The following is a 57,671-nucleotide window of genomic DNA, read 5'->3' on the forward strand; positions in this document are numbered from 1 at the left end:
TATTATGAAATATCATTTAACTTACTGATTTAGAAGGTTTTTTAAATTGTATAAAAAATGAACGATTTTACCTCATCCTTTGAGCTATCTAGGGAAATTGTTGTCAAGTGCGTACTTATGCACAGGGTTATCCACAGCTTATGGGGAGAACTCATGAATCCCTTATACTATCAATGTTTGAGTAGATAGGTAACCTGTGAGTGTGGTGCTGGAATATATTTTTTACCCCTATATGTAGCATTATTAATTTAAAAATTCTATGAAAATAGACGATGTTTCACGTATTAAAAAAATTTTATTATTTTTAATAAAAATACTTATAGCTTGTCTATTAAGGGTTGTAGCTGAAAAAAATCAAATAATATTGTCATTAGATAATTTGCAAGCACAAAAAAGCGGCTAAATAATTTAGCCGCTATGCAGAAGTCATCGAAGATAAGTGACCCAAATCTAGTCTTTAATATAGATTAAATCCCAAACGCCATGTCCACTATTTATACCGCGGCGCTCAAATTTGGTCATTGGACGAAAGTCAGGGCGGTCGGTGAAGTTACCTGTGCCTGCTTGATTGGTTAAACCAGTAAAACCGTCTAATACTTCAACCATCCAGAAGGCATAATGCTCCCAGTCGGTTGCGGTATGGAACCAGCCGCCTTGCTTTAGACTACGAGTCACAATCGCCATGCGTTCAGCACTGACGAAGCGGCGTTTGTGATGGCGCTTTTTTTGCCATGGGTCAGGGAAGTAAAGCTGGATGCGATCAATATGGTTTTCTGGTAGTTGCTTGAGCAATTGGATGGCGTCACCGTTGATGATTTTGACATTAGTCAAATTTTGAGTACCTGCCATATAGGCGCATTTACCGATACCTGGCTCGTGCACTTCGATACCAACGAAATTGCGGCTAGGTTCTGCTGCTGCCATCTCAATGAACGAATCACCCAGTCCAAAACCGATCTCTAAGGTAAGCGGTGCTTCACTACCGTTAGGGCTATCAGCGAATAGCGTTCGTAGATTGTCAATACCATCAAGATTGCCATCACCGAAACTGTTATTGACCAAATACTCAGCAAATTCTGGCGCGGTCAGTGCCAGTTCGGCATTTTTATTCATGTGCGTACGTCGTTTCATAAAAGTATTGACGATACGTAGATGTTTGCTTTCTTCAGGCTCACTCTCATTACTAATACGGGATTCAATGTCAATATCAGTATTGCTTTCGGTATTAGTGCTGAGGACTTTTTGCTCATCAGTAGTATTCGTACTATCGATGTTATCATTAATATCAGGATGTTGACTCATAGGATTGACAAGGCTTCATAAAATGGGTGATGTATGCTTATTATAAGTTAAATCTATACAGCTGTGAACGCACAATCCTTTTTTAATATTGTTATCGCTGATCCAGCATAAAAGAGTGAAAGCGTTGACCTTGTTTGACGTATCACATATAGATTGCCATTCGGCTGCCTTGACGCTCTTTTACATTGAATTAGCGGTATTTATCTGTCGTTTTACTGTTCTGCACATCGGTTTTGGCGTTATCATATAAAGTGAGTAATGGATTTAAATTTTTCTTCATCGTTAATAGGGGTCATCTATGCTATTTATCGAGACGGATTCGCCGCCCCCTTTTTATCAAGAACAGCTGACTCCTGCTAAGCGTACACAACTTGATAAATGGTTTATCGGTCACCGTAGCCAGCATTATTATCTGAAACGTTTTGAGCAGTTCGATACGCAAGGTTATCTGTCGCCAAAATGGCATTGGGCAGCATTTTTTGTGACGTTTCCTTGGCTCCTCTATCGCAAACGCTATATGGATGCGATTGTCTATAGCGTAGCAGGCTGGTCGTTTATTCAGCTTAATGTGGCACTGGTATTGGTTGCGTTTGAATTTTTGGCAATGCCCTTTATCCCTGATGCTTACCAGATGGCGACACGCATAGGTATTGCCGCGATCATTTGGTTATTTTGGTCATTTATGGTGGCGCGTTGGACGGATGCGTATTATTACCGCATGGCGCGACGTGAGATTGCGGATGCTATCGATGATTATCCGCGTGATGAAGCAGCGCAAAAGGCGCATCTGCGCCGAGAAGGCGGGGTCAGTCTATTTGGGCTAGGATTGGGGTTTGGTATTTTTGCCTTTGCTTTAATGGTCATTAAGATACAGTTTCTGCCAATTATTGCCAAGCCAAAAGCCAATGAAGTACTGTTCGATGCGTATGATACAGCCAAAACGGCACAAAATCGTGTGGCACTGATTTATCAACAGACAGGGCAATGTCCAATGAATTTACCTATTGATACAGGCACTCAGCAGATACGAATTGATATCGATAAAGAGGCCGCTGGCGTAGTCGAAACGGATTGTGCAGTCATTGCGACCATACAAAATGTTCAGTTCCCTATCCGCTATCTAAATCAGCAGACACTGGTTTTTTACCATGTGCCAGACAGCGATAGTTGGAACTGTACAAGTTCACTAAATAAGAAACTGGCACCAGCAAGCTGTATGCCCGATTAGGGCATGTTTGATGATTTAACCATGACACTGACTATTTGTGAATCATCAAACACGCTTTAAAATATATAAATATTTAGGTGTTAGAGTCAGTTGCAACGTCGTCCTTTTTATCAACAGGTGTTGCTTTACTTTTTAGCGCGTCATAAAAATCCGTTAAGTCCATTTTTCGGGCTTTATCAATGTCTTCATCAAACAAGCTTTCTAGCTCTGCCATCGCTGATTGTGCGGATTCAATCATGCTGGCTTCATCATCATAGATCGCTTGCTGACGTTCAATTAAGTCATCGTCGTAATCGCGGAAAGTTTGCACCGTCTCGCGCGCTTTTTCTGGTGAGATGCCAAGCAGTTGTAGCGACTCACGCGACATATCCAAGGATGATAAGTAGGTCTCACGCCAAATATGACGCACACCGACCTCACGCAATCGATAATAATGCTGACGGTCACGTGCCCGTGCCAAGACAATCAAGTCTGGATAGTTTTTACGTAAGTATTGAGCCGTGGTGATAGAGCGCTCTAAATCATCGATGGCTAAAATAAACACACGGGCTTTTTTAATACCAGCCGCGCGCAATATCTCAGGGTTTTTTGGGTCGCCGTAATAGACTTGGTTACCAAATTTACGCACGAAATCGACGCGATTCGCTGAGCGTTCAATGGCGGTAAATTCGATGTTATGCATGCGTAGTACACGACCGATAATCTGACCGACGCGCCCAAAGCCAGCAATAATAACCTGATGTTCATGATCGGGGATGGCATCGTATTCGCGGCTGGGTTTGCTTTTGGCAAATAAAGGCTCACCGATTTTCTCAAGTAACAAAAATGCCAGTGGTGTGAGCGCCATGGAGATAGTGACGATAAGGTTCAGGGTGTTGGCAAGCTCAGGTCGCAACACATTTTGAGCAGTAGCGACACTGAATAAAACAAAAGCAAATTCACCACCTTGAGCGAGCGTCACACCCAGTCTGATACTGGTTGGCCAGCGATTGCCTGATATCTTTGCAATGGCGGTAATGACACCAAATTTGATAGCCATCAATGCCATTGCACAGCCAATGATAAACATAGGTTTTGCCAAGATAAGTTTGACATCAGTCAGCATACCGACCGACATAAAAAATAAGCCAAGTAGCAACCCTTTAAACGGCTCAATACTGGCTTCCAGCTCATGGCGATACTCAGAATCTGCGAGCAGTACCCCTGTCAAAAAAGCACCCAATGCCATCGATAAACCAATTTGACCCATCAAAATAGACACACCCATCACGATAAATAGCGCAACGGCGGTCAGCAGTTCTGATGCACCACTAGAGGCTACAAACTTAAAGAAGGGACGAACGACATAACGACTAGCAAAAATCAGTCCAGCAAAAACCGCAAAAACTTTGCCAAAATAAATCAAATCATAACTTTGTTCGCGCACCCCTGATAGGAAAGGAATGACGGCTAGCAAAGGGATAACCGCAATATCTTGGAATAATAAAATCGTGAACGCTTCACGACCGTGGGTGCTAGAAAGCTGCTGTTTTTCAGTCAGTATTTGTAGTACAAAAGCTGTGGACGACAAGGCAAGGCCAAAACCGACGATAAAAGCAGTATCGAGCTGTAAGCCAAAAATTTGATGTAACAGCCCCATTAATAATGTGCCAGTCAGACCAACTTGCAAACCACCGAGGACAAATATCGAACGCCGCAGTGCCCATAATCGTGAGGGTTGCAGCTCAAGTCCGATAATGAATAGCAGCATGACCACGCCAAACTCAGAGAAGTGCAACAAGCTCTCAGCATCGCCTGCGACGTCCAGACCACTGGGCCCCAATATCAATCCTGTAATGAGATAACCTAAGACCGTCGCAATGCCAAAACGTTTACCAAGGGGTACAAAGAGCAGGGCTGCTCCTAAGAAGATTGTAGCTTGTAACATTAAATTTGGTGAGCCGGTGGCGGCAGCGAACATCTGGAATCCTTAGCAATCATGATAAAATAAGCGTTACAATATGGGTATAGCAAAAATAAAAAATCTTAGCATACGTTATTTTTTACGATAAATCTTCCACACACCATTATCGGCAAGTGGATTGTTATAAGCATCGTTACGGCGCTTACGCGGGGTCTGGCGACTGTCTACGATTTTGAAATCGGGCAGCGCATGGACGATAAGCCCCGTTCGATAAAAACGCACGCGTTCAGGCTCCAGCATCTCGCCCTTACTATCTCGGCAAAATACATAAGCGCGCAAATCAATAAATTCACGATGCGCCACCAAACGCGCCTCATCATCATTATCAAATACTGCACTCATACGCGCAATTTCATCAGCACTATAGTCACCACACTTATCAGTAAGCGCACCGACCGAACCGAAGCTTTTGGATTCTTTTGCACGAGTCTTGGTCAAATGTAGCCTTTGAACATGATAGATAAATTGCGGTATCTCAAGGCTGGCTGGTAGCGGCAGATGATCGGGCGGTAAATTGGCAGCAGGATAAAACGCCATGGCGCGCTCAAGCAGATTATGCCAACGCTGCTGATATGCTTGGACTTCGGCAATATTGCCTTCATAAATTGGCATATCACGAACTTGACGCAAAATATCAGGCGGAAACTGCTCATCTCGAAAGCTAGCAATGTCTTCTTGCAATGTTGATAACAATGCTTTGGCATGCTTTTTACCCTCTGCTGAGATAGGGTCATCAATGTAGCTTGGAGCAACAAAAGGAGCTGAGCGTCTCGACATGGCAGAAAATAATCCATTAGTGGTAAATTGGGTGTTTCAGCTTTAAGTATACAGAATTTATATGAAAAATATGGCGGCGAGGCTAAATTTCCCATCATTTTTAACATGCCATTACAATGCTAAAAATCGGCGTGATATAAGCTTATGTAAAATAAAGCCTGTTTATGTCGGCGCATAAGAAGTTATGTTCATGTACGATGATTCGTCCGTTGATAGTAAGTTGCGCGGATTATTGAAGACTTTTAGCAAAATAATTTTAAGGGTTTTCGCGGCAGGACTGGCGCTGTTATTTGGATTTTGGTTGCTAGTTGCGTCATATATGGCAGCTGGTTATTTGACATCTGATTATGTAACGCACATCAGGACTGACGCATGAGATTTTTGGATTCGAATCATATTCTTATCATTGGGGTTAGGTATTTGGTTAATAACAACGCTTTGGCTAATGTGGTGCATATAACGTTATGATTGCCACCACTTGATAAAACGTCGCCAATCAATCATAGGCAACGTTTAAATTGATATTTGAATGAAGAATGGTCCTTCCAATGTTTAATGTCTGACTTTCAAAGTCTGACTTTCAAAGTCTGACTTTCAAAGTCTGATTTTCAATGTCTCATGCTTAATGATTGTGACCAATATGATTATTACCCTCTGTTTGTTGTTCTGAGATATCGCAGACCAGTGCATCGCTATGTGCCTCAGTCTGCGGATGTGATGCGCTTTCTACCTGAATGGTCGCATGATGGATGCCGAGTTCAAGCAAACTTTGTTCTAAATTGGCAATCAATATGCTTGATTCATGAATACTCATTTCACCATCGACAACGGCGTGACAAGACAAGGCATTTAGACCACTGGTAATACTCCAAACATGCAAATCATGGACTTCTTGTACTTGCGGATGGGTAAGCAGTTTTTTTTCTACATCCACTAAGGATATGCCTTCTGGCGTGCCTTCCATCAAAATATGTACGGAATCACGCACGACGCGATAACCACTAAATAATATCAGTATCGCGACAATCACCGAGGCCGCTGCATCCGCCCAAACCCAGCCGAAGCTCATCATCAAAAGCGCGGCAACAATAGCGGCAACCGAACCCATTAAGTCACTCAATACATGCAGGTAAGCACTTTGCATATTAAGGTTGACTGGTTTTTTACCCGCATTTTTTCCTTGAGTGTCTTCAAGACTGTCTTTATGACTACCAGCATGACTGTGACCATGTGCATCTTCGCCGCGACTGCCTCGATGCATCAGCCACGCAACCAAAATATTGACCAACATACCGATAGTAGCAACGATAAGCATGCCTTGGGTAGCAATTTCAGGCGGTGAATTAAAGCGCTTAATCGCCTCATAAAAAATCATTAGCGCAATAATGACCAGCGTCGCACCATTGACTGTTGCGACTAAAATCTCAAAGCGTTTATAACCAAACGTCTTTTGATGAGTGGCTGCTTTTTCTCCAATTTTAAATGCCATTAACGTCGCGCCAAGTGCGATTGCATCACTGAGCATGTGACCTGCATCAGATAATAGCGCCAAACTGCCAGTCAGCCAGCCACCGATGGCTTCAATAAACATATAGCCTGTGATAATGATAAAGCTGAACAGCAAAGTACGCTGATAGCCCTTGGTATCTCGCGGGGCTGTTGTTTGCTCTAAGTGTTCATCGTGATCGTGAATGGCTTGATTGTCATGAGTGTAGTTGCTCTCATCCTCTTTATGCAGATGGTTAGCCACATTAACAGTATCATTTTGATGAGAATGGTTGCCTTGTTCAGCGTTTGATTTATTTTGACTCATAACAACACTCAGAATGACAGAAGAGGAAATTTGATTGCTTATAAGGCTGGACTTGCTGTGCACAAACTAGCCAGATATAAAGAATTTAGCATATTTAATAAATGCTTGCTGTATCTAGGCAGTAAACCATTGGTTACTATTTAGAATAACGTTCTTGAGGGCGTATCCTCAGTTCAATCGATTATCCTCTAAATGGGGATAAGCTCTAGTAGCGGACAGCGATAAAGTAATAATCTGAGTTAAAAAGTGATGGTTAGTAATTGGCGGTTACCAACCAACAGGGTCGATATCCAAAGTGAGTTTAAGGTACTTGGTACTTGGCAAGGTCAGTACGGGCTGCCACCAGTGCTGTAATACATGATGTAGTTGCTGTCGATTTTTGCCTAAAAGTAGCAGTTGTACGTGGTAACGGCTATTCTTTTTGCTCATTGGTGCATCGATAGGTCCTAGTACGGCGAGATTATGACCATTTGGCAAAATGGTAATCGCATCTTTAAGGGCTTGGGTCGTGGCGGCAAGGGTTTTGCCCTCACAGCGTATCAGGGCAGCATGACTGTGTGGCGGTAAACCCATCATTTTACGCTCTTGCAATAGCTCGCGAGCAAAAGACAAATAACCGTCTTTGACCAGTTTTAATAGTAATTCATTATCTGGTTGCAGCGTTTGAATGAGTACACGACCAGATTTATCACCGCGACCGGCACGTCCTGCGACCTGAATCATCAATTGCGCAGTATGTTCCGGCGAGCGAAAGTCGGCGGACAAGAAACCACGATCGGCGTTTGGCAAGCAGACAAGCGTAACATTGGGGAAATGATGACCTTTGGCGACCATCTGCGTGCCAACCAAGATGGCAGGATTACCTTGATTGATACGTTGGTAGATATTCTCCCAGCTGTCTTTACGTCTGGTGGTATCGCGATCGATTTGGATAATGGGATATAGCTCTTTGCTGGTTTGCGGATTGGCAAAAATCGCATGCAGGTTTTCGCTGAGCCTTGTCGTGCCCATCCCTTTGGCATCCAAATTTTGACTGCCACAATCCGGGCAAACTTTTGGAATATAAGCTTGCCAGTCGCAGTGGTGGCATTTTAAATAGGAGCTACTATAAGCGTTGTGTTGGGACTGGCTATTGTAATGAACGGTTAAATGCGCGTCGCAGCGCGGACAATCTGCTTGCCAACCGCAAGCTTCGCATAGCAAAACTGGCGCATAGCCGCGACGGTTTAAAAATATTAATACTTGATCGCCCGCTTCTAGCGTTTGCCGTATTGCCCCAATCAGCGCATCGGTCAGCCCAGTATCATAGCGCGCGCCGTCGTCCGTCGCTTGTTGATGAGTACTTTGCAGGCGCGCATCAATCAGCTGCATGGTCGCAAGCTTCGCATTACCGGGACGAGTTTGCAGTTGGCACTCCAGCAGCTTACCGTCATCGACCAGTTTTAGATGCTCAAGAGATGGCGTCGCCGTACCCAATACGACAGGGATATTGGCTTGTAGTCCACGATACAGCGCGACGTCAGCGGTATGATAGCGCAAGGTATCTTGCTGCTTATAAGAACCATCATGCGCTTCATCAACGACAATTAAGCCCAAATCTGCAAAAGGATATAGCACCGCTGAGCGTGTCCCAATAATGATTTGGGCATGACCAGTACGGCAGTCTTGCCAGCCTTGTAAGCGATGAGTATTGTTCATGCCGGAATGCAATAAGACAATATGAGCGGCAAAGCGACTGGCGAAACGCGCGCGTGTTTGCGGTGTCAATCCAATCTCTGGTACCAAAATCAATACCTGTTTACCAGCTTCCAATACGGCTTGCATTGCTTGCAGATAGACTTCTGTCTTGCCACTACCAGTGATGCCATTTAATAAAAATCCCGTGTAGCGATTGGCTTCATGAGCCGCAATAATGGCGGTAACGGCGAGTTGTTGCTCGTCATTGAGATCAAGGGGCATTTTTGCTAATTTAACAGGCGCAGGTGCTTGTTTGGTCTGAATATAGCGTTCGATTAAACCTTTGTCTTCGAGCGCCTTTAAAAAACTCCTTTCCATGCCCTCTAGCAATAAAATATCTTCACTCGCGCCGCGCTCGCCATGCAACTTAAGCATATCAAATTGTTGTTTTTGTTTTTTGGCGTTGGCACGAAAGTCAGCGTCGCTTACATGTGGCAAAATTCGCCAATGGGTAATCAATAAATCCAACGGCTTACCTTGACGAACGAGAGTTGGCAGCATGACTGCTAAAACGTCACCAAGCGGGTAGTGATAATAACGCGCCAGCCAATGTGCCAGCTTTAGCATACTGGCGTCCAAAATAGGCTCAGCATCTAAGCATTTATTGATAGGTTTTAGCTTATTAAGTGGCACGCTGCTATTTGCTTCTGGAATATGAGCGACGACGATACCGATTAAAGTTTGACGACCAAAGGATACTTCGACACGGCAGCCAATATGAGGTAAAGAAGGGCTTGATAAGGCGTTGATATCTACTGGTACGCTATAGTCAAATACCCGATAAAGGGGCACGGGTAGAGCAACTTGTACCAACATAGAATGCGTTCCTAATTTTCAGGTAAATGGTTTTTGGATAAACAGTTTTTAGGTAAATGGACTTTAGATAACCAGCTTTTAGATAACTAGATCGTAATATTGATGAGAATAATAGCAGTAAGCCCAAATAGTGATATTTGGGCTTACTCTGGCCTTACCTTTTAGCAGTGGCTTTTTTGACGTAACGACTTGAGAATTAAGTACGTCTATGTATTAAGCCTTACCATTTACATGATGATATGGCTTAAGTTACTCAATATATAAAATTGACTCAATCTCGACCACACCGCCTTTAGGTAACGCTGCTACTTGGACGGCTGCACGAGCAGGATATGGCTCGCTTAGATTGGCAACGAACACGTCGTTTAGTGCCGCAAAATCATTCAAATCTGTTAATGACACGTTAAATTTAACCACGTCATTTAAGCTGCCACCAGCCGCTTCACAGATGGCTTTGATGTTTTCGAACACTTGCTCAGCCTGTGCTTTAAAACCTTCTTTTAATTCCATGGTATCAGGGTCAAAACCCAGTTGTCCTGAAATATAGACGGTGTTACCGACTTTGACGGCTTGCGAATAAGTACCAACGGCAGCAGGGGCTTTATCAGTTTGAATGGTTTGACGAGTCATATTATATCCTTTTTATCTTTTTCTGGTTTGGTAGGTAAGGGCGCATTATTCATCATTTACATCTCGTTTTTCACCATACAAATGATGACACGCTCTACGTTTATTTGTTAAAAATCAAAAAACACAGTTTATCATTGTTTCAGGTCTTTCTAAAATTTTCTAAATCCATTATTCAATGTTCTATTGAGTGAGTGTTGGTGGCGATGTATCACGCGCACTACACCTTGTTACCAGCACTACAGCTGATACAGCCTGATGATGTTTGGAAAACCTAGCAAGGAGCGTAGCTCGCGAATGCCTTGTGCTAGATGATTGCGACTGCGAACGATGATATGGATGATGGTGTCACTACTGCGCACGTCTACTTTTTCTACCCCGATATTTAATTGGCGTAAATGATAGATGACTTCAGTAATCTGTTCGTCGCTGAGGGCAATAGATAGCTTTAAATAAGCTGGAAAGCGAATCTTTCCGGTATTTTTTATGTCATGCTCGCCAGCGTCACCTTGTTTTATGGCCTTGTCATTACGCCAGCGCAGTTGTATAACCTGATAAGGATTGTCTTTACGAATATCGTCAAGTGAAAAGCACTTGTGTCGATGAACAACCAGACCGTGACGGGACAAGTGACCGACGATAGGATCACCATAAATAGGGTGACAACAATTGGCAAAATCAAGCTCAACCCCAGACGCATTGACTATCAGCTGCTGTGGTTGGGTCATATCATCGCTGTGTTCTTGTGCTTGTAAATCATTGACTTCATCGCTAAACAAGCGAGTTACCACCAGCTGTGGTAGTAACGTACCAGAGCTTATTTGCTCAAATAGTTCGGATTTTTCGGTCAAGCCACGCCATTCAGTGAGGTTTTTCCAATCACTATCGGTTAAGTCATCGAGACTTTTTTGATAGGTTTTTAGCGCCCGATCTAAGGCTTGTTGACCATGGTGTTGCTTATCAGCAGGAGACAAGTCTTTAAACCAACGCAAAATCTCTTCACGCGCTTTATTGGTCACGACAAATCCTAGCCATTCTGCTTTTGGTTCTGAGTGGCTATTGACTTCTATTTCAACCAGCTGCCCATTCTTAACGACCGTGCCAAGTTTGGCTTTTTTACCATCGATATTGGCACCAACGGCTACATTGCCGACCATCGGTCCGACAGCGTAAGCAAAGTCTAGTGCGGTTGCGCCTTGTGGTAGCTCATAAGCGCGACCCTTTGGACTATAGCAGATGATTTTACTGGAGTGTAGGTAATCCATCAGCTCATTAATGGTAGAGACCGCCGCTGAAAAGTCTGGGCTATTTTCATCTAAGCTGTCTTCATCGACCAAGTCTTTCATATTGCGTAATGAGGCTTGGATAACCGATTGGCTAACGTCTGAGGCATGCTCTGCACCGATGACACCAAGCCGCGCTGCGCTTTGCATTTGCTTGGTCAAAATCGTCACTTTGACGACATCGTTATCGCGCTCATAGATAAGCGTGAGTGATTGATTGCCACCTGGTAGCGGACGACGAATATTATCAGCGATATGAGAGTCATCAATCTGGTATTTTTTAATTAAGTAATAGGCCAATTTGTCACAGGCTTCGACATTATCGAGGACAATCTCAAAGGCATAATGACGGAGCAGAGCGTTGATTTCACCGCGATTGCGGAAAAACTGACGGTAGATGACCACGCGATTGTCTAAAACTTTGACCAGACCATTCAACCCCAAATTATTGAGGACAATACTCAAATAGCGATGGATGGCCTCTCTTTGAAAGTTACGCCCAAGCCCGTGCTGTAGTAGCTTGTCAGACAGTTTGTTGTACATGTCAGAATCAAGGTTACGATAACAGAGCACCTCGATATAATCGGCAATATCATTAAGACCCATCAGCCGCGCAAACGGCACATAAAAGTCCAATGTTTCTTGTGCTGTAGTGCGTTGTTTTTCTGGGCGTACTGCATCTAGTGTCGACATATTATGTAAGCGGTCTGCAAGCTTAATAATCAATACACGTGGGTCGGCAAGGGTGGCTGTCAAAATTTTATGAAAGGTGGCTGCTTTGTTTTGCTGTTTATTGTGGGAGGACGACTTTAGCTTAGTCACACCGTCGACCAGTCTCGCCACTATTTTGCCATAGCGCTGCTCAATCTGCTCATCGCTCACCTCGGTGTCTTCGACCGTATCATGCAAAATCGCTGCAATAATCGTATCTCGATCCAAACGAAAACCTGCCAGTATCTCGGCCACCGCAATCGGGTGGGTGATATAAGGCTCTCCTGATTTACGCTTATCTTTGATGTGCGCAATATCACCGAACTCACAGGCATCAATAATATCACGGCGTTCAGCAGCAGTGAGGTAACCTACTGAGCGCAGTAAATTATATTGAGCCTCATCGACTAAATGATGGCTGAGTTTGGGTAAGGTTTGACTCATAAAGTAACGATCCTATTTTCCATTACCTGTTTGCCTGACTGTCTATCGGGTAAATGGTGACTGAATGAATGCTGGAATACTATAAATATAAAAAATTTCGAGAAAAAAGATAAAAATAGGTAGACCATCCTCTAATTAATCGTAAATCGCATTCAATGTCAACTGCTAAGCGAACAGGTGCTATAAAAATTTAGAAATTCTAACTCAATGGTAGGTTTTCAGGTATAAATGGTGACTAAAACAGTCAAAGCAATATCACAGCAATCAGCCATTACAACCAAAAAACCACAGCCTATGCTGTGGTCTCTCGTCAATATGTCATCACTGTGTGGATTTATCTTATAAGGCAGTGGTTAGCTTTATAGGCTTCATACGACAAATCTTCAATGCTGTATCTTAATAATACAGTGTCTTAAAAACCATGATCGCCTGACAGTGCCAAATCTAATGAACTGGTGGCAAAGTTGTGCTCTGGCTGATTTAGGATATCGCGAGTGATTTTACCAGCAGCGATTTCACGCAATGCCAATACCGTAGGCTTGTCATTATCCACATCAACCAATGGTTCTGCGATACCTTTAGCCAATTGACGTGCACGTTTGCTTGCCACTAAAATCAGTTCAAAGCGATTATCAACATTATCCAAACAATCTTCAATCGTCACTCGTGCCATATGTAGCTACCTCGGTTGTTTTTATTAGTCACGGAGCTTGCCCGCCACTCAATAAAAATAATATCAAAATATAAAGGGGGGATAGCGAGACATTATAGCATTTTTTGCCCAGCCGCGTAGTTGCTTTTTGCGTGTCTATTAACGTATCTATTAATAAGCGCTCATCGACTGAGTTGACAGTAGTATTTCGCTCTTGCTTTACTCTTCTACTTTATTGCTAAGTAAATTGCTGATGGTGCGATGATACCGCTGCTGTTGACGCTTAAGCGTCTGCCTGTCTGCCACGATAATGGCTTTTAGCTCAGTCAAAGCGACCTCAAAATTGTCATTAATAATCACAAAATCAAAATGGACATATTGCGCCATCTCAGTCACTGCGCCAGCCAGACGTTGCTCTATTACCTCCATAGTATCTTGCCCACGCGTCGATAGACGCTGACGTAAAGTGGCAATACTTGGCGGTAAAATAAAAATCATAATGGCGTCAGTAAAGATTTTTTTGACTTGTAGTGCGCCCTGCCAATCAATCTCTAAAATAACATCGACGCCTGCTTCTAACTGCGTCCGCACGCTTTGCTCCGAGGTGCCATAGTAATTACCAAAGACCTCAGCATGTTCTAAAAACTTGTTTTCACCGATGGCAGTCACAAATTTTTCGACGTCGGTAAAATGATAATGGTGACCATCAATCTCGCCGGGACGTGGCGTGCGCGTGGTGTGTGATACGCTGACGGTTAAGTCATTAGTCGTGGCAAGTAGCTGCTTTACCAGTGAGGTTTTACCCGTACCTGAGGCGGCGGTAATAATAAATAATGAACCTGTCATACAATGTGTCCTAATGGAGTGTGTGCTAGTCAAATCTGTGCGAATAAAAAAGCCAAAGCTGTTTTAGTAAACAATTCAAAACTGGTAAAAAGAAAAATCGCCATCATGTATGGCGATAGACATTGTCATCGATGCACTATTATAAACTGCTTTTGTGGCTTTTATTTTAATTAAAGCCGCCTTTGACCAGTCGTTATCATCGAAGCGGCGTAAAGATGGCATAGGGCGATTTAGTATAAATCACATTTTTGGTGCATTGAGTGCAGTTAACGCTATCACTATGGATAAATACTTTGAACGTATGAATGTGTTTGCTTCTAGTTAAAACAGCCTCTAGTACCGTGCTATTTTCAAAGGCAATAAAAGTAAATTATGCTAAAGTAGCGTAATGAATTCATCCCAATTTTTGAATTAAAGCTTTTGACATTAATGTCGTGTATTTAAGCTTTAATAATAAATTATCTAATGATAGGCCCTCTTATGCAAATTTATCTTGCCAATCCACGTGGATTTTGTGCTGGTGTGGATCGCGCGATTGCGATTGTGAACGAAGCATTGACACGTTTTGAACCGCCCATTTATGTCCGTCACGAGGTGGTACATAATAAATTTGTCGTCTCTGATTTGGCCAATCGCGGTGCGGTCTTTGTGGAAGAACTTCATGAAGTGCCAGACGGCTCTATCGTTATTTTTTCTGCTCATGGCGTATCAAAAGCTGTCGAAGATGAGGCTGAGCGCCGCGATTTGACCGTATTTGATGCCACTTGTCCACTGGTCACTAAGGTACATATCGAAGTCGCTAAATTTGCGCAAGAGGGTATGGATGCGGTATTGATTGGGCATGCTGGACATCCTGAAGTGGAAGGCACGATGGGGCGCTTTAACCGTCGCTACGGCGGTCACATTCATTTGGTTGAAAACGAAGCCGATGTGGCAGCATTGAGCGTAAAAAATGCCGAACGTTTGGCATTTGTTACCCAAACCACCTTATCTATGGATGACACGGCGCGCGTCATCGATGCACTGCGTGAAAAATTCCCTAGTATTCAAGGTCCGCGCAAAGACGATATCTGTTATGCCACGCAAAACCGCCAAGATGCGGTAAAAGACTTAGCCAGTCGCTGTGAGGTGGTCTTGGTGGTCGGCTCGCCCAATTCATCAAACTCTAATCGTCTGCGTGAGCTGGCTGAGCGGATGAATTGCCGTGCGTATTTAATCGACAATGCCAGTGAGATGGATAAAAGCTGGTTAGATGGTGTGCAGAGTATCGGCGTCACCGCTGGCGCATCAGCACCCGAAGTACTGATTCAAGAAGTGCTACAGCAGCTGCAAGATTGGGGTGGTGATTTACCGAGTGAGCTATCAGGCATCGAAGAAAATGTCACTTTCAGTCTGCCTAAAGCCTTGCGTATCCCAGTCACCCAAGTGGGTAAGTAGATAAGGCTTTGTACAAGACATCTAATAGGTAACGTATAGTAGGTAACGCAAAATGAAAAAGCAAAAAAAAGGATTTGTATTGGCAGAAGCCACTCTCGCTGAGGTTAACAAACAATTGAAAGTGAATTTGTTTGTCATCGTGGTGGTGGGATTCGTGTTAGGCAGTAATATTCTGCATTTTATGCGAGAAAAGAGTGTTTTTTATGGCGTATTAATTGCCGCGATGGTCGTTGCATTATTTTTTGTCATTAAGAGTCGACAGGTTCTTAAATTAAAACAACAAGAGCTTATCAAATAAATCATAGGACAGTCATGTCAGCTTATTATAACTTTATCAAACGCGAACAGCGAGAAGACGGCGTCAACGTCGCACATTATCAGCCAACCAAACATGCCCAAGGCGCTTGGAATGAGCATGAACAGCATATGGCGCCAGCGACAGGATTGCTCACGGCTGAGCTAAACAGTTATGCGCCGCAAGAAAACATGCGTATCGCTCGTATCAGCCTAGATATCTTAGGATTGATTCCACTGGATGACTTTACCATTACCACGCGTTGTATTCGTCCGGGCAAGACCATTGAGCTGATTGAAGCAGTCATGAGCAGTCGCGGTCGTGATGCGATTATTGCGCGGGCATGGCGTCTAATGACCCAAGATACCAGCGAGATTGCAGGTACTGAAGACCAAAAAGCGGTACATAAGCCCGAAGAATTGCCCATCTGGGAAGACATGAAAGGCTGGCCGGGCGGGTTTATTGAAAGTGTGCGCTTGGTCGCTGATGATACGCAGCGTCGCCCAGGACGCGGTATGGTCTGGATTACTAATGATATGGAGATGATCGAGGGCAAGCCGACTGATGATTTGGTGCATCTATTGGGCATGGTTGATACGGCCAATGGCGTTGTGCCGCGACTTGGGCTTGGCTTGTCAGAATTAGAATGGATGTTTCCCAATACGGATTTGCAAATTCATATGCACCGCGCGCCGCAAGGTCGCTGGCTTGGCATCGAAGCGGTGCAGCAGTATGGCAATGATGGCATTGGTTTAACGAGCGCTGTGTTACATGACATCAATGGCCCTTTTGGTCGTAGTGAGCAAATTTTGACCATTCGTCCGATGCCGCGTTAATTGCTCGGTGGTATTTAATTAAGCTATATTTGATATGGTCAATTCGCTTTAAAAAAGTGATAGCAAGGCTAATAGAGAGTGCTTGCACTGTTAATATTTATCGTTATTAATAACAACCATCCTAAGGAGTAAAGTATTTGGATGAGTAAAAAACAAGTTAAGTGGTTCTGAAAAACAAAACGAAAGCATGTAATTAATTAATTATACAAATCAATGGTAATGGGTTGTAATAGTATCTAACCACAGAACATGACTGTCATTAGACATTACTATGAAAAAAACAAACCGTTTTTCGAACAAGCTGACAACTATTCTGGAGCTATTAATAGAAGCGTATTCAGAATAGGTTTTGTACTTTAATCCATTTGCTATTCACAGGAGTATGACTATGAGCAACGATATGAACAATGATATGAGCGATAAAAAATGTCCTTATGCACCGACCCAATTGACCATGGGCAATGGCGCACCAGTGGCAGATAATCAAAACAGCATGACCGCAGGCAAACGCGGCCCATTATTGGCGCAAGATGTTTGGCTCAATGAAAAGTTAGGAAATTTCGTCCGTGAAGTGATTCCAGAGCGCCGTATGCACGCCAAAGGCTCTGGCGCATTTGGTACTTTTACCGTGACCAATGACATCACTAAATATACCCGTGCGGATATTTTTAGCGAAGTGGGTAAACAGACTGAGATGTTTGCGCGCTTTAGTACCGTCGCAGGTGAGCGCGGCGCGGCTGATGCTGAGCGCGACATTCGCGGTTTTGCTTTGAAATTCTACACCGAAGAAGGTAACTGGGATATGGTGGGAAATAATACACCTGTGTTCTTCTTACGTGATCCGCGCAAATTCCCAGACCTAAACAAAGCCGTCAAACGTGATCCACGTACCAATATGCGTTCGGCGACCAACAACTGGGACTTTTGGACTTTATTACCAGAAGCTTTGCATCAAGTTACTATCGTTATGAGTGATCGCGGTCTGCCAGCCTCGTACAGAAATATGCATGGCTTTGGCTCGCATACTTATAGTTTTTGGAATGAGGCTAAAGAACGTTTTTGGGTAAAATTCCATTTCCGTACGCAACAAGGCATCAAGAACTTGACCGATGCAGAAGCGGCAGAGGTGGTTGGTTCTGATCGTGAAAGTCATCAAAAAGATTTGTACGATGCCATCGAAAATGGCGATTTTCCAAAGTGGAAAATGTACGTGCAAATCATGCCAGAAGCTGAGGCAGATACCGTCCCATATCATCCGTTTGACTTGACCAAAGTGTGGCCAAAAGGCGATTATCCGCTAATCGAAGTGGGTGAGTTTGAATTAAATAAAAACTCGGACAATTACTTTGTCGATGTAGAACAGGCAGCATTTGCTCCAAGTAACTTAGTGCCGGGCATCAGCGTTTCACCGGATAAAATGCTACAAAACCGCTTGGTTAACTATGCCGATGCTCAGCGTTATCGTGTTGGTGTCAATCATCAACAGATTCCGGTAAATAAGCCACGTTGCCCTGTGATGAGCAATCATCGTGATGGTCAAGGCCGCGTCGATGACAACTATGGCAGTCGCCCGCATTATGAACCAAACAGCTTTAGCCAGTGGCAAGAGCAGCCTGATTATGCTGAGCCACCATTAAAAATTGACGGCTACGCGGCGCATTATGACTTCCGTGAAGATGATAGCGATTATTTTAGCCAACCTCGCGCATTGTTTAATTTGATGAGTGCTGAGCAACAACAAGTGCTATTTGAAAACACAGCGAATAATATGGCTGGTGTGCCGGACTTTATTCAGTATCGCCACATTCGCAACTGTAACTGGTGTGATGCTGCTTATGGCGCAGGCGTTGCTAAAGCACTAGGCTTAACGGTTGAAGATGCGATGAATGCTCGTGAGTCAGATCCAGCGCTGCATTTGCCTAGCTGCTTATAGTTGATAGGTTTATCTAAAAACGTATTACTAAATCTATTTGCTAAATCTATTATCGATATAACGACACCGCCTTAGGAAACTAGGGCGGTGTTTTTGTTGAATTGTGCTTTTTAGCTTGAAATTTTCTGCTGCGCCCCTATTAGTATAAACAGCTTAGCGATATTCGAAATTGAACTGCTTAATTTGTAGCTGAGTAGAGACAGTCAAATGATTGCTATTTCATGATACGTTTTTGACATAAATTAAAGGAGTTTTTTATGAGTGAACAGACCCCAGCAGACAATAAAAATGTTGATGATATTAATGTTAATAAAGACACTGCTAATGACAGTGCCGCTAATGAAAGCACCCCTGAATTAAAAAAACATACCTTTGAGGCGGAAGTGGCGCAACTGCTACATCTAGTGACTCATTCGCTTTATTCTAATTCTGATATCTTTGTGCGTGAGCTGGTTTCAAACGCCTCTGATGCTTGTGATAAATTGCGCTTTGAAGCGACCAATGATGACAGCCTTTATGAAGACGATGGCGAGCTGAAAATTCGCATTACGGTCGATGAAGATGCCAAAACCATCACCTTTACCGATAATGGTATTGGCATGAATGAAGCAGATGCCATCGAAAACCTAGGTACGATTGCCAAGTCCGGTACTAAAGCATTTTTAGACAAGCTGTCTGAATCACAAAAGCAAGATGGTCAATTAATCGGACAGTTTGGGGTTGGCTTCTATTCAGGTTTTATCGTTGCCGATACGATTAGCGTCGAATCACGCAAAGCGGGCGAGCCTGCGGATAAGGGCGTGCGCTGGGTATCAGATGGTACGGGTAGCTTTACGGTTGAACCTATCGCGAAAGAAACTCGTGGCACCGCCATTACTTTGCATTTAAAAGAGCAATATAGTGAGGGTGAAGACAGCTATTTAGACCGTGGCAAAATTAAGCAGTTGGTTAATAAATACTCAGACCATATCAGCTTACCGATTCAGATGCGTAAAGAAGTTTGGCAAGAAGATGTCAAAGAAGATGAGAACGACGATGCACCTGCTGGTGGCGAGATGGTATTGACCGATGAATGGGAAACTATCAACAAAGCCAGCGCGCTATGGACACGTACGGCATCTGAGATTGAAGATGAAGAGTATATCGATTTTTATAAAAATATCACCTATGACATGGACGCGCCACTAGCATGGACGCATAACCGTGTCGAAGGTCGCGTTCAGTATACTCAGCTATTGTATATTCCTAAAAAAGCCCCTGTCGATTTATATACTCGTGAGCAGCAGCATGGTCTAAAGCTATACGTGAAGCGCGTCTTTATTATGGATGAAGCTGAGCAATTATTGCCAATGTACCTGCGTTTCGTCAAAGGGGTCATTGATTCAGCAGACTTGCCATTGAACGTCAGCCGCGAGCTATTACAAGAGTCGCGTGATGTGAAGTCTATTCGTGATGGTAACGCCCGTCGCATTTTGACTTTGCTAGCCAGTCTTGCCAACAGTGAAGACAGTGATAAGCAAGAAAAATTCGCGCAGTTCTACGCTGAATTTGGTGATGTTATCAAAGAAGGCGTTGGCGAAGACATGGGCAATCAAGAACGTATTGCCAAATTGCTGCGTTATGCAACCAGTACTCAGGATAGTGTGACGACCAGCTTTGAAGACTATAAAGCGCGTATGAAAGACGGTCAAAAAGCCATCTATTATCTCACGGCTGACAATCTAGCAGCTGCTAAAAATAGCCCACAACTTGAGCTGTTTAAAAAGAAAGGTATCGAAGTTATTTTGATGACCAGCCGTGTTGATGAATGGGCGATGAACTTCTTGACCTCATTTGATGAGACACCGCTACAAAATATCGCGAAAGGTGCCGTTGATTTGGGCGACTTGCAAGACGAAGCCGAAAAAGCGGAAGCTGAAAAAGCGCAAGAAACCATGAAGCCAGTCGTTGATAAACTTAAAGCAGCGTTAGGCGAACGTGCCAAAGACGTTAAAGTATCAACGCGTTTGGTTGATAGTCCTGCCTGCTTGGTCGTTGGGGAAGGTGAGCTATCACCACAAATGATTCAGATGCTTAAGCAAATGGGTCAAGATGTGCCAGAAAGCAAGCCAACGCTTGAGGTAAATCCTGATCATCCATTGATTAAAAAGTTAGAGACTAGCGAGCAATCTGACGTCGACTTTGATAAATTGGCCCAAGTAATTTTTGACCAAGCCTTACTAGCAGATGGCGGTCAGTTAGATGATCCAGCCGCTTATCTAAAACGTGTGAATGAGCTTTTGATGAGATAGTAGTGAGTCTTTGATACAGTCATTTTTGAGAAAAAAGGAGGTCTTGGATTCAAGACCTCCTTTTTTATATGTTCTTAGCCAAATTTAAGCGAATTTTACAAATCAGCCTTATCCTCTTGACCGACAATCCGTTACAATCGCGTTATATTAGCGAGCTAAACTGTCTAGTCATATTTTTAGTCTTTGCTATTCGTCTCTTAAAATTATCTCATTGTGAATTGCATGTAATCTTGATGTCCATATGCTATATAAAAAATGTGAATTAATGACATTTCGTAGGTAGCTGCCACACCAAAAATCATCATCAACTCACTTTCTTTTCTCGACTGGCTAGAGGTTTAAGTCTTTGTCACTTGCGTCGTTAAAAACCGTATCGCTTCAGCGTTTTTCGCTCAATTTCGCTGCCAATATTATTGCAACCTTGTGGATGCTAGTAGGGTCGACGCGCGCGTTTTCTTGGGTAAAACCTACATTTATCCAGTTTGCCGTATTTGCACTATTGGCACTCGGTAGTAATGTACTTTTTTCGTGGTTGGCCGCGGAAAATGGCAGTATCTTTAATGAGCAAGGGTTGGTCAGCTACTTAATTTGGCCGATGATAATTTTATTGGGCGGCATCATTTTGGCACGGCGTTCTGGCAATCAAACGTTGGTGTTTGTGCCCGTGGTATTGTGGCTAGTGGCTGATACCTTATCTGCACTATTACAAAGTTTGGTGCAGTTTTTGGGCAGTTATGGTTGGTTACCAGATTGGAGCTATTCACTTTTACCCATACTGTTTTTGGTGCTGTTTTTATGGCAGACGTTGGCGTTATTATGGATTTTTTCTCGTCGTCTACGCATACCGTGGTGGGAGCGGGTCATTGTATTGGTAGGTGCAGTCGCACTGTTGACGATTTGGCAGCGTAATGTCGCGGATCAGCCTATATTTAAGCAGATTCCTGTAGAGCCTGTTTTAGCAGAAGCAGCATTATATGAGCAGCCTCGTTTGTTACAGCAAGCATTAAATAGTATCGATCCCAGCACTTCGGGCAAGACCGACTGGTATTTTATGGGTGTGGCAGGATTCTCTGGTCAAGATGTTTTTCGCTCTGAGATTAATAAAGTGCGTGAGCTGTTCGATGTGCGTTTTGGCACTAGTGGACATTCACTCTCGTTGATCAACAATACTTATAGTTGGCTTGATGAGCCAATCGCTACCAAAACCAGCATTCTACGTGGATTAAAGAAAATTGGTCAGCAGATGAATGCCGATGAGGATGTGTTATTCCTAACCTTGTCTTCACACGGCAACGAAAATATCATTCAATTAGCAAATCCACCATTAGCAATGGAGAATCTAGACGCCGCATGGTTACGGGAGGCGCTAGACGCTTCAGGTATTCGCTGGCGGGTGATTGTGGTATCTGCTTGCTATTCAGGCTCATTTATCGATGAATTGGCATCACCGACTACGGTAGTGATTACTGCATCAGCCGCTGACAAAGCATCGTTTGGCTGCACCAACACAGCTGAGATGACCTATTTTGGGCAAGCGTTTTTTGCTGAAAGCCTGCGTGGCAATACCAGTTTTGAATCTGCCTTTAAAGATGCCCGTTTGCGTGTGAATGAGCGTGAAAGTGCGATGGGTTTTGAACCATCAGAGCCGCAGATGGTGATTGGTAGTCTGATGGAGACTGCTTTGCCAGCGTTCGAACAAGTATTGTTTGATAAAATCCGACCACCAGTCGCCAGCATTATTAATGACAGTGATTCTATCGCCATTAATATCGCAGAGGATAGTGCTTCTGGTCAGCCAGTGGCTAATACTGCGATCACTGCCAATTAACAACTAACAGTAAACCCAAAACCCGCAACCCAAAAATCACGATGAGCCGTATTAAGCTCGTTCAGTCTAGAATCTGTAATACTGACACTCGCTTTCCTTACTACTTTAATTCTTGTGAATGGTATAATGATTGAGTACTAAGTGAGTTTGGAGAAGTACTAGTATTACTTTACCAATGCTTTTTATAAGTCATCGTGTACTTTACTTTGGATAAAAAGGATGTCGCTTATGAACAACTCTTATAAACACAGTTTATCTACCAACTCAAAAATCACGCAGATCAGCGTCAACCGCTGTTTCGATGGTGAGCAGCATTACTATAGCCATCAATCATCATCGACCAAAACGCCGATGACCTTTAGCATTTATCTGCCAGATGAAGCGCTTGCTGGTCGCCGTTGTCCTGCGATTCTATATTTATCAGGTCTCACTTGCAATGCTGATAATGTCACCCACAAAGCGCATTTTCAGCAAAAATGTAGCGAGCTTGGCATGATATTTATCGCCCCTGATACATCACCTCGAAGTAGTGATGACAGCGATGTGCCAAACGACGACCGCTATTTTGTTGGTCAGGGTGCCAGCTATTATGTCGATGCGACGCAAGCACCTTGGTCAGAGCATTTTAATATGCAAAGCTATATCGTTGATGAGTTATATGACTTGTTACGCTCAGAGTTTCCTATTGACAGTATCGGCGTGACAGGGCATTCGATGGGCGGTCACGGAGCATTACTATTGGGCTTTAAGTTTCCAGGCAAGTTTGTGAGTGTCTCAGCTTTATCGCCTGTGTGCGCGGCCAGTGAGTCGGCATGGGGGCAAGCTGCTTATACAGAATACTTCGGCGATGATAAATCACGATGGGCGCAGGCAGATGCTGCGCAGATGATTGAAAAATCGGGGCAGCAGTATGCAAGTATTTTGGTGGATCAAGGCGCGGCTGATAATTTTTTAGCAGAGGGTCAACTGCAAACCACCCAATTACAACGCGCTTGTGACAAAGCCAGTCAGCCCTTAACCTTGCGTTATCAGGCGGGTCACGATCATAGCTACTATTTTATACAAACGGTGATTAACGATCATATTGAACATCACTGGCGTATGGCGCAAATGAGCTAAGTCCAGTATTAGAATGATGATCTGATCGATAAATTGACAGACAGTTACGCTGGTTATTTAGTCAAGCGTACTTATTGATATAAAATAGATTAATGTAAAATAAAAATTGGCTAAGTATCTGTTAAGCATCTTTAAAGGTAAGGTTTTATGGTAAGTAATCTGACAGCATTAGTAGTCGATGGTTTGGCTTGTAAGCAGCAAACCGCTCAGTCATCGCTTGCGACCATGCAAGCCGATATGACCGCGGCTCTAAAAAATAATCAGCATGATGATATTAGTACTGAATCAAATGACAGACAGACACGTTCAGATGAGCTTATCGCAACCGTAGTCAATGAGTCGGGTGATAAAGTGCTAGATGACGCGCAAGTCTCACGAGTGATAGAAATGGCATGGGAGGACAGAACACCGTTTGCGGCGATAGAGCATAGCTATGGTCTCAATGAAGCAGGCGTGATTAAGCTGATGCGCCAAACGCTAAAGCCGTCATCTTTTCGCTTATGGCGTCAGCGCGTGAGCAACCGAGCCACCAAACATCAAGCTAAGCGAGGCTTCGATGTCGGTCGTGCTTATTGCAAAACCCAGTATAAGCAGCGCTAGTGGTTTGAGTTCTTAATATTATTGCTTTAAAGGCTCAGTTTTTTTAAGTCAGTCCTTAATTTCTTTTTATTTTATTCGTATTTTATTTCAACAGAATCAGGTAGCTCAACTATGATTATTCCTTCTAAACCTTACCTTATCGCCCCATCAATACTCTCAGCTGATTTTGCACGTCTAGGTGAAGAAGTTGAAAGGGTGTTGGAATCAGGTGCTGATGTGATTCATTTTGATGTAATGGATAACCATTATGTACCCAATCTCACCTTTGGCAGTATGATTTGTAAGGCGCTGCGTGATTATGGGATTGATGCACCAATCGATGTGCATTTGATGGTATCACCAGTTGACGGCATCATTGAGCAGTTTTTGGAGGCAGGTGCGAGTGTTATCACTTTTCATCCAGAAGCCAGTGGGCATATTGATCGCTCTTTACAGCTGATCAAAGATGGCGGTGCTGAATGTGGTTTAGTATTGAATCCCGCAACGCCATTACATTATTTAGACTATGTGATGGACAAGGTAGATCAAATTTTATTGATGAGCGTCAACCCAGGTTTTGGCGGTCAGTCATTTATTGAAGGGACTTTAGACAAAGTTCGCCAAGTCCGTCAGCGTATCATCACCAGTGGTCGTGACATCAGATTAGAAGTAGATGGCGGTATCAAAGCTAGTAATATCCGAGCCATTGCCGAAGCGGGTGCGGATATGTTTGTGGCAGGGTCGGCGATCTTTAACCAAGATGACTATAAAGCGGCTATTGATGCTATGCGTGCTGAGCTGGCTTTGGCTAATGGTAACGAATAACCACGGTCTTATGTGACTGGTAAATACGTTCGTCAGTCATTTTCGTCATAAAAGAATAGTAGCAAAAAGTGCTGTATAACGGATAACGATGCATAACGGCAAGTTACGTAAAGGTGAAATATGGACACAAAAAACTCAATCAATTCGTTAGAATTACCTGAGTCAGAGCAAAGCACTGAGCAGCCAATTCAGAATGAGACACAGCAACGCAGTCTGGTGCCAAAGGGTATTACTATTGGCTTGGCTGTATTTGCTTTGGTTCTAAGTCTGGCGGGTTACGGCTTTCGGCTAATGGTGGGTGATGATACTGGTGAAGTATTACGTCATGCTGCGGTCATTGTGCCTGCATTTATGCTGGGCATTCCCCTGTTTTTTTGGCTAGGTTCGAAGATACTTAACAAAGTTAAAGGCATGCATATAGAGAGCTGGAATGCCATTAGCTTGGGTTATTTAACCTCTTGTATATCGATGCTTTGGTTAATGGGTACTTACAGTTAGAGTCTTATGAGCAGAGATAAAGCTGTTTGGTAAATAGTGCACTGCAATATTTATGATAGGCTGTTTTTATACAATTTTTAATTATTAAGTCACGCGCTGCAAGCGTGACTGGAATTTTACATGAGAATCATACCGACCAAGATTGCCAATATCATCTATCCAAAAGATCTACCCAATGGCTTATTTACCAGCTTAATTATCGCCTGTTTGCTGCTAGGGCTGGCATCATTTCGTAACGGTACTGATTTACAAGGCTGGCTCAATGTTATCGAAAACTGGCTGCTTATGCTGTTGATATTTCCGACCGCCACCGCCACTGTAGCCTTACCGTTTAAATATCGAGATCCGACATTAGAGTTAAAGCTTATGTACTATCTCGGTATGTTTGTTGCCTTCTTATTTACTGTGGCAAAATTACGCTACTGGCGCTAATACTATCAGTGATAGCACACCCAAAAAGCCTTTATGTAGAAGACTTATGTGACAAGCCTTGAATTTCAAGACCAAAGCGTCCATTGTATGACTAAGATAGTTTTACCCGTATTACTGTAAAACAATAATGTTGCGACGCGCGATTTTTCTTGCAAGTATTAGACGGGACAATGAGGAACCAATTCATGCCATACGATATCGATAATGATATAGAAGTAGATAACGAAAGTACGGATCAATTTGCAGGATTTGCCAAAGAGACTACCCTTGAGTTGGTAGAGGCAGAAGATGGTCGCTTATTGTTACGTGACGCGGAACAAGACGAAGCGCCGCTGATGACCATTGATTTTTCTGAAAAGCTTAAAGAGCTGCTCGGTAGTGATACCCAAGCGATAGGTCAGCATATGATTCATGCGGCGATTCAGGTCATTATGCAAAAGCAGATGAGCCAATGGCATGCGCATGTTTATGACAAAGAGCCGACGCACTATAGTTAGTGATGAGCTGGGTTGCTGTTAAGCTGGCTAGTAGTAGTCAATTAAAATAGTTATCATAAAAAGTAGCAAGCATAAAAAAGGGTATATCAATTGATATACCCTTTTTTTTCAAATAACTTATTTATAGGAAGTATTTATGAAAATATATTCTATAAATTATAGCAGTTATTTGATTTTAGCTTCTTTAAACATCACGTGCTGACGAATTTTTGGATCGAATTTCTTCATTTCCATTTTGCCAGGCATAGTGCGTTTGTTTTTAGTAGTGGTGTAGTAATACCCAGTACCAGCTGTTGATACTAATTTAATTTTATCTCTCATGATAGCTTTCCTGTAAATGAGGGGTCTTCAAACGATAGGTACGGATCTAAAATATTAAGTAACTACAAATATAATGATGTAGTAGAAAAGCAGCTTAAATGACGAAAATTATCGAGACATTAAGCTGCCAGTCGTTACTTATACTTTTTGACCTTGTGCGCGCATATCTGCTAACACTTTATCGATACCAAGTTTGTCAATAGTGCGCATACCTTTGGTAGACACACGTAGACGTACAAAACGATTTTCAGACTCTACCCAAAAACGATGGTTATGAAGGTTTGGTAGAAAGCGACGACGGGTTTTGTTGTTTGCGTGCGAAACATTATTACCCACCATAGGGCGCTTTCCAGTCACTTGGCAAACTCGAGACATGGCGAACTCCTAATCTATGAGGTATGAGTTTTTCTCATACCAGTCTGGGCAAGTTGCACGTTTTTGCGGCATGGACACAGCAAGCGGCAGCTTTGCACCAAACAAAACTATATGAATGTTGAGTTGATATTGCTGTTATCTAAAGGCAAATAACAAGCGTACCAATTCAGAAAATTTTAAAGCCGACATTTATACCATAAAAGCGATGAATACTCAAATATTTTTATGATTATTGTCGATCTAAAGGATGGCTATTATACCCTGAAATTCGCTGTCTATGTTGTTGATTATTTAATAGTAAAGATTAATTTTTAGTTGTAAGTTATAACAAAAGTCAGTAAAGTTGCTGTTATATATTTAATACAATCTGTTAATACAACGGGTATTAATGTAAATCTATGTATCATTACCAATCTATTATGATTCTGTGTAATGATTTTCGCTTATTTGTTCGAATAAATTACTGCTGACGCGGAGTCCAAAAAATGTCATATAGCTCATTGCCTTTTACCTCTAAACTGTTTCAGCTCACTTCTTTGACTTGTGCTTTAGCATTGGCAGGCTGCGGTGGCGGCGGTGACGGTGATACCGTAGATTCTGTTGCACCGGCGCCTGATTTGGGTATCACGCAACCTGGTACTGGTGGTAATGGTAATACTGGTGGTGGCGAACAAGTGCCAGACGTCGAGCCAGACTTCTTTATCCAAAAACTGAGCACAGCGCCTACTATTATTGAGTTGTCTGATGAGCAAGCAGCCTTTAGCGTTACGGTTAAAGCTGTTGAAAAAGTATCTGGTGGAGCGATGGTTGGTAAAGCCGTGACTCTAAAAGTAGTGGATTCTGAAAATAACGGTATCACTATCGAAGGTCAAAGCACCCAAACCACGGACAATGATGGCAATGCAGTATATGCATTAAAGCTCAATCCGCAAGCAGTTGCTGATAAAGATGACCTGATAAAAAATGGTTTTACGTTAGTAGCGACTGCTAAGAAAGCAGATGGCACTGCGGTTGCACCGCAAGAGCTAAAAGTTTCAGTCAGCAAAAAAGGTAGTGGTGACGGTACCCAAGTTATCGAAAGTGAGCTTGATATCAGTACTTCGTTAACTACGAGCTCGGTCTCCAATAACGTTTTAAACGTATATGGTGATACGGCAACCCTTAGTGTTATTGCCAAAAATAGTAAAGGTGCTCGCGTCAAAGATGTAGCGGTTGGCTTAGGTATTGCCAACGTCAAAGGAATTGCTATCGTTGGCGGTAGTACCAAAGTTACTGATGATAACGGTCTAGCGACATTTACAATTCAAGTTGATGATAAATTATCAGTCGCTGACCGTACAGCGCTAGTAGGTAAAGCGATCGCTTATGCTATCAATATTGCAGAAGAAAGTGGCGCTACTAAAGAAACTAAAGGTGAATTCAAAGCAGCGCTTCCTGTCTCTGATTATGCTTTAACAGTGACTGGTAGCTCTAGTCGTCTTAGTGCTTATGGCGACAGTCAAACTATTGCTATTACTGCTACTGCTAAAAATTCTAAAGTACCGACAGCTATCAGTGGGTCGACAGCTACCATTAAACTTAATGATGAATTGACTGGCGTGAGCCTAAGCTCTAACAAAGTGACTTTTAATGCTCAAGGGCAAGCCAATGTGACCTTGAACGTTGATGCGACTGTGAGTGAGGCTGACCGCAAAACTCTTATCAAAGACGGTATTAGCTATACGGTTGTCTTAACTGAGCCTAATCGTTCATCAACCTCAAAAACAGCTTCTAGCATAGTTTATCTACCTACTGCAGAATATAAAATTAACTTTAATGAAAGCAACAAGAAAGAACTATCAAGCTCAGGTGGTAGTGCTGTTATTAGTTTCCGTGTTAATAATAGTCGCGGCGGTATCATTGCAGGTCAGAAAGTTACAGCAAGCTTGCCCAAGGACTTAGCTAATGCTGGTCTATTAACGCTACAGAATAACTCTGAGCAAATAACAGATAGTAAAGGTGAAGTTAGCTACACAGTAAGAGTGCCTAACAACTTGACAGAAGATCAGAAACTACAGTTAGAAAAAGCGACAGCATTTGCTTTAACAGCAAGCATCATAGAATCTTCAGGAGTACCGAGCTCTGTCAGTAGCGAGCAGATTCGTATTGGCTCAGACATAGGTCAGAGCGATATCCAATTATCAGCACAAAGCTTACCTACGACGGTTAGCGCGCTAGCAGAACAGTTCAAACTGCAAGTTTCTGGTAAACGTAAGAACGGTAGTGCAGCAGTGGGTCGTACAGTCAAAGTAGTGTTAGATCAAAGTACAAGTACTGGAATTACTATTATCGGTAATGAGCTTATTACTGATAGTAGTGGAATAGCAGAATTTAGTATTGGCATCAGCAAAAGCTTAACGCCAACGCAACGTGAAAATTTGATAAAGTCGGGAATTGGTTATACAGCGGTAATAACGGACGAGGATGGCACTCAGTCTAGGTTGCCAGGAAATATCAAAGTTGCGCAGCCAGCAACCAGTATTCAGTTTGCATCTATTGCGACACCATCTATCAGTGAGCTAGGTGGTAACGGTAATATCAGTGTTAAGCTGACGACTAAAGGTAGCAACGTTAAGCCGGTTTCAGATAAAGAAATTACTATTCAATTGGGGGCCAAGGCACTTAGTTATGGAGTCACTGTCACACAGTCGGCGATGACTGACTTCAATGGTGATGCCTTATTTGCGGTTAATATACCAAGTGATCTAACAGCCGCTGAACGTACCGACCTTAAAAATACTGGTATTAATTATCAATTGTCTTATGTTGAAAACGGTATTGTCTATAACTCTGCAGCCACAAAAGTCACCATTATCACTCCAGTGGTCACTCTAAATATTCTGAATGCTACTAATAATATTAACAGCCAAGCAGGCTATATCCTCAATAACGTTGGTAGTAATTCTAGCATACAAGCCCAGTTGAATGACCAGTCTTCTGGTGAGCAAATTGCAAGTCAGCCTGTTAAATTGACCTTTTCTAATAAACAACTGGCCAGTTTGTTGACCGTGAATGGTCAAATTGGATCATCAACTATTACTGCAAGTACAACTGCTACTGGCCTTGTTAGTTTTAATGTGGTGGTACCAGCCAACTTGACAGATGCGCAAAAAGAGACGCTTGGAAAGCAAGTATTAACAGCTACTTTGACAGAAACACTGACTGGAAAACAACAGCAAGTTAAAATCAAAGTCCAGTCGATGACATCGGCCATTTCTCTATTAGCTAACCCAGTAGATGCTTTAAACCTAAATGGTGGTCAAACACAGATTGAAGTAGTAGCAAAAGACAGTAAAGGTAATATTATCACTGGACAAAACATCTTCCTTTCATTACCAGCTTCTATCGCTAGCAAAGGAGTTACCTTAATATCTGGTAGTCAAACCACTGATAACTCAGGTAAAGCAGTATTCACTATCGCTGTGGCAAACAACTTAACTGAATCACAAAAATCTGCTATCGGCAGTAGCATTAGTATTGCTTTATCTGCTGCTGACGTTAACGGTAATATTGTTACTCAAGCAGCCAATGTCACAACTGTGACACCAGATGTAAACGGTACTAAAGAGAATTTAACAATAGGTGCGAATAAAGTCGTTAATACCAAAGGTGATACTTTCAAAGTATTTGTTCGTTTAGAGAATGAAGATGGCGCTGTTGCCAATCGTGAAGTAAGTTTAAATGTTGATGATCCTTTAAGAACAGGCGTTAGTGTCTCTAATGGGACTGCGAATACTAACAGTGATGGCGTGGCAACTTTTAACTTGACACTTGAAAATGGTGCTAACGTTAATCAAGCAATTCTAGAAGCTGGTATTCGATTAACAGCGACCACGACGACTGCTGAAAATGTCAAGTTGGAGCAAAATTACATCGTTGCAGTCGATACGGCTACGATTGATAGTTATCAGCTAATAGCATCTTCGGATAAACCTACCTTAAACACTGGTGGCGATCAAACTAATGCCACTTTCCGTGTGACTGACAGTAAAGGTGGTATCTTAGCAGGGGTGCCTGTACAGCTGAATATCGAAGCTCTAGAAGCAAGTGGAGCGGCTTTAACTACACCAAGCATGGTAACTACTGATGCTAATGGTCAGATCGATATTGGCGTCATCTTAGCAGCCAATTCTATCAATTCACGTCTAAATCATAGCGTAGTAATCAATGCCAAAATCGTCACGCCACAATATGATGCAGATGGCAAAGTCAGCATGCAAGTGCGTGAAGAGAAATCATTAAGCCTATCAGCTATCGGTACAGAAATTACTATTACAGCTACAGACGCTAATCTAAAAGATGGCGCATCTACTACTATCACGACCACATTAGTAGATGGTGCGGGACGTGCTATTGCCAATGCTGATATGGAGTTAGTCGACGCGAACGGTGATATTATCCATTCTAGTGCGACTGCTACTAGTAATGTAGATGGTAAAGCAGTATTTAATATTAACGAAGCTGATTTGAATTTTGATAATAACGGTAACTTACGTATTTTTGCCAGAGCCACTGGTGAGCGTGCACTAGTTGCACAGCGTAGTACTAGCAGTCTTGATTTGGTTAAAGTATCACAAGCAGGTATTAGTTTTATTAATATTGAAAATGTCTATGATGTCAATGCGGCACAAAATATTAATGTACAAATCCGTACTGACTCTCCAGCCCAAGCGACTGCGCTTATTGGTAAGGTTGTAGAGGTACAAACAACGATTGGTACATTTGCTAACAATAATGTGATTGTTACTCAAGCAATCACTGCAGGCAATATTCAAGGCAATATTATTACTGTCCCTGTGGTGCTAACGTCTACGCTTGCTGGTACAACTGTATTACAGGCAACTGTGCTGGGTGAAATGACTAACGGCGCGCTTAAATATCAAACCACAGTTGATACCCGTTTTAGAGCCACTACACCTGCGAAGATGCTGTTTCAAGCAGTGAAATCAGTCATCACACCCGGCAGTAGCACAGAAGTTGTTGCCACGGTTAAAGACAAAAATGATGTGCCAGTAGAAGGGCAAACGGTTGTATTCAGTCGTGCTGCAGATTCATCAGCTGGCCGCTTATCTGCTGCTACCGCAGTTACAAACAGCAAAGGCGAGGCGCGTGTGGTATATCAAGCCAATGCCAGCTCACCTATCGGTGGCGTGATTATTAATGCTCGCTTATTAAACGACAATGCCAGCATTGGTACCAAAACAACTAATATTACGGTATCGAAAGAAGCGGTTTATACAACCTTAGCGTTTAGTAATGTCTTATCTACTGATAATATTTATTACACGGTTCGCGGTTCAATATCTGTTATGGATGGCTCAGGGCGCGCGGTACCAAATAAAGAAGTATCGATCAAGTCTTATGCTATTGAATATGCTCAAGGTAAAGTTTGTTTGCTTGATAGCAATGTGACTTATCAAGCGGCCAATACTACAGACGCCGATGGCAATGTGAATACACCTGAACCTATAACTTTTGCAGAATTAGTTCCTGTACTGCAGAAGACGGATTGGATTATTAGTGAAGACAGTCCTGAATATAACTATACTTTAGATAGTGATGAAGATGTGAATAGCAACAATAGTCTTGATGCTATCAATCCCGTAGCAATTATTGGTGGCACACTATCTGATGACGGTTATTCATTCGTGACTGATGAAGAAGGTCGTGCAGACTTTGAGATTCGCTATCCAATTCGTTATTCAAGCTGGGTAAAAGTGCGTTTTGAGGCTTCTACTTTCTTGAATGGCAGTGAAAATACTCAAAGTATTAACTATTCTCTACCATATTTGGCAAGTGACTTGAGAGTAGAGGATCCAAACTTATTCTCTCCTTGGATTGGTGATACCAGTCCGTTTGGTGATGCTGGTGTGGTGTGTGTAAACAGTTTGAGTGTGAATATTAATGCCGAGAAAAATACATCTAAAATAGTATTATCTCCTTATCAAACAAGTTACTCTGTGTCTATTAATGGCGTAATTCCAACGACAACAGCACAAGGCTATAACAGCTTTATTGTAGACTTCAATCAAGCATTTGATTTGGGTTCTACAATAGGTGTTAACAGTAACGGTTCAGGATTTTCTAGAAATATTACAATCGAATAAACGACACTTTAGTAGGTAATCTGGTCAATCACATACTACTATCAAGCAAAAACCCCTAACCCTGCGTTGGGGGTTTTCATATTTATAACCTCAATAACGAAATACAACCAACTCAATCAGCAAAGTTAGGTAAAAGCGATTAGAATAGTCGGTTTCCTATGCTAATGACCGTATTGAAAGTCAGTAGCAAGTTTAATTTTTTGATTGGGCGCACTATGTCAGACACTGCAACGATTACTTCAGCAAAAAACTCATCTCATAAACTATCTAATAACCTGTCTAACAAGACGACAATCGATACTGCCACGCTATTGATTAAATGCCGTGATCAAGCCGGTATCGTGCAAGCGGTATCTGAGTTTATCCATCGTTATGGCGCTAATATCATCACTCTCGATCAGTATTCAACTGCTCATGAGGGTGGTCAATATTTTATGCGTTTAGAGTTTGCTTTAGCAGGATTGAGCGAGATTATTGAGAATTTTGAAGCCAGTTTTGCGCATACGGTAGCCAAGCGCCATAATATGGCTTGGCGTTTACATGATAATGCGATTAAGACGAAAGTTGGTATTTTAGTATCAAAGTTTGATCATGCATTGTTGGATTTGTTATGGCGGCATCAGCGAGGTTTACTTGACTGCGAGATTACCTCTGTTGTTAGTAATCACGAAGACTTACGCCAATCGGTAGAGAACTTCGGTATTACTTTCCATCATGTGCCAGTGACCAAAGACAATAAATCAGAGGCAGAAGAGCAGATTCATACGCTAATGGCAGGCAATGATTTGCTAGTGTTGGCGCGTTATATGCAGATATTATCGTCTGATTTTGTCAAGCGATGGCCGATGCAAGTCATTAATATTCACCATTCATTTTTGCCTGCATTTGTGGGAGCTGACCCTTATCGTCAGGCTTATGATAAAGGTGTGAAACTCATTGGCGCGACCGCGCATTACGTCACCGCTGAGCTTGATCAAGGCCCTATCATTGAGCAAGATGTACACCGAGTCACTCACCGTCAAGGTGTGACCGAGCTGCGCGCTATTGGTCGTGATATCGAGCGCAATGTCTTAGCACGCGCCGTGAACTGGCATGTACAAAACCGCGTGATTGTAGCGGGTAATAAAACCGTGGTTTTTAATTAGCCTCTAATTAGAGCTATTTCAAATTGAAAAGTGCTGGTTAACATAAGGTTAAAAAAAGCCGTGAGTATTATTCATTAATACTCACGGCTTTTTTCTGGACCTATTGCTATTGCAGCGCTGATTTTATATCAGCATCTCTAACACAAACTTGCTGCCCACAAAGCCAATGGCTAATAGGAGAAAAGCATAGATAGTCATATTGGCGGCACGTTTGCCCCGCCATCCAGCACGCCAGTTACCGACCAGTAGCGCCCCAAACAATAACCAAGACAGCAGGCTAAACACAGTCTTATGCACAATATGCTGTGCCATCAAATCCTCTACATAGATAAAGCCAATGCCCAATGCGATACTCAGCAGGACAAAACCGACCAATAACATATCGAATAATAGACTCTCCATACTTTGTAGTGACGGTAGTTTATTGACCCAAAACCGATGAATAGAGTGGTGCTTGAGTTCGCGTATTTGTAGGCGCAAAAATAGCGCTTGCACCGCTGCCATCAGCAGCACACAATAGGCGGCAAGTGATAGTAATATATGAGCTTCAAGCCCAATACTGATATTTGTAATGGGTTGATAAGGCGCACGGCCAATATAGCCAATTGTCAACCCTACCAATGCTGTTGGCGCTGCCAGTATGCCCAGACTGATAATAGGGCGATACAAGCAAAATAAAAAATAGAAGAACAAAAAGAATAAGCTGATTAGGCTGATGATATTAAAAAGATTGAAATTTAGCCCGTAAAGCGTCACAACATAAGGATAAAGTAGCGCCGCATGCGCGAGCATGCCGACCATCAATAATCCCAAACTGATGCCTTTATGGATAGGCTTATCCCGAGTCAGTGCCCAACTAAGGTAAGCGCTGACTAAGATATAGGCTAGGCTAGCAAGTAAGAATGCAAAGTGCACAGATATAATGCCTCATCTCATACTGAGCGTAAAATAGCCGCTCAATTTAATGCTAAAGTGGTATTATCGGAATGATTAGAATAATCGTCCAATTTATCATAAAATGGGTGCCAATTGAGCACCAACTTGCTTATTCCTTATAAATGCTTGGCCAAGTTTGCTTGAATAAGCGCTCATATGCCTAGCTTATAAAGCGATTGTCTATAAGTCATAAAGCGCTGCGCTAAGCTTTGGTAATGCTGTATTTGCAAAATCATTATAATTTTGGCGTCGTCTTGGTGCTATAGTGTTGATAATAGACTATTTTTTATCATTGTTTTTATGAAGATACGATTAAATACTTTACAGTATTCCCTAATAATATTTATCCGCCATTTGAGCTGAAGCCAGTTTCACTAAGTATTGTTTTAAGTAAGCATTATTTTAAGTAAATATTGTTTTCACCAAGAATTATTTTAAATGAGAGTTATTTATGTTTGATACCTTAACAGAACGCTTGTCGTCGAGCCTGCGCAATATCGTCGGTACTGGGCAGTTGACCGAAGACAACATCAAAGATACCCTGCGTGAAGTGCGTATGGCGCTACTAGAAGCCGACGTCGCGCTACCCGTCACCCGTGACTTTGTGAAGCGCGTCAAAGAGCAAGCGCTTGGTGCAGAAGTGCTGAAAGAATTGGCACCGGGGCAAGCCTTTGTCAAAATCGTCCATGACGAGCTGACCGAAATGATGGGCAGCGCCAATCAGCAGCTTGAGATGACGGGTAAGCCACCAGTTGTTTATTTACTGGCGGGTTTGCAAGGGGCAGGTAAAACCACGACTGCCGGTAAATTGGCAAAGTTTTTACAAGAGCGTCATAAGAAAAAGGTGATGCTAGTATCCGCTGACGTCTATCGTCCAGCGGCGATTGCTCAGCTTGAGCAAGTGGCAGGTCAAGTGAATGCCAAGTTTGTTAATTCAAGTAGCGACGAAAACCCGATTGATATTGCCTTACGTGCTATCGAAGAAGCAAAGATTCAGTACCAAGATATTCTGATTATTGATACCGCTGGTCGTCTGGCTATCGATGAGAATATGATGGCTGAGATTAAGGCGTTAACTGCAGCGGTCAATCCGTCTGAAACGTTATTTGTCGTCGATGCGATGACGGGTCAGGATGCGGCAAATACTGCCAAAGCCTTTAATGATGCGCTGCCATTAACGGGTGTCATCTTAACCAAAACTGATGGTGATGCGCGCGGCGGTGCGGCACTTTCTGTACGCGCGATTACTGGCAAACCAATTAAGTTTTTAGGTCGCGGTGAAAAATTAGACGCGTTAGAGCTGTTCCATCCTGAACGTATCGCTCAGCGTATTCTTGGTATGGGTGACGTCTTAAGCCTAGTCGAAGAAGTTGAACAAAAAATCGACCGTGATAAAGCCGAAAAAATGGCGAAAAAGATGCAAAAGGGCGGCGATTTCGACCTTGAGGATCTATTGACCCAATTCCAACAAATGAAAAGCATGGGCGGCATGGCAGGCTTCTTAGATAAGATGCCAGGTATGGGCGGCTCGGATATGCAAAAAGCAGTCGAAGATGCTAAGCCAGAAGAAAAAGTACGTGAGATGGAAGCGTTGATTAATTCGATGACGCCATTTGAGCGCAAAAATCCCGATAAAATTAACCCAAGTCGTAAGCGCCGTATTGCCGCAGGTTCGGGACGTGAGATTCAAGACGTCAATCGTTTGCTCAAACAACACAAGCAAATGGCAAAAATGATGAAAATGATCTCCAAGCCTGAAGGCATCAGTAAAATGATGAAGTCAATGCAAGGGTTGATGGGTGCTGGTGGCGGCGGTGGCGGTCCTTTATTTGGTGGCGGCGGTCAGCAAGGCGGCGTCAAGGATGTGAATCCACAACAAATGACTAAGCAGATGGGTCTGGATCCAAACAACATGCCAAGCACCGAAGAGATGCAAAAACAAATGCAGGAAATGCAGAATCAAGCGCCAAAAAAGTTTAAAACCCGTTTTTAATTGATAGATGCTTAGATTGCTATAGTATTGAATTCTTAATGAAAACCCCAAGGTGCAAGTCACTTTGGGGTTTTTTATGTCTGTCATGTTCCCATAAATATTGATGGATTAAGTATGAAAATTTATAAATTAATAAAATTTGCCTATCCTAAATGCTATGATAGGCGCTGTTTTATAATGCTAAGTCAATAGGTCGAGGTTATGATGTTTTTAGCAATGGATACCGTGTTTGATCAGTGTTCGATCGCGATTTTAGATGCCAGTGGTCAAGTGCTATCGAGTCATACGGAGACGGGTAAACGCCAACAAACCCAGCAAATTCTGCCGATGATTGACGTCGCTTTGTCCGAGGCTAAGCTCAATCTTGCTGATTTACAAGCCTTGATATTTAACCGTGGTCCTGGTGCTTTTAGTGGCATACGGATTAATACGGCAGTAGTACAAGCATTGTCTGTCGCCCATGATATTCCTTGTGTAGGAGTCTCAAGCCTACAAGCGATTGCGCAAGCGGCGTATCAAAAATATGGTGTGACTGAAGTGTATAGCGCCCTTGATGCGCGTATGCAGCAAGTTTATTTTGGGCAATATGTGCTAATAGACAACCTTATGCAGGCGGTTAATCAAGAAAATGGCGAAGATACCGAGCAGTTGCTCGATTATGACAGCCGGACCCTGCTTAATATTCCCATTGCTGGCAATGGTGCGCCGTTATTAACATTACATGACGGTCAGATCATTCAGGCAGATATTCACCCTGATGCTACTGTGATAGGGCAGCTTGGTATTGCTCAATTTATGGCGACAGGCGGTACAGAAGCCTCGCAAGCTTTACCAAAGTATCTGCGTAATCAAGCGTGGAAAACGCTCAAAGAGCAAGGTAAGGCGTAACCATCATATTAATGCCAGCCATTATCAGTGCTATATAAAATATAAAAATACTCTAAAACACTATTAGCCAATAGATCCATATTTAGGAAAGCCATCGTGGATATCATTTTATTAATTCAAGCTGTTATCATGGGTATCGTTGAAGGTATCACTGAATTTTTACCCATCTCTAGCACTGGCTACTTGATTTTATCAGCGGATTTGATGGGCTTTTGGACCAAAGAAAAAGTCGATTTATTTGTGGTAGTGGTGCAGCTTGGTGCTATCTTAGCGGTCATTTATGATTACTGGGACAGACTATGGCAAGCGCTGATGGGTCTGCTGACAGGCAAAGCTGAAGGCATGAGTAATCCACGCCAGCTTGGACTTAGCTTGATTGTGGCGACTATTCCGGTGATGATCGTTGGTTTTACCTTCGCCGATGAGATTAAATCATATTTATTTAATCCTATCGTCGTGGCAATTATGCTGATTATCGGTGGTTTATTGATATTCTATGTAGAAAATCGCCCTAAAACGATTATTGCGCAAGAAGCAGAAGACGTCAGTCTAAAAACCGCGTTGATGATTGGTCTGCTGCAATGTCTGGCATTGATACCGGGAACATCACGCTCAGGCGCGACAATTATCGGCGCGCTATGGCTCGGCGTCTCACGTAAAGCTTCCGCTGAATTTTCTTTCTTTTTGGGTATTCCAGTCATCGTGGGCGCGGCATTATTAGATTTGCTGAAGCATCATGACGTATTGACCAATAGCGAGGATTGGCTGGTATTAGGTATAGGTACGGTGGTGTCATTTATCGTCGCCTTACTCTGTATCCGTTTGCTAGTAGAATGGGTCAGTCGTCGTGATTTTAAAATCTTTGCGTGGTTACGCATTATTACTGGCATCATTGTATTAATAGCGGCTTGGGGTTTTGGTTATCAAATGGCAGGCTAGAGCCGATTGTAGGATGAGTCTATAAGCCGCGAATAGGAAAGTAGAGATGACCGCTTCACGCCAAGGGTTCAAAGAGAGTAGTAACATTATGCGCTGCCAACTATACTATGTCAGTGAGTCGCAGCATAGTCAGGTTGCAGATATACAAGCGTTAATAATTGCACATGAGCTGCCCATTGTTTTACACCTTGAGCTGTTTACCGATAAGCTTAGTCAAAAACGTCGCCAGCAGTTAAGCCAGACAGCTACCCAACCTATTTTGTTGTTGGATGAAAAAAATAAGCTATCATGGCTGAGCGATGGGTTAAGCGTTGCACCAGAATGGGATAAGCTGCAACACCGTGTAGTGAGTGCGGGGCGTAAGTCTGAGTTATTATTACAAGCAGTCAAAATCACATCGGACAGTCATGTTATCGATGCCACAGCAGGCTTTGGTCATGACAGTTTGATATTAGCCAGTACGGGCGCACAGGTCATTATGATCGAGCAACAGCCCTTGATGGCATTGTTATTGTTAGTAGAGCAGCAGCGTATGAGTGGGCTAGCAAATTGGCAAAAGCTGATGAGCCGTCTGCATATTATCAATACCGATGCGCTTGGCTATTTTGCAACTCTAGCAGCTGATATGATAGATGACACTAAAGAAGTAGATATGAAAACAATTGATGTGGTGTATCTGGATCCTATGTTTCCAGAAGACAGTTACCAAGATAGCAAAACAGGGAAAGGCGCTAAAGTGGGCAAGCATATGCAAGCCTTACACCAATTGGCTAGCCCACCAACGCTAGAACAAGAAGAACAGTTGCTACAAAGTGCGCAAGCAGTCATCCGTCAAAAGGGACAGAACACAAACATACAGGGGCGCGTGGTTGTTAAGCGTCCGCAATTTGCGCCGTTACTTGCGCATCAACAACCAAGTGAGAGCTGGCATAACGAAGCCGTACGCTTTGATGGTTATTTTGTTTAATAGCCGTTTCTCATCATAATAAATGCGCCTAGCGATCGAACTCAGTTATTGAGCTTAGAGTGCGCAGTTAACAACTCTATATTTGTAAAATTTAGAGTGATTGGATTTAGGAGCAGGGAATGTCGACGCTAATTATTTGGATCATGGGTGCAGGATTATTATTAATAAATATCATTTTGCGCACCCGAATATTAAGGCTAGAAGCCCGTTTAAAAGAGTTCAGTCGTCCTGAAGATTATGTGGCATTTTTGCGTCAACAAGCCGCACAAAAAGACAAAATTCCTGCCATTAAAGCCTTACGCAAACAATATCCTGAGCTGTCGCTCATCGAGGCCAACAAATTGTGGCAGCAAATTCAGTAGCTCGCCAATGTATTAATAATTCAATGTAATAGCACTTCATATAAGAGCTGCCGAAAAAGTAGGCAAACACGCACAAAAAAACCTTCTATTAATGATAATAAAAAGCCATGACATTTAACGACAAACTACAAGCTTACCTGCAGCTGACGCGCTTTGATAAACCAGTAGGTATTGAGCTATTATTATGGCCAACGCTATGGGGCGTAATGCTGGCGGCGATGGGTCAAGCGCAACAGCAAGGTGCAAGTGCAGGTCTATCAAGTCTTAAGATGTTAGTAATTTTTGCGCTGGGCGCGATTTTTATGCGGGCGGCAGGTTGCGCGATCAATGATTTTGCCGATCGTAAGGTCGATGGTCATGTGACCCGCACCAAAGGACGTCCATTAGCTGATGGGCGTCTGTCTGCTAAAGAAGCAATCGCTGCTTTTTTAGTATTGGTATTACTCAGCGCCAGTTTGCTGTGCTTTTTGCCGATAGCCGTATTTTACTGGTCGCTTGGCGCAGTGTTATTGGCATTCATTTATCCATTTATGAAGCGTTTTACCCATTTGCCGCAGGTGTTTTTAGCAGCGGCTTTTGGTTGGGCGATACCGATGGCGTATGTGGCGATACAAGGCGCGCCTGATATATGGTGTTGGCTGTTATTTGTCGCTTATATGTGTTGGACCGTGGCTTATGATACCCAGTATGCTATGGCTGACCGTGAAGATGATTTAAAAATTGGGGTCAAATCAACGGCGATATTATTTGGTCGCTATGATGTGATTATTGTCTCGCTGCTACAAACATTGTTTTTGCTTATTATGGGCGCGGTCATTTGGCATTACTTTGCACCGACAAGCTTAGGCCTGACACCAGTATTTGGCTTGGCGTTAGTGGCGATGATGTTTGCTAAGCAAAATAGCGCTTGTGCTACTCGTAATGCAAAAGCCTGTTTTCAGGCGTTTTTAGCCAATATATGGGTAGGGCGTTACGTCTTTGCTCTCATTGCAATCGCTTGTTTATGGACGACTTTTAATGGATAACTTCAAAAAGCTCTCAAAGTCAAAAGCGAAAAAATCTTCTGATGCCAATGCACCTGTTATCGATTATCAAGCAAAGTTAGCTGAGCATGGGCTAACACGCGAACAAGTGATCGCCACCGAGCGTAAATTGGCTAAGTTTGCTAATACGATGGATTCGCTGGTACGTGTGCCTTTTACCAAACAAGGCATGGGTGCAGATGCGGCGCTTTCAACGATTCCGCTGGCAGGAGATTTAGCGGGACTGGCTTTAACCAGCTATGCTTTTGTATTAGGGCGTCAGCTGGGTGTGCCAGCGCATAAAATGACGCCTGCGGTCAGACTGGCACTCATTGATATGGTCGTTGGTATCGTACCAGGTATTGGCACGCTGCTCGATATTTTTATTCGCCCCAGTCGTAAGACTTTGGGCATCGTGCATGAGCATCTGCACAATGAATATGGCATTACTGAAACGATGCACATGGATCGGCCGTTTTTGCATCAATCGCTAGAAGATAAGCAGCGTAGCCGTTTTGGCGCTTTTTGGCACAATCCTATCATTGCATGGCTGTATTTGCACATTCCTGATCTATTGGGATTGATCGTTATTGTAGTGGTTGGTTGGGGACTGTGGGCAGTAATCAGTTGGTTGGTCAGTCTGTTTGGCAACGTAACTGGATTTGGTTAGAGAAAAGTTAATAGCATTAAAAAGGCGGCAAATATTTATGATATTTGCCGCCTTTTTAATGCTCAAGAGATTTTTTTATGTAAATTTTTAAAGGTGCTAAGCTGTATTTTTTAATCAATTACTCAGTGATGACTTCTGCTTCGGCACTGACTGCATCAAAGCTAGTGACTTTATTATTTTTAATAAAATCAATACTGCCGCCACCCGCATGACTAACCAGTTGGATACTGCCATCGCTTGATCGATAAGTTGGGTTATTGCCTTGACCTTCTGGCGCATTTAGTGTCATTTTTGGTTTGTTCGGTAGGCTAACGATAGCGTTGAGTACGCCTGCTGCTGAGGTTTCAAAAACGACCGAGAGTGATTCACCAGCCGCATTTTTATAACGGACATCAGTAATTTGCGCGCCTTTAATAGCTTGTTCTGGATTTGGTGCTGGGCCAGTATTGTCTGCTGCCGAGTCTGTTGCACCAAGGTCATTTTCTAGCTCAGTTAAGCTTACATCTTGTTCTGAGCTTACTTCAGAATTTGCGATATCATCACCATTATCAGCGGTCGTATCAACATTAATATTGCTAGTCACGGGTGTGGTTTGTACCGCTGCTTCAGAGATTGTTTCGTTATCTGTCTCAGGCTCTGGTGGTTTTTGGCAAGCACTCAATAGTGAGAGACTTAAAAAAATAGCAGAAATCGCCTGAAAATAGGGCTTTGATTTTGCAATTGTAAGAGCATCGGTTTTAATAATCATACGGCTATCCATTGGTTGTTTTTTTATTCAAATATAGTGAACGACGTAGAATTATTTATCCCTCACAGTTAAATATGACCGTCATTTGCTATTATTATTATCAATTTCTTGCTTACTATCTACAGGCATTACTTATTTCAGTTTTAGATTGTCGGCCGCCATACCGCTTTCTTTATACACGTCATCTAAGTATCGACGGCTGGCAAGTAGCTTGTCTACAACGCCACTTTGGCTTTGGATATTGAGCTTTTGAGAAAAGTCTAAAATCGAGTTTAATTGATCTAATACCATGTCATAGCTGGTATTTTGTTTGTCGGTATCAATAATGACTGTTTTGGCATAATGTTGATCGAGGCTAAGGTAGTCGCCAATCAATTCTGGAACACGTGTGGTGATGAGTTTATTGAGGGTAAATAGCTGTGATTCAGTGATTTCTTCATGATGGGTAGACTCATATTGTTGTCCAATATCATCCATCACAGATCGAAACGCCTTAGGTACTTGCTCGTCATAAAGTAGCTTGATAAAAGGATGTCGAGCTGAAAAGTTAATCATGCTGAGCCCGTTAGCTCGCTCATGATTTACCTCGTTGTTTACAGTCATATCTGCTTTAGACTGGGTAGCGACAAGATTCGCAGAAGCTAAGTATTCTTGATGCCGCTGTATAGAAGCAATCTGTGTGTGCTTAGACTTTTCTTTCATCACAAAAAATATGGGCACAATAACAATTAGGCTAAGCAAAATGAGTAAGGTAAAAAAAGACATGTCGGGACTCTGTCATAAAAAATGCTATTTATTAAAAAAAATTTTTAGATTACAATATAACATGCTTGTGTTATGTTAAGGCAAAATAGCGGTCGATAAAAGTTGTATCTCGCTACTGTTTATCTCGCTATTATGTATCTTACCACTATATATTTTACGACTAAGTGCTTGCCTATTTCTAATTAAGGAAGATGATGAATAATGACACGATTACGAAGAGTCAGCTAGCCGCTTATAAACCAACTACTGCTTACGTCGGGACTTCTTGGGCGGTGATGTTGGTGGGTGTCCTAGCGTATTTACTTGGCTTATGGAATGCACAGAGTATGTTATTAAATGAAAAAGGCTATTATATAGCGGTGCTGGCGCTAGGTCTTTATTCAGCAATTAGCTTGCAAAAAACCCTGCGTGATCGTAGTGAAGGTATTCCAACAACCAATATGTATTATCTAATCAGCTGGGCGGCTCTTGGATTATCCATTGCGCTAATCGCTATTGGTTTGATGAATGCGGGAAGTTTAAGCTTAAGTGAAAAGGGCTTTTATATGATGGCATTTACCATGAGTTTATTTGCTGCAGTGACCATTCAAAAAAACACCCGTGACGAAGCACAGATTCGCACTTTAACTGCACCAATGATTACGACTGATACTCAAAGTAGTACTAAAATTGGTCATCAAGAGTCCCGAGACTCTGACACTGGAAAATCACTTTTTGGCGCGGTTAAATCTAGAATGGAAGGCAGTGATTAAACCTTTGACTAAAAATCTCAAGTAAGCGGTGTTTGTAAACGCGTACGATTTGGCGACAGGCGCGCAAGCATCGCTATTGATAAGGGGGCAAATGCTCCTAACATCATATCTGTTAGCGCTTCAGCACATATTGGTGCAATGGCATACCCCTTAGCTCCCATGGCACTCATGACCCAAGTTCGTTTACTATCTGCTAGCGCTCCAACGATAGGATGGTAATCAGGCGTTTGCGTGCGAATCCCCACCCGTCCTTGCCACAAACTAATATCTGTTGGAATAATCGAGTCCATCTCAGGAATGGCAGTCACTAGTTTGTCGCGGCTAATCTGATGCTCTTCTGTGCGGATATCTATGTCAGTATCATTACGTATAAAGCTTGCGCCTAATAAAAACTGAGAGTGCTGTTCTATAACATCGTTCAATTGTGCATCGCCTGTTTGCGCGGTAAATAATGCACAGTAGCCACTATATTTAAGCGGTATTTTGGGCAATATGGTGAGCTGTTCGGTTGTGGGTGTAAACCAAGAAAGCTGACCACGAATTTTACGACAATCAAAAATACGCTTGTCCAGTTGATGACTCTCAAAAGCTGCGCAAATGACCACGTTATCAGCGCTAATGGATATCGTCTGCTTATCCTGATTATTGCCTTCGATACAAACACTTTCTTTTGTTTCGCTAATACTCTTAACGTCTACTTGCTGAAAGTGGATGAGCGGATGCATTAGGATAGTATCTTTTAATGCTTGTGGATTGACCAAGCCAGACTGAGGTAAATATAGATTCTCTGATAAATCTTGTGTTTTTAACCCGCTGATAGTTTGCGCCTGCTCATGGGATAGTGTGGTGGCCATCTCATCGGGATAATCAGCAATTTGCTCTGTGCCAATATTGGCTTTCATAAGTAGATCAAGAGCGCCCGTTGGTTCAAGTATTGGCACTAATCCTGATTTTTTAGCGTCTACATTTAAACATCGATATAGTCTGCTGCTATAGAGATAGCCTATGGTATGCAAATGTTCATCGACATGATGAATGGGCGTCATCTTGGGGGCAAGTAGGGCGCGAGGGTTGCCTGATGCGCCTGCCAAAGGTGCTGATTTATCTAGCAAAGTCACTCGAATACCACGATTGGCCAATGACCAAGCCGTTAATAGCCCTGAAACGCCAGCGCCAATGACAATGCTATGGGCGGGCAGGTTGTCAGTGGGTTTGGCAGATTGGCTATCGTTTTCGGGCGCGGCGATGCTAGCATTATTGTAAAAGGTGATGTCTTTACTATTTATGTCTTTACTATTGTTGCCATTATTATTGTCAGTTAAATTTATGGCATCCAGCATGATCGCCGTTAGCATTTCGTTCTTACGACCAAAGCCTTTCACTTTTTTAATCTGAAAGCCACAATCTTGCAGCGCACGTTTGACGATACCGGCACAGCTATAGGTGGCGGCAGTTGTATTGGGTCGTGATAAACGCTGTATTTGTGCAAAAATACTATCCGCCCACAAGGTACTATTGCAAGAGGGCGCAAAACCATCTAAAAACCAAGCGTCAAGATAAGGTGCATGCGAGCTAGAAGAGTTATTTGCCAGTTTGGCTAAGCTCTCAGCAGCGTCACCCAACCATATATCAAAAGTCAAATTATCATCAAAGAAACTCAAACGATGACAGCCCGCGATAAGAGGCGGATAGGCCGCTAATAATAGCTCAATCAGTGTTGTCAATTCAGGCGCGCGCTGTCCCCATAAGGCAAGTATTTGGGTAAGGTCGGTAAGGGGTATCGGGAACTTTTCAGTACTAATAAAATGCAGTTTTGCAGTTGCTAATTGAGGGTGTATGTCTCGCAGCTGTCGCCATAGTTGCCACGTAGCGAGAAAATTCAGTCCAGTCCCAAAGCCCAATTCAGCAATCGTAAAGCATTGATTTGGTGCAAGATTGGTCAGTCGTTCAGGCAATTGATTGTGTGTCAAAAACACATGACGCGATTCCGCTAAACCATCAGCATTTGAGAAGTAAACATCACCAAACTCACCCGATACAGGCACTTCATTACCCGTATCATCCATCTGCCAATCAATCTTGGCAGGGGTGATATTTGATGAGTGAATGCTTAGTAACTGAGTGTTTTTAGAGGGTGTCGACGATGTATCAGTATCTTTTGATTCGAACATGGATTTAGACATAGACAGTCACATAAGATAAATCAATAAAAAGCGCGTGGTACTACTAGTAGTTACCAGCGTTCACGGCGGACAAACACCAGCCAAGAAACAAAAATACCGACTAGCAAGCTAATTAACACAGTAAATGCACCGTATAAAAAAAGCTGGCCTTTGCTCTCGTAGACCAAAACATTTACTTGAGTTTGCAAGTCATTCAACTCGCGCTGCAACTGTGCATTACGGCTTAATAGCTGCTGATTGGCATCGGATAACGCCTTATCAGATGGTTGTAATTGCGCCGCCAATGTATCGCTGATATTCATCACTGAGTTTTTTGTTGGTTGAGCTGGCACGGGTGTCGTGAGTGTTGGATCAGCCACATCGATAGCTGTCACCGTCGGCGCAGCCTGTACTGAAACAGTAGCCATAAAAATCATACTAACAATGCTACGCTGATAAGAGCGACTTTTTAACAAAGATAGGCACTGAATCACGATTTTGCTACTTTAGCTGATGCGCTGTCATCCGCTTTTGGCAATGTATGGATAAAGGGTTTGATATCTACGTGACTGTACACGCCATCACGTAAGTAAGGCTCATCGTTTGCCCATGATTGCGCTGCTGCTGCAGAGTCAAAGTCAGCAATAATTAAGCTGCCTGACATCTCACCTTTGCCATGCTCGATGGGTGTTGGACCAGCGATAATCAGTCGATTGTCATGATCTAAAGCTTGCAAGCGTTCGACATGTTCAGCGCGGGTAATCTGACGTTGTGCACTGCTATTGGCCACGTCATGACCAATAATGGCAAATAAGGACATGAGACTTCCTCGATTAATAAAACTTATGATTGATTTAAAGTGTTTTGCTTAATGCGTCCGAGCTAATTGCGATTAATGATTATCGCTATTGGCATTTAGAAATAGCATTGGCTTTATTATAAAATGATAAATTGAGTATTATTTGACGGTTTTATCCGTTAGCGCAGGGTTGAGGTGCTTTTTTAATACGGCAAACTGGGCGATGACGAACACCAACATAATCGGAATCCAGCCATAAGTTTTAAAGTTAATCCATGCCTCATCTGACATCGTAAACGCTGTGATATAATGCAGTATGCCCATAAAGGCGAAGAATAGTGCCCAAGCGAGAGTGAGTTTTTTCCAGCCACTCATCGTCAGCAAAAAAACATCTTTCATCGCCAGTTGCATCAGTGGCTTATTAATCGCAGCACTGACCAAAAGTGTTAGTGCAAAGATACCGTTGATAATAGGTGATTTCCAACGCAGATAGATATCATCACGCAATAATAAAGTACCACCACAAAATAAAATGGTTAATAGTAAGACAACCCATTGCTGTTTATCAAACGTGCCTTTTTGGCGAATAAAATGAATGGCATAAACGATGATGGTGGCGATGAGCAACGCACCTGCCCCCGCTAGGATACCACTGTAGCGAGCAGCAATAAAAAAGGCAATTAAGGGAATAAAGTCTAATAAAGCTTTCATAGCAAAGGGGATATCCGACAAAAACGTATGGGGTAGTTTACACGTCTACTGCGCCAAAAAAAAGCAATCAACACGATAATCATGCTATATCACGGGCCTGCGTAGCAATACCTGATGATTATGACTCATAATCATGACAACTGCCAAATATAACGGCTTATTGCCAATGTGCTCATTTTTTTATTTTCTACACTTTTAATTTTTAATGCTAAGGCTTCTCTTATGAAATTCGATTTACATTGTCACAGCACTTGCTCTGATGGTACTTATGCACCAACGGAAGTAGTGCAGCGCGCCCATGCGGCCGGCGTCAATGTATTGGCATTGACCGATCACGATACGCTGGCAGGAATTGATGAGGCGCGTGCGGCTGCCATTGCCTGCGATATGCAGCTGATTAATGGGGTCGAGATAAGCTGTGAGCATACACTTATTGGTGGTTATGGCAAAAATAAATCAACCAATAAAATCATCCATGTGCTGGGGCTAGATTTTACCGATCGCGAAAAAATGCATGCAACGCTGCAACAATTACAGGATAGCCGTGCCACGCGTGGTCAACGAATCACTGAAAAGCTCAGTGTGCTATTAGATATTAACTATGACGAGCTGTGGCAAGCCGTACTTGATAAAGCAGGCGGCAATCCACAAGCGGTCGGGCGCGCGCATATTGGTCAAGTATTGTTTGAGCGCGGTGAAGTCAAGACGGTACAAAAAGCCTTTGATAAGTATTTAGCAGACAATAAGCCTGCTTATGTGGCGATTGATGCACTGAGCATGGCTGACGGTATTGAGCTGATTCAGGCTTGTGGTGGCAAGGCGGTGTTGGCGCATCCCACACGTTATCAGCTTTCAGCAACACGAGTCCGTAAACTGATTGAAGAGTTTGCTGGTCTTGGTGGCGATGCTTGTGAGCTGCCGTCGAATAGCGAACCGGTTAGTACTCGCAGAATGGTCGATCGCAGTATCGCTGCTCACAATCTTGTCGCCTCGATCGGTAGTGACTTTCATGGTAGCAATATGCCGTGGCGTCGTTTGGGTGATGTACCGACAATGAACCCTGATCAGCAGGGAGTTTGGCAGTCTTTTGCAATGTTTTCTTAGCCGAAAATTTATTGCTGAATACAGTTTTGAATGTTAACTCAGCTGAAATATCAATTGACAGGTTATCCAAAAACCATGCGTCATATATTGACGCATGAAGGCACTAAATAGATTGATAACTGCGACAGAAATTGCCACACTAGATAAGTGGGATTTATTTTTAAAAATGAAATTGTCGGGGTTAACTCCCATTTAGTTTACAAAATGTAGTACCGACACTCGCATTCTTATCTACTTAAGTTTTTGGGAATGGTATAAGGTAAAAAGTCATATCATTTATTATTATTGATTCAGGCTTTTGATTTTTATTTAATGGTTTTAATGTCGACTTAATAACTTTCAATATTTGCGGTAGCCCTACTATGGCTGTATCGATATCTCATCTAGGCTACACCAAGCTATCTCAAGCAATTTTTGAGTGGCAAGCTGCTGATAAAACGTCATTACTGGCTTTATTTATGGTGATGGAGGTATCTTTACACTGGCTATGGTGTTTGTTTGTTTGGTGGCGCCGCGATGTTTATGACACCTATGTCGATATAGCCCTGTTGTATCCACTATGGTTCGGCGTGACACTGGTAGCTTTGTTTTTATTATGGATGACCAGTCGTTTTTCACCTGTCAAAAAAGCCAATAGCAATTTGTATAAATGGCAAGGCATACTAATTACGGTTTATAGTGCCTATATTGCAATGGTTATTTTAGTTTTAGGACATAGTAGCTTGGTCGCGGGCGTCTCTTTAGTCGGCGGTGCGATACTGGGGATGATGCTTATACGTCGGCGCTATGTATGGAGAGCGTTTTTAGGGCACGCAGCCGTCATTCTGGCAGTCACATTTATTCCTTATCTTGGCGTTACTTTACCCAATCTGCGTCAAATGACGCTCACGGTCATTCCTCTTGATACCTATTATAGTTATATCAATTATAGTGAAATTACGACAATCGAAAACGCCATCTCTGCCTCTATTTTTCAAAATGGCACGCTAAATTGGGACAGTGTTGATCAATTGCGCCGATCTTCCGCTTTTTTTTGGCGTTCTACACATATTTATATGGCGCTACCAAAAGCTATTTTTATTATCTATATGTTTCGTACTTTGTTACTAATATTAGATGACAGTAAAAAGGAAATTCTGCAGCATGCCAATCAAGATGAGCTAACCCAACTCAAAAGTCGCCGTTACGGGATGATGCAAATGAAGCAGGTGCTGAAGTCAGTAGAAGACCATCAAGATATCAGCGTTATTTTATTGGATTTGGATTGGTTTAAAGAGGTCAATGACAGTTACGGTCATGAGATCGGGGATCGAGTATTGGTGGAGGTCGCGCAGACGCTCTTGCAGTCTTTAACTGATGAAACAATCGTGAGTCGCTATGGCGGTGAGGAGTTTTTGATTGTATTGCCAGATACGAAGCACGACACAGCTATGATAATAGCTGAACAATTACGGCGCGTTATCGCCAAACACGTCATCATTCTCGATGACGATACAGCCTTTAGTGTGACTGCCAGCTTGGGGCTATATACACTGACCCATGGTGAGCGTAATTGTATAAAACAAGCCTGCGAAACTCTGAATAAAAAGGATGCCTCGCAGTCGCTTGCTAAACCGCAGAGAATCCCCTCGTATAGTAGCAAACGCGTGAATCGTAAAATTCCCGCAGTGCAGCTACCTCATGATATTTGCCAGCGTTTAATTTGTATGGCAGATAAGGCTTTGTATGAAGCCAAAGGCCGTGGCCGTGATCAAGTGGTGAGTGCCAACGAGATGTTGGCAGCAAAAAATAATAATATTGAAGCGCTTTATGGCACATAGCTGGCTGCCATAGTCGAAGGGTCAACTACGTTTTAGTGTATTAATTGTTTTACTAAGCTTGCCAAGACACTGGTGGCAAAGCTACCTGTCGTTAACGTAAAGCTCAGCACCAATGTCTGTTCATTATCTTTATCCTGCCATTCCCAAGACAGCGCTTCAATAGGTAGGCGCAGCGCGCGTCGCTGTGCTTTTACATCGCGCTGCTCTAAGCCATTGGCTAAGCGAGCCAGTAGCGGATTTTGCTGAATCACATTTTTCTCAGTACTTGCCGCCATGCCGCTGACTTTATCATTATCCTTGCCCCATAATGCAGCAGTGGGATGGATATCACCCGTCTCAAGGCGTTCACGCAACGTGTCGTCTATGGCTTCGCTAGTAAATATTGACCCTGAACCCTCTAAGTTAAACACTTCGCCTGCCAGCCCAGTATTCCAGCTGCCATCACGTACACGTAACGCCAATATCTCATTGAAAATTAAGCTACGTGCGGCAGACAGCTCCATTGTATTCTGCTCACGTGGCGCGTGCTTGCGTTTGCTCTTTTTGGGTTGTGGTCGACTTTGCTGTAGTGGGCGGGCAAACAGCGATAATGCTTCTCTAATATTATTGCCATTACGTCCAAAACGCTGAGGGCCGAAATAATTGGGCACGCCATTTATAGCGATGCTTGCTAAATGCTGCTCGACATCTTGCTTCGCCGACAATAATTGCTCAGGTGCTGGCAATGCTGTATCAAAATCAGCAAATTGGATATCACGCAAGGTGATGATAAATTGATTGGCGCGATGCGTGCCGCGATTGAGCTTTTTGTTGTGCCATTTCTGGTCGATGATCGTGACCGATTCATCGGCTCCGATATCGACTGGTGCAAACTCAGCAGCAGGCAGTTGTTTTTTTGGGATTCGCAAGCTAAACCACTGGGTTGTCAATGCATGGCGATCCTTAAGACCTGAATAACCAACATCGCGCAGAGGAATCTCTGCCCACTCTGATAGAAGTTTGGCAAGATAAGCGGTATTCATCCCTGATTTTTGGATATGCAGCCATAAATGCTCACCTTCACCGATGAATTCGAGCGGCAATAGCTCATTAACGATAAAGTCTGTTGCGTAGGCTTTATAGGTTGCTTGCTGTACAGGTGGTTGAAGAGGCTGCGGTAACTGCGCAGTATCCGTCGCTACGGTAATATCGATACTTGCCATATCAAACTGCTCATTATTAAACGACCCATTAGCAGGTAACTCGTTATCAGGTTGAGTACTTTCAAGAGCGGATTGAGGGCTAGCATTAATATCGGTCATGTCATCACGAGAAGTCATAAAGTCGTCTTTTATGTTGAGGATAAGATTTAAAAAGAATAGGTAAGCATAGGGATTAACAGTTAACGATTACGTTTTGCAACGCAGGAAACATACAAAAAAACAGCGTGTGCGAAAGTGTCTTGCTACTATCAATGGATAGCGTTTTAAAAAAGCATTTAAATAAACGTATCGAGAATGGTGTTTTTCGTTGAAACTGGCTGATGTGATAGGGTTACTTTCAACACGTTTGATTCAGGGCACCATTATAACTGTTAAGGAAGACTTATGACCAATGCAGCGATTCACACAGTGACTATTAATAAGGCTGATATCGCCAGTGGCGACATGAAATCTTACAAGCAAGATGATGATAGTATCATTTTAATCACCCGTGATGACAATACCTTTCATGCCTTTGATGGTAAATGTCCTCATGCAGGTGCAGATTTGGGTACAGGACTACGTTGTGGCAACCGCATCGTCTGTCCTTGGCATCACGCCACTTTTGATAGTACAGATGGATCGCTTTTGGAGCCAATAGCGACCCACGGACTGACTCAGTATGAGCTGATAGATGCTGGTGATAGCCTGACGGTCAATACCGCAGTGACGCTTAATAAAGTCGTTGAAAATAATAAACTCAGTGATACGCATACCCTTATCGTCGGTGGTGGCGGTGCAGGATTTATGACGGCACATCAGTTGCGTAACAGTGGCTACGGTGGACAGATTACCTTGATTACTAAAGAGCACAGTGCGCCTTATAATAGACCGCTGTTATCTAAAGCATTTTTAGCGGGCAATATGCCTGAAGAAAAGCTCTTACTAGGCGGTACAGATTGGGCGAGCAAACACGATATTAATTTGCGCCTAAATCAAACCGTCAGCGAAATATTACCCAATGAACGTACGATTATTATCAAAGATGAAAATGGTCATAGCGACACACAAACCGCTGATTTCTTAGTGGTCGCAACAGGTGCTGAGCCAAAGATACCGCCTTTTAAAGGGGCTGAGCTTGATGGCGTTTATACGCTGCGTAGTATGGATGATGCCAAATTGATAAAAGCGGCCAGTCATGACCAGCGTGTGGTTATTATCGGTACTGGCTTTATCGGTATGGAGGTCGCTTCCGCATTGGCACAAGCAGGCACGACGGCTTCTATTACCGTCATCGGACAAGATCATCGGGTAATGGGAAATATCGTCTCTGAAACCGTTAGTAATGCGCTGATCAAGCTGCATAAAGAAAAAGGCATTCAGTTTGTTATTGATGCCAGCGTGACCGAAATCGTTGAGGTCGAAAAAGTGGATGAGAATAGCGGCAGTAATTTTTCTCAAGTTGGTGCTATTAAATTAGCAAATGGTGAGCAGGTCGATGCAGACATCGTCATTTTAGGGACTGGCGTAGCACCACGTATAGAGCTGTTCGAAGAAGTAAACGCGCCAGATGGCGTGCAAGTGGATGAGCATTTGCAGCTGCGTGAGGGTGTTTATGCCTTGGGTGATATTGCAAAAGCTTCTGGGCAAATGGGGCGCATGCGCATCGAACATTGGCGCGTGGCCTTGCAACATGGCTTAGTGACCGCGGCTGCTATATTAAATGATGATAATGTTGACTCGCTAGAGGCGCGCATTCCATTCTTTTGGACCATGCAGTATGGCAAAAGCCTACGCTATAGTGGTCATGCCGAAACACCTGATCATAATATCTTGTTTGGTTCGCCAGATACATTAGATTATATCGAATACTACTTTGATGATGATGGGGAAGACACACGTGCTAGTGCGGCTAGCACTTTAGGGCGTGATAAAGAATTGGTTGCCTTTTCTGAACTGCTCCGCCGTGGTCATGCGCCAACGCGTGCACAGCTTAAGGCAGGATTTAATATTATCGACCAAGCACAGGCGTTATCGCCCTAGTACTCAAGATGGATACATATTACTATTAAGGCTGACCTATCGATTTGGGTCAGTTTTTTTAATACAAACAAGGAAAGGAAAAATTATAATATGAATAAAAAACATTTAGATAAAAATTACTTGGATAGAGAGTCTGTATTTTTGCGACAAGCGCAAGCCGATGATATTAGTGCACTTGAGCAATTATTAAATCGCTGTTATCGCGAGACCGCAGGTTGGACCAATGAGGCGGATTTAATTGGTGGTATTCGAACCACGTCAGCCGAGCTCGCTGCCGTGATTAATGACCCTAATCACTATTACTTTGTCTATCCAAAAACGACAACGGGCGACCGTGATGGAGAGGAAACGGGTGAGATACTCGGTTGTATCGCTGTCGATATCAAAACCGATGCTGACTCAAATAACAAAGCCTACATCGGTATGTTTGCGGTAGATCCAGAGTTGCAGGGGTATGGCGTTGGTAATGTGGTTTTGCAAGCGGCAGAAACCTTTGCTACTCGTCATCTACAGTCAGATGGGCAAGCAGCAGATAGAAAAACTGTACGTTTGACCATGTCTATTTTAAGCCATCGTCCTGAGCTGCTGGCTTACTATCAGCGCCGAGGTTATGAGCTAAATGGTAATAAAATGCCATTTCCAAATGACGGCAATAATGGCGAGCCAAAGCGTGAAGATTTAGAGTTATTAGAATTAGAAAAAGTTGTTAGCTAATCAATTGGTTTAGTAAAAAGACACTGAAGTCTATTAAATCTCACTTAACCCCAAAAATGATCAAAGGTCATAAACAGCCCAACACTTAGCAAGATAAATGCCACGATAATTAAGCGCTTGAACCAGTTAAAAGCGGGCAAGCGCGTGGCATTGTCATCAGACATCAGATAAGCAAACAAAAACAACAAACTTGCTGCCAAGGTCATAATTCCCAGACCAATCGGTAATATAAAAAAGTACACCTGCCACACAGTTATCTCGCAACGGTTTTGAATACCACATCATAGCAGTATCGTGAATGCACTGTCAGTATACACCGCACGTTAATTCCTTCATCTCATTAGATTATTAAAGCTATTCATCATAAATCCAAACTTGTACTCTAAAATTAAGTTGGGTATTTAGAAGTAATTCTGTATAGTGAAGTAACATTATATATACATTGAGATTGAGATGACTAATCTGAAAAAACTGGCAGTCATAGCATTACTAACACCGCTATTTGTCGCATGCTCTAATGCACCTTCTGAAAGCACAGTTGAAGCGTTAATCGAGGCACAATACGAGCAAGCCAATAGTATGATGGACGATGCGATGGCGAATGCAGGTAATGATGAGATGGCAAAGGCGATGAGCGGCATGATGGAGGGTATGATGCCAAAGCTTGAACGCGTCGAAAATATCAACTGTGATACTGTCGAGGGTGACAATACTTATATGTGTACTGCTGATATCACTCAGACAATCGCGGGAGAGAGCCGCACTAACAAGACCAATTTCAAGGTTTATCAAGTGAACGATGAATGGGTATTAGGCAATTAAAGCAGAGCTATGTTTTTTTAAAGTTACTCATAATAAAATCATCAGAAATTTCAAGTCACATTTACTTTATTCTTAGAGAAATAAAATGCTAAAAAAAATCGCTTTTCTAACGATTACATCAATACTATTTGCCGGTTGTGCTTCTGTACCCACTGAAAATATCGAAGTATCTAGCGTACTCAAGCAAGTGAAAGCACCTAGTGCCAACAATGCTGGTCTATATATTTATCGTAGCAATAGTGTGGTGGGTGGAGCTCTAAAGAAAGATGTGTGGGTAGATGATGAATGTATTGGTGAAACTGCACGAGGCACTTTTTTCTATCATGAAGTGCTGGGCAATATGCAGCACAAAGTTTCTACCGAATCTGAATTTTCTCCTAACGATTTAATGATTGATACTACAGCGGGTAATAACTACTTTGTAAAACAATATATTAAGCCAGGTTTAATTGTTGGTGGTGCGGGTGTTAAACTGGTACCTGAAAGTGAAGGCAGGGAAGCAATCGCTGACCTCAAACTCGGCATAAAAGGGACTTGTAGCAAGTAGTGCAAGTCATTATCTATAAGGAAAGGCTACCTCATTAGGGGTAGCCTTTCTACTAATTTAGCCCAGTCTTTCTATCAAACTAGCGCATTGTCACAAACTCTTCTGAGCCAGTTGGATGAATGGCAACCGTATTGTCAAAGTCCGCTTTAGTCGCGCCCATTTTGATGGCGACGGCAAAGCCCTGAGTCATCTCATCAACACCAAAGCCAAGACCGTGTAGACCAATGACTTTTTCCTCATCACCCAAGCACACCAGTTTCATCATACACTTCTGACGATGCTGGGTCACCGCGCTATACATCGAGGTAAATGTTGAGTTATAGCATTTGATATTTTCTTTGCCATAGCGCTCAACCGCGTCGATTTCAGACAAGCCAATCGTACCAATAGCAGGATGGGTAAAGATCACCGTCGGTATCAACGTATAGTCCAAATGCTCATTAGGTTTGTTGTTAAACAAGCGCTCTGAAAGACGACGACCTGCTGCAATCGCCACGGGTGTTAAATCCACACTGTTTTCGATAATATCGCCGACCGCATAGATGTTCTTAACATTGGTGTTCTGGAATTTATCGACTTTGATTTTGCCAATTTCGTTCGTTTCCACACCCGTCACTTGCAGGTTGATATTGTCTGTCGATGGCGCACGACCAATCGCCCAAATCAAGCAATCTGTCGTGTCTAGACTGCCATTTTCGGTACACAAAGTCAGGCTGCCATCTTCGTTTTTATTGACTTCCGTGAGCGTAGTATTGGTATGCAATTGAATACCGTCTTGCTCCATCTCTATGAGCAATGCCTCTACCACACTGTGATCAAATGAGCGCAGCGGCGAGTGCTGGCGTACATACAAATGCACCTCTGCGCCCAAACTGTTTAACACACCTGCGATTTCAACAGCGATATATCCTGCTCCCACAATTGCCACGCGTTTTGGCAAATGATTCAACGCAAAAAAGCCGTCAGAGTC

Annotated in this window: 50 protein-coding genes (1 of these 50 cut by a window edge); 29 read left to right on the forward strand and 21 right to left on the reverse strand. The window is 42.9% G+C overall.

Translation table 11 applies throughout. The features are described from left to right. Positions 1 to 450: 450 nt before the first annotated feature. The gene (gene trmB, locus INT03_RS08280) at positions 451 to 1,302 is read right to left on the reverse strand and encodes a tRNA (guanosine(46)-N7)-methyltransferase TrmB (protein WP_193008572.1); all 852 of its coding nucleotides are present in this window, start codon (positions 1,300 to 1,302) and stop codon (positions 451 to 453) included. Positions 1,303 to 1,600: 298 nt separating this feature from the next. Here trmB and INT03_RS08285 point away from each other — a divergent pair, with 298 nt between their 5' ends. Then, on the forward strand, positions 1,601 to 2,530 hold the full coding sequence (locus INT03_RS08285; RefSeq protein WP_193008573.1) for a pilin: 930 nt from the start codon (positions 1,601 to 1,603) through the stop codon (positions 2,528 to 2,530). Positions 2,531 to 2,603: 73 nt separating this feature from the next. Here INT03_RS08285 and INT03_RS08290 read toward each other — a convergent pair whose 3' ends face one another. From INT03_RS08290 to gmk, 8 genes are all read right to left on the reverse strand, one after another. Continuing rightward, complete coding sequence (locus tag INT03_RS08290; RefSeq protein ID WP_193008574.1) at positions 2,604 to 4,490, reverse strand: monovalent cation:proton antiporter-2 (CPA2) family protein; 1,887 nt, start codon at positions 4,488 to 4,490, stop codon at positions 2,604 to 2,606. A 75-nt stretch (positions 4,491 to 4,565) separates the two neighbouring features. Further along, the gene (locus INT03_RS08295) at positions 4,566 to 5,270 is read right to left on the reverse strand and encodes a hypothetical protein (RefSeq protein WP_193008575.1); all 705 of its coding nucleotides are present in this window, start codon (positions 5,268 to 5,270) and stop codon (positions 4,566 to 4,568) included. Positions 5,271 to 5,892: 622 nt separating this feature from the next. Next, positions 5,893 to 7,083 carry a cation diffusion facilitator family transporter gene (locus tag INT03_RS08300; protein WP_193008576.1) on the reverse strand — a complete coding sequence of 397 codons (1,191 nt, stop codon included), beginning with the start codon at positions 7,081 to 7,083 and terminating at the stop codon, positions 5,893 to 5,895. A 267-nt stretch (positions 7,084 to 7,350) separates the two neighbouring features. Continuing rightward, the gene (locus INT03_RS08305) at positions 7,351 to 9,636 is read right to left on the reverse strand and encodes a primosomal protein N' (protein WP_193008577.1); all 2,286 of its coding nucleotides are present in this window, start codon (positions 9,634 to 9,636) and stop codon (positions 7,351 to 7,353) included. A gap of 249 nt (positions 9,637 to 9,885) precedes the next feature. Then, on the reverse strand, positions 9,886 to 10,266 hold the full coding sequence (locus tag INT03_RS08310) for a RidA family protein (protein ID WP_045444211.1): 381 nt from the start codon (positions 10,264 to 10,266) through the stop codon (positions 9,886 to 9,888). A 236-nt stretch (positions 10,267 to 10,502) separates the two neighbouring features. Continuing rightward, entirely contained in the window at positions 10,503 to 12,701 is a 2,199-nt protein-coding gene (locus tag INT03_RS08315) for a RelA/SpoT family protein (protein ID WP_055124698.1), read from the reverse strand. Between the two features lie 412 nt (positions 12,702 to 13,113). Further along, on the reverse strand, positions 13,114 to 13,374 hold the full coding sequence (gene rpoZ / locus INT03_RS08320; RefSeq protein WP_045444217.1) for a DNA-directed RNA polymerase subunit omega: 261 nt from the start codon (positions 13,372 to 13,374) through the stop codon (positions 13,114 to 13,116). A gap of 198 nt (positions 13,375 to 13,572) precedes the next feature. Then, positions 13,573 to 14,199, reverse strand: a complete 627-nt coding sequence (gene gmk, locus INT03_RS08325) for a guanylate kinase (protein ID WP_055124697.1) — start codon at positions 14,197 to 14,199, stop codon at positions 13,573 to 13,575. 480 nt (positions 14,200 to 14,679) lie between these two features. Here gmk and ispH point away from each other — a divergent pair, with 480 nt between their 5' ends. The 12 genes from ispH (at position 14,680) to INT03_RS08385 (ending at position 26,769) form a co-directional block, all read left to right on the forward strand. Beyond that, the gene (gene ispH / locus INT03_RS08330) at positions 14,680 to 15,636 is read left to right on the forward strand and encodes a 4-hydroxy-3-methylbut-2-enyl diphosphate reductase (RefSeq protein ID WP_193008578.1); all 957 of its coding nucleotides are present in this window, start codon (positions 14,680 to 14,682) and stop codon (positions 15,634 to 15,636) included. Positions 15,637 to 15,688: 52 nt separating this feature from the next. After that, a complete protein-coding gene (locus INT03_RS08335) occupies positions 15,689 to 15,934 on the forward strand; it encodes a hypothetical protein (protein ID WP_193008579.1) in 246 nt (81 codons plus the stop codon). Between the two features lie 14 nt (positions 15,935 to 15,948). Then, complete coding sequence (locus INT03_RS08340) at positions 15,949 to 16,767, forward strand: thioesterase family protein (protein ID WP_193008580.1); 819 nt, start codon at positions 15,949 to 15,951, stop codon at positions 16,765 to 16,767. A 400-nt stretch (positions 16,768 to 17,167) separates the two neighbouring features. After that, a complete protein-coding gene (locus INT03_RS08345) occupies positions 17,168 to 18,700 on the forward strand; it encodes a catalase (protein WP_280513819.1) in 1,533 nt (510 codons plus the stop codon). 257 nt (positions 18,701 to 18,957) lie between these two features. After that, a complete protein-coding gene (gene htpG / locus INT03_RS08350; RefSeq protein WP_193008581.1) occupies positions 18,958 to 20,991 on the forward strand; it encodes a molecular chaperone HtpG in 2,034 nt (677 codons plus the stop codon). Between the two features lie 346 nt (positions 20,992 to 21,337). Further along, positions 21,338 to 22,819: a C13 family peptidase gene (locus INT03_RS08355; RefSeq protein WP_193008582.1), complete on the forward strand. Its 1,482-nt coding sequence runs from the start codon at positions 21,338 to 21,340 to the stop codon at positions 22,817 to 22,819. 228 nt (positions 22,820 to 23,047) lie between these two features. Next, complete coding sequence (gene fghA / locus INT03_RS08360; RefSeq protein ID WP_193008583.1) at positions 23,048 to 23,938, forward strand: S-formylglutathione hydrolase; 891 nt, start codon at positions 23,048 to 23,050, stop codon at positions 23,936 to 23,938. Positions 23,939 to 24,256: 318 nt separating this feature from the next. Next, positions 24,257 to 24,538: a TIGR03643 family protein gene (locus INT03_RS15065; protein WP_374220464.1), complete on the forward strand. Its 282-nt coding sequence runs from the start codon at positions 24,257 to 24,259 to the stop codon at positions 24,536 to 24,538. A gap of 111 nt (positions 24,539 to 24,649) precedes the next feature. After that, entirely contained in the window at positions 24,650 to 25,342 is a 693-nt protein-coding gene (rpe, locus tag INT03_RS08370) for a ribulose-phosphate 3-epimerase (RefSeq protein WP_193008584.1), read from the forward strand. A 120-nt stretch (positions 25,343 to 25,462) separates the two neighbouring features. Continuing rightward, positions 25,463 to 25,840 carry a hypothetical protein gene (locus INT03_RS08375; RefSeq protein ID WP_226950189.1) on the forward strand — a complete coding sequence of 126 codons (378 nt, stop codon included), beginning with the start codon at positions 25,463 to 25,465 and terminating at the stop codon, positions 25,838 to 25,840. Between the two features lie 120 nt (positions 25,841 to 25,960). Continuing rightward, positions 25,961 to 26,272 carry a hypothetical protein gene (locus INT03_RS08380; protein WP_193008585.1) on the forward strand — a complete coding sequence of 104 codons (312 nt, stop codon included), beginning with the start codon at positions 25,961 to 25,963 and terminating at the stop codon, positions 26,270 to 26,272. A 185-nt stretch (positions 26,273 to 26,457) separates the two neighbouring features. Then, positions 26,458 to 26,769: a hypothetical protein gene (locus INT03_RS08385; protein ID WP_045444246.1), complete on the forward strand. Its 312-nt coding sequence runs from the start codon at positions 26,458 to 26,460 to the stop codon at positions 26,767 to 26,769. Between the two features lie 165 nt (positions 26,770 to 26,934). On the opposite strand, the gene rpmG is transcribed toward INT03_RS08385, so the two are convergent. Together rpmG and rpmB are read right to left on the reverse strand one after the other, a co-directional pair. Beyond that, positions 26,935 to 27,090 carry a 50S ribosomal protein L33 gene (gene rpmG, locus INT03_RS08390; protein ID WP_045444249.1) on the reverse strand — a complete coding sequence of 52 codons (156 nt, stop codon included), beginning with the start codon at positions 27,088 to 27,090 and terminating at the stop codon, positions 26,935 to 26,937. Positions 27,091 to 27,228: 138 nt separating this feature from the next. Beyond that, the gene (gene rpmB, locus INT03_RS08395) at positions 27,229 to 27,465 is read right to left on the reverse strand and encodes a 50S ribosomal protein L28 (RefSeq protein WP_010201401.1); all 237 of its coding nucleotides are present in this window, start codon (positions 27,463 to 27,465) and stop codon (positions 27,229 to 27,231) included. Positions 27,466 to 27,950: 485 nt separating this feature from the next. Here rpmB and INT03_RS08400 point away from each other — a divergent pair, with 485 nt between their 5' ends. Beyond that, positions 27,951 to 33,611: a beta strand repeat-containing protein gene (locus INT03_RS08400; protein ID WP_193008586.1), complete on the forward strand. Its 5,661-nt coding sequence runs from the start codon at positions 27,951 to 27,953 to the stop codon at positions 33,609 to 33,611. 215 nt (positions 33,612 to 33,826) lie between these two features. Beyond that, positions 33,827 to 34,756: a formyltetrahydrofolate deformylase gene (gene purU, locus INT03_RS08405; protein WP_109589658.1), complete on the forward strand. Its 930-nt coding sequence runs from the start codon at positions 33,827 to 33,829 to the stop codon at positions 34,754 to 34,756. A gap of 123 nt (positions 34,757 to 34,879) precedes the next feature. Here the strand turns inward: purU and INT03_RS08410 are convergent, their stop codons facing one another. Then, entirely contained in the window at positions 34,880 to 35,671 is a 792-nt protein-coding gene (locus tag INT03_RS08410) for an inner membrane protein YpjD (protein WP_193008587.1), read from the reverse strand. Positions 35,672 to 36,143: 472 nt separating this feature from the next. Here INT03_RS08410 and ffh point away from each other — a divergent pair, with 472 nt between their 5' ends. From ffh to INT03_RS08445, 7 genes are all read left to right on the forward strand, one after another. Continuing rightward, positions 36,144 to 37,685 carry a signal recognition particle protein gene (gene ffh / locus INT03_RS08415; protein WP_193008588.1) on the forward strand — a complete coding sequence of 514 codons (1,542 nt, stop codon included), beginning with the start codon at positions 36,144 to 36,146 and terminating at the stop codon, positions 37,683 to 37,685. 204 nt (positions 37,686 to 37,889) lie between these two features. Next, positions 37,890 to 38,573: a tRNA (adenosine(37)-N6)-threonylcarbamoyltransferase complex dimerization subunit type 1 TsaB gene (tsaB, locus tag INT03_RS08420; protein WP_193008676.1), complete on the forward strand. Its 684-nt coding sequence runs from the start codon at positions 37,890 to 37,892 to the stop codon at positions 38,571 to 38,573. A gap of 96 nt (positions 38,574 to 38,669) precedes the next feature. After that, entirely contained in the window at positions 38,670 to 39,512 is an 843-nt protein-coding gene (locus INT03_RS08425) for an undecaprenyl-diphosphate phosphatase (protein WP_109589588.1), read from the forward strand. A gap of 46 nt (positions 39,513 to 39,558) precedes the next feature. Next, complete coding sequence (locus INT03_RS08430; protein ID WP_193008589.1) at positions 39,559 to 40,479, forward strand: class I SAM-dependent methyltransferase; 921 nt, start codon at positions 39,559 to 39,561, stop codon at positions 40,477 to 40,479. A 119-nt stretch (positions 40,480 to 40,598) separates the two neighbouring features. Further along, on the forward strand, positions 40,599 to 40,841 hold the full coding sequence (locus INT03_RS08435) for a hypothetical protein (RefSeq protein ID WP_045444258.1): 243 nt from the start codon (positions 40,599 to 40,601) through the stop codon (positions 40,839 to 40,841). A gap of 107 nt (positions 40,842 to 40,948) precedes the next feature. Beyond that, positions 40,949 to 41,866 carry a 4-hydroxybenzoate octaprenyltransferase gene (gene ubiA, locus INT03_RS08440; RefSeq protein WP_193008590.1) on the forward strand — a complete coding sequence of 306 codons (918 nt, stop codon included), beginning with the start codon at positions 40,949 to 40,951 and terminating at the stop codon, positions 41,864 to 41,866. Further along, positions 41,859 to 42,533: a DUF4112 domain-containing protein gene (locus INT03_RS08445; RefSeq protein WP_226950188.1), complete on the forward strand. Its 675-nt coding sequence runs from the start codon at positions 41,859 to 41,861 to the stop codon at positions 42,531 to 42,533. Before ubiA ends, INT03_RS08445 begins: the two co-directional genes overlap by 8 nt. Before the next feature lie 118 nt (positions 42,534 to 42,651). Here INT03_RS08445 and INT03_RS08450 read toward each other — a convergent pair whose 3' ends face one another. Next, positions 42,652 to 43,281, reverse strand: coding sequence for a hypothetical protein (locus INT03_RS08450; protein ID WP_226950187.1), 630 nt, complete (start codon positions 43,279 to 43,281; stop codon positions 42,652 to 42,654). Between the two features lie 132 nt (positions 43,282 to 43,413). Beyond that, complete coding sequence (locus INT03_RS08455; RefSeq protein WP_193008592.1) at positions 43,414 to 44,046, reverse strand: hypothetical protein; 633 nt, start codon at positions 44,044 to 44,046, stop codon at positions 43,414 to 43,416. Between the two features lie 194 nt (positions 44,047 to 44,240). On the opposite strand from INT03_RS08455, the gene yiaA reads away from it, so the two are divergent. Beyond that, positions 44,241 to 44,798: an inner membrane protein YiaA gene (gene yiaA, locus INT03_RS08460; protein WP_055124683.1), complete on the forward strand. Its 558-nt coding sequence runs from the start codon at positions 44,241 to 44,243 to the stop codon at positions 44,796 to 44,798. A 17-nt stretch (positions 44,799 to 44,815) separates the two neighbouring features. Here the strand turns inward: yiaA and mnmD are convergent, their stop codons facing one another. From mnmD to ispZ, 4 genes are all read right to left on the reverse strand, one after another. Beyond that, entirely contained in the window at positions 44,816 to 46,981 is a 2,166-nt protein-coding gene (gene mnmD, locus INT03_RS08465; protein ID WP_193008593.1) for a tRNA (5-methylaminomethyl-2-thiouridine)(34)-methyltransferase MnmD, read from the reverse strand. Between the two features lie 50 nt (positions 46,982 to 47,031). After that, on the reverse strand, positions 47,032 to 47,388 hold the full coding sequence (locus INT03_RS08470; RefSeq protein WP_226950186.1) for a hypothetical protein: 357 nt from the start codon (positions 47,386 to 47,388) through the stop codon (positions 47,032 to 47,034). 62 nt (positions 47,389 to 47,450) lie between these two features. Next, positions 47,451 to 47,780 (reverse strand): YciI family protein, encoded by a 330-nt coding sequence (locus INT03_RS08475; protein WP_193008595.1) that lies wholly within the window; start codon positions 47,778 to 47,780, stop codon positions 47,451 to 47,453. Between the two features lie 138 nt (positions 47,781 to 47,918). Further along, positions 47,919 to 48,470 carry a septation protein IspZ gene (gene ispZ / locus INT03_RS08480; protein WP_045444273.1) on the reverse strand — a complete coding sequence of 184 codons (552 nt, stop codon included), beginning with the start codon at positions 48,468 to 48,470 and terminating at the stop codon, positions 47,919 to 47,921. A gap of 222 nt (positions 48,471 to 48,692) precedes the next feature. On the opposite strand from ispZ, the gene INT03_RS08485 reads away from it, so the two are divergent. After that, positions 48,693 to 49,574: a PHP domain-containing protein gene (locus tag INT03_RS08485; protein ID WP_193008596.1), complete on the forward strand. Its 882-nt coding sequence runs from the start codon at positions 48,693 to 48,695 to the stop codon at positions 49,572 to 49,574. Positions 49,575 to 49,936: 362 nt separating this feature from the next. Next, positions 49,937 to 51,394, forward strand: coding sequence for a sensor domain-containing diguanylate cyclase (locus tag INT03_RS08490; protein ID WP_193008597.1), 1,458 nt, complete (start codon positions 49,937 to 49,939; stop codon positions 51,392 to 51,394). A 32-nt stretch (positions 51,395 to 51,426) separates the two neighbouring features. Here the strand turns inward: INT03_RS08490 and truD are convergent, their stop codons facing one another. Beyond that, the gene (gene truD, locus INT03_RS08495) at positions 51,427 to 52,596 is read right to left on the reverse strand and encodes a tRNA pseudouridine(13) synthase TruD (protein ID WP_226950195.1); all 1,170 of its coding nucleotides are present in this window, start codon (positions 52,594 to 52,596) and stop codon (positions 51,427 to 51,429) included. 384 nt (positions 52,597 to 52,980) lie between these two features. Here truD and INT03_RS08500 point away from each other — a divergent pair, with 384 nt between their 5' ends. Together INT03_RS08500 and INT03_RS08505 are read left to right on the forward strand one after the other, a co-directional pair. Next, positions 52,981 to 54,618 carry an FAD-dependent oxidoreductase gene (locus INT03_RS08500; protein WP_193008599.1) on the forward strand — a complete coding sequence of 546 codons (1,638 nt, stop codon included), beginning with the start codon at positions 52,981 to 52,983 and terminating at the stop codon, positions 54,616 to 54,618. Between the two features lie 90 nt (positions 54,619 to 54,708). Next, positions 54,709 to 55,332 (forward strand): GNAT family N-acetyltransferase, encoded by a 624-nt coding sequence (locus tag INT03_RS08505; RefSeq protein WP_193008600.1) that lies wholly within the window; start codon positions 54,709 to 54,711, stop codon positions 55,330 to 55,332. 44 nt (positions 55,333 to 55,376) lie between these two features. Here the strand turns inward: INT03_RS08505 and INT03_RS08510 are convergent, their stop codons facing one another. Next, positions 55,377 to 55,538, reverse strand: a complete 162-nt coding sequence (locus INT03_RS08510) for a hypothetical protein (RefSeq protein ID WP_226950185.1) — start codon at positions 55,536 to 55,538, stop codon at positions 55,377 to 55,379. Positions 55,539 to 55,785: 247 nt separating this feature from the next. Between INT03_RS08510 and INT03_RS08515 the strand changes: the two genes are divergently transcribed. Further along, the gene (locus tag INT03_RS08515) at positions 55,786 to 56,154 is read left to right on the forward strand and encodes a hypothetical protein (protein WP_045454206.1); all 369 of its coding nucleotides are present in this window, start codon (positions 55,786 to 55,788) and stop codon (positions 56,152 to 56,154) included. A gap of 85 nt (positions 56,155 to 56,239) precedes the next feature. After that, positions 56,240 to 56,701 carry a DUF2846 domain-containing protein gene (locus INT03_RS08520; protein ID WP_060491730.1) on the forward strand — a complete coding sequence of 154 codons (462 nt, stop codon included), beginning with the start codon at positions 56,240 to 56,242 and terminating at the stop codon, positions 56,699 to 56,701. Positions 56,702 to 56,780: 79 nt separating this feature from the next. Here INT03_RS08520 and gorA read toward each other — a convergent pair whose 3' ends face one another. Further along, positions 56,781 to 57,671: the 3' portion of a glutathione-disulfide reductase gene (gorA, locus tag INT03_RS08525; RefSeq protein ID WP_193008601.1), read on the reverse strand. 465 nt of this gene lie beyond the right edge of the window; the window shows 891 of its 1,356 coding nt (coding positions 466-1,356); its start codon lies beyond the right edge, outside the window; the stop codon is at positions 56,781 to 56,783.

The sequence above is a fragment of the Psychrobacter sp. PG1 genome, assembly GCF_014897815.1.
Lineage (GTDB): Bacteria > Pseudomonadota > Gammaproteobacteria > Pseudomonadales > Moraxellaceae > Psychrobacter.

Bases quoted from the DNA above. Each gene is read 5' to 3' on its own strand.
- INT03_RS08475 (WP_193008595.1), bottom strand. From the start codon at position 47,780: ATGTCCTTATTTGCCATTATTGGTCATGACGTGGCCAATAGCAGTGCA.
- INT03_RS08450 (WP_226950187.1), bottom strand. From the start codon at position 43,281: ATGATTATTAAAACCGATGCTCTTACAATTGCAAAATCAAAGCCCTAT.
- INT03_RS08455 (WP_193008592.1), bottom strand. From the start codon at position 44,046: ATGTCTTTTTTTACCTTACTCATTTTGCTTAGCCTAATTGTTATTGTG.
- INT03_RS08515 (WP_045454206.1), top strand. From the start codon at position 55,786: ATGACTAATCTGAAAAAACTGGCAGTCATAGCATTACTAACACCGCTA.
- INT03_RS08510 (WP_226950185.1), bottom strand. From the start codon at position 55,538: ATGACCTTGGCAGCAAGTTTGTTGTTTTTGTTTGCTTATCTGATGTCT.
- ispZ (WP_045444273.1), bottom strand. From the start codon at position 48,470: ATGAAAGCTTTATTAGACTTTATTCCCTTAATTGCCTTTTTTATTGCT.
- INT03_RS08315 (WP_055124698.1), bottom strand. From the start codon at position 12,701: ATGAGTCAAACCTTACCCAAACTCAGCCATCATTTAGTCGATGAGGCT.
- INT03_RS08430 (WP_193008589.1), top strand. From the start codon at position 39,559: ATGACCGCTTCACGCCAAGGGTTCAAAGAGAGTAGTAACATTATGCGC.
- mnmD (WP_193008593.1), bottom strand. From the start codon at position 46,981: ATGTCTAAATCCATGTTCGAATCAAAAGATACTGATACATCGTCGACA.
- rpe (WP_193008584.1), top strand. From the start codon at position 24,650: ATGATTATTCCTTCTAAACCTTACCTTATCGCCCCATCAATACTCTCA.
- fghA (WP_193008583.1), top strand. From the start codon at position 23,048: ATGAACAACTCTTATAAACACAGTTTATCTACCAACTCAAAAATCACG.
- yiaA (WP_055124683.1), top strand. From the start codon at position 44,241: ATGAATAATGACACGATTACGAAGAGTCAGCTAGCCGCTTATAAACCA.
- ubiA (WP_193008590.1), top strand. From the start codon at position 40,949: ATGACATTTAACGACAAACTACAAGCTTACCTGCAGCTGACGCGCTTT.
- INT03_RS08445 (WP_226950188.1), top strand. From the start codon at position 41,859: ATGGATAACTTCAAAAAGCTCTCAAAGTCAAAAGCGAAAAAATCTTCT.
- INT03_RS08490 (WP_193008597.1), top strand. From the start codon at position 49,937: ATGGCTGTATCGATATCTCATCTAGGCTACACCAAGCTATCTCAAGCA.
- truD (WP_226950195.1), bottom strand. From the start codon at position 52,596: ATGGCAAGTATCGATATTACCGTAGCGACGGATACTGCGCAGTTACCG.
- rpoZ (WP_045444217.1), bottom strand. From the start codon at position 13,374: ATGGCACGAGTGACGATTGAAGATTGTTTGGATAATGTTGATAATCGC.
- INT03_RS08435 (WP_045444258.1), top strand. From the start codon at position 40,599: ATGTCGACGCTAATTATTTGGATCATGGGTGCAGGATTATTATTAATA.
- htpG (WP_193008581.1), top strand. From the start codon at position 18,958: ATGAGTGAACAGACCCCAGCAGACAATAAAAATGTTGATGATATTAAT.
- INT03_RS08470 (WP_226950186.1), bottom strand. From the start codon at position 47,388: ATGGCTACTGTTTCAGTACAGGCTGCGCCGACGGTGACAGCTATCGAT.
- ispH (WP_193008578.1), top strand. From the start codon at position 14,680: ATGCAAATTTATCTTGCCAATCCACGTGGATTTTGTGCTGGTGTGGAT.
- tsaB (WP_193008676.1), top strand. From the start codon at position 37,890: ATGTTTTTAGCAATGGATACCGTGTTTGATCAGTGTTCGATCGCGATT.
- INT03_RS08335 (WP_193008579.1), top strand. From the start codon at position 15,689: ATGAAAAAGCAAAAAAAAGGATTTGTATTGGCAGAAGCCACTCTCGCT.
- INT03_RS08295 (WP_193008575.1), bottom strand. From the start codon at position 5,270: ATGTCGAGACGCTCAGCTCCTTTTGTTGCTCCAAGCTACATTGATGAC.
- INT03_RS08290 (WP_193008574.1), bottom strand. From the start codon at position 4,490: ATGTTCGCTGCCGCCACCGGCTCACCAAATTTAATGTTACAAGCTACA.
- INT03_RS08305 (WP_193008577.1), bottom strand. From the start codon at position 9,636: ATGTTGGTACAAGTTGCTCTACCCGTGCCCCTTTATCGGGTATTTGAC.
- purU (WP_109589658.1), top strand. From the start codon at position 33,827: ATGTCAGACACTGCAACGATTACTTCAGCAAAAAACTCATCTCATAAA.
- ffh (WP_193008588.1), top strand. From the start codon at position 36,144: ATGTTTGATACCTTAACAGAACGCTTGTCGTCGAGCCTGCGCAATATC.
- rpmG (WP_045444249.1), bottom strand. From the start codon at position 27,090: ATGAGAGATAAAATTAAATTAGTATCAACAGCTGGTACTGGGTATTAC.
- INT03_RS08500 (WP_193008599.1), top strand. From the start codon at position 52,981: ATGACCAATGCAGCGATTCACACAGTGACTATTAATAAGGCTGATATC.
- INT03_RS08310 (WP_045444211.1), bottom strand. From the start codon at position 10,266: ATGACTCGTCAAACCATTCAAACTGATAAAGCCCCTGCTGCCGTTGGT.
- INT03_RS08345 (WP_280513819.1), top strand. From the start codon at position 17,168: ATGAACAATGATATGAGCGATAAAAAATGTCCTTATGCACCGACCCAA.
- INT03_RS08400 (WP_193008586.1), top strand. From the start codon at position 27,951: ATGTCATATAGCTCATTGCCTTTTACCTCTAAACTGTTTCAGCTCACT.
- INT03_RS08285 (WP_193008573.1), top strand. From the start codon at position 1,601: ATGCTATTTATCGAGACGGATTCGCCGCCCCCTTTTTATCAAGAACAG.
- INT03_RS08375 (WP_226950189.1), top strand. From the start codon at position 25,463: ATGGACACAAAAAACTCAATCAATTCGTTAGAATTACCTGAGTCAGAG.
- INT03_RS08485 (WP_193008596.1), top strand. From the start codon at position 48,693: ATGAAATTCGATTTACATTGTCACAGCACTTGCTCTGATGGTACTTAT.
- INT03_RS08300 (WP_193008576.1), bottom strand. From the start codon at position 7,083: ATGAGTCAAAATAAATCAAACGCTGAACAAGGCAACCATTCTCATCAA.
- INT03_RS08520 (WP_060491730.1), top strand. From the start codon at position 56,240: ATGCTAAAAAAAATCGCTTTTCTAACGATTACATCAATACTATTTGCC.
- INT03_RS08385 (WP_045444246.1), top strand. From the start codon at position 26,458: ATGCCATACGATATCGATAATGATATAGAAGTAGATAACGAAAGTACG.
- rpmB (WP_010201401.1), bottom strand. From the start codon at position 27,465: ATGTCTCGAGTTTGCCAAGTGACTGGAAAGCGCCCTATGGTGGGTAAT.
- INT03_RS08340 (WP_193008580.1), top strand. From the start codon at position 15,949: ATGTCAGCTTATTATAACTTTATCAAACGCGAACAGCGAGAAGACGGC.
- gmk (WP_055124697.1), bottom strand. From the start codon at position 14,199: ATGACAGGTTCATTATTTATTATTACCGCCGCCTCAGGTACGGGTAAA.
- INT03_RS08505 (WP_193008600.1), top strand. From the start codon at position 54,709: ATGAATAAAAAACATTTAGATAAAAATTACTTGGATAGAGAGTCTGTA.
- INT03_RS08380 (WP_193008585.1), top strand. From the start codon at position 25,961: ATGAGAATCATACCGACCAAGATTGCCAATATCATCTATCCAAAAGAT.
- trmB (WP_193008572.1), bottom strand. From the start codon at position 1,302: ATGAGTCAACATCCTGATATTAATGATAACATCGATAGTACGAATACT.